45 protein-coding genes, 1 tRNA gene and 1 pseudogene (1 of these 47 cut by a window edge) are annotated in these 44,617 nt (G+C 46.0%); 19 read left to right on the top strand and 28 right to left on the bottom strand.

Annotation, left to right across the window (positions count from 1 at the left end; genetic code table 11):
- The 8 genes from DESPODRAFT_RS20050 to DESPODRAFT_RS10980 form a co-directional block, all read right to left on the bottom strand.
- On the bottom strand, positions 1 to 183 hold a 183-nt coding region (locus DESPODRAFT_RS20050), incomplete at its 3' end, for a VirB3 family type IV secretion system protein (RefSeq protein WP_004073545.1).
- Positions 183 to 503 (bottom strand): TrbC/VirB2 family type IV secretion system protein, encoded by a 321-nt coding sequence (locus tag DESPODRAFT_RS11010; protein ID WP_004073544.1) that lies wholly within the window; start codon positions 501 to 503, stop codon positions 183 to 185. The genes DESPODRAFT_RS20050 and DESPODRAFT_RS11010, both read right to left, overlap by 1 nt.
- A gap of 15 nt (positions 504 to 518) precedes the next feature.
- On the bottom strand, positions 519 to 767 hold the full coding sequence (locus DESPODRAFT_RS11005) for a hypothetical protein (RefSeq protein WP_004073543.1): 249 nt from the start codon (positions 765 to 767) through the stop codon (positions 519 to 521).
- Positions 764 to 1,501, bottom strand: a complete 738-nt coding sequence (locus tag DESPODRAFT_RS11000) for a nucleotide-binding protein (protein WP_004073542.1) — start codon at positions 1,499 to 1,501, stop codon at positions 764 to 766. The genes DESPODRAFT_RS11005 and DESPODRAFT_RS11000 overlap by 4 nt, the downstream gene beginning before the upstream one ends.
- Positions 1,502 to 1,506: 5 nt before the next feature.
- Positions 1,507 to 2,718: a Rha family transcriptional regulator gene (locus DESPODRAFT_RS10995; RefSeq protein WP_004073541.1), complete on the bottom strand. Its 1,212-nt coding sequence runs from the start codon at positions 2,716 to 2,718 to the stop codon at positions 1,507 to 1,509.
- Between the two features lie 104 nt (positions 2,719 to 2,822).
- Entirely contained in the window at positions 2,823 to 3,167 is a 345-nt protein-coding gene (locus DESPODRAFT_RS10990) for a TraK family protein (protein WP_004073540.1), read from the bottom strand.
- Positions 3,164 to 3,376, bottom strand: a complete 213-nt coding sequence (locus DESPODRAFT_RS10985) for a TraK family protein (RefSeq protein ID WP_004073539.1) — start codon at positions 3,374 to 3,376, stop codon at positions 3,164 to 3,166. Before DESPODRAFT_RS10985 ends, DESPODRAFT_RS10990 begins: the two co-directional genes overlap by 4 nt.
- The gene (locus DESPODRAFT_RS10980; RefSeq protein WP_004073532.1) at positions 3,360 to 4,553 is read right to left on the bottom strand and encodes a helix-turn-helix domain-containing protein; all 1,194 of its coding nucleotides are present in this window, start codon (positions 4,551 to 4,553) and stop codon (positions 3,360 to 3,362) included. Before DESPODRAFT_RS10980 ends, DESPODRAFT_RS10985 begins: the two co-directional genes overlap by 17 nt.
- A gap of 555 nt (positions 4,554 to 5,108) precedes the next feature.
- On the opposite strand from DESPODRAFT_RS10980, the gene DESPODRAFT_RS10975 reads away from it, so the two are divergent.
- Positions 5,109 to 5,816 carry a Bax inhibitor-1/YccA family protein gene (locus tag DESPODRAFT_RS10975; protein WP_004073530.1) on the top strand — a complete coding sequence of 236 codons (708 nt, stop codon included), beginning with the start codon at positions 5,109 to 5,111 and terminating at the stop codon, positions 5,814 to 5,816.
- 145 nt (positions 5,817 to 5,961) lie between these two features.
- Here DESPODRAFT_RS10975 and DESPODRAFT_RS10970 read toward each other — a convergent pair whose 3' ends face one another.
- The 3 genes from DESPODRAFT_RS10970 to DESPODRAFT_RS10960 are packed head-to-tail and all read right to left on the bottom strand — an operon-like array spanning position 5,962 to position 8,882.
- Positions 5,962 to 6,276 carry an ABC transporter permease gene (locus tag DESPODRAFT_RS10970; RefSeq protein WP_004073527.1) on the bottom strand — a complete coding sequence of 105 codons (315 nt, stop codon included), beginning with the start codon at positions 6,274 to 6,276 and terminating at the stop codon, positions 5,962 to 5,964.
- 5 nt (positions 6,277 to 6,281) lie between these two features.
- Positions 6,282 to 7,619: a phosphoglucosamine mutase gene (glmM, locus tag DESPODRAFT_RS10965; RefSeq protein WP_004073525.1), complete on the bottom strand. Its 1,338-nt coding sequence runs from the start codon at positions 7,617 to 7,619 to the stop codon at positions 6,282 to 6,284.
- 33 nt (positions 7,620 to 7,652) lie between these two features.
- The gene (locus DESPODRAFT_RS10960; RefSeq protein WP_004073523.1) at positions 7,653 to 8,882 is read right to left on the bottom strand and encodes a hypothetical protein; all 1,230 of its coding nucleotides are present in this window, start codon (positions 8,880 to 8,882) and stop codon (positions 7,653 to 7,655) included.
- Between the two features lie 87 nt (positions 8,883 to 8,969).
- On the opposite strand from DESPODRAFT_RS10960, the gene DESPODRAFT_RS10955 reads away from it, so the two are divergent.
- Complete coding sequence (locus DESPODRAFT_RS10955) at positions 8,970 to 10,604, top strand: phosphoglucose isomerase-related protein (protein WP_004073521.1); 1,635 nt, start codon at positions 8,970 to 8,972, stop codon at positions 10,602 to 10,604.
- Positions 10,605 to 10,662: 58 nt separating this feature from the next.
- On the opposite strand, the gene DESPODRAFT_RS10950 is transcribed toward DESPODRAFT_RS10955, so the two are convergent.
- Positions 10,663 to 11,676: a 3-oxoacyl-ACP synthase III family protein gene (locus tag DESPODRAFT_RS10950; RefSeq protein ID WP_004073502.1), complete on the bottom strand. Its 1,014-nt coding sequence runs from the start codon at positions 11,674 to 11,676 to the stop codon at positions 10,663 to 10,665.
- 268 nt (positions 11,677 to 11,944) lie between these two features.
- Between DESPODRAFT_RS10950 and DESPODRAFT_RS10945 the strand changes: the two genes are divergently transcribed.
- The 7 genes from DESPODRAFT_RS10945 (at position 11,945) to gcvPB (ending at position 18,587) form a co-directional block, all read left to right on the top strand.
- Entirely contained in the window at positions 11,945 to 12,325 is a 381-nt protein-coding gene (locus tag DESPODRAFT_RS10945) for a response regulator (RefSeq protein WP_004073501.1), read from the top strand.
- 22 nt (positions 12,326 to 12,347) lie between these two features.
- Positions 12,348 to 13,448, top strand: coding sequence for a sigma-54 interaction domain-containing protein (locus DESPODRAFT_RS10940; RefSeq protein ID WP_004073500.1), 1,101 nt, complete (start codon positions 12,348 to 12,350; stop codon positions 13,446 to 13,448).
- Positions 13,449 to 13,555: 107 nt separating this feature from the next.
- Positions 13,556 to 14,005, top strand: coding sequence for an Lrp/AsnC family transcriptional regulator (locus DESPODRAFT_RS10935; RefSeq protein WP_004073498.1), 450 nt, complete (start codon positions 13,556 to 13,558; stop codon positions 14,003 to 14,005).
- A 39-nt stretch (positions 14,006 to 14,044) separates the two neighbouring features.
- Positions 14,045 to 15,289: an aminomethyl transferase family protein gene (locus tag DESPODRAFT_RS10930; protein ID WP_004073496.1), complete on the top strand. Its 1,245-nt coding sequence runs from the start codon at positions 14,045 to 14,047 to the stop codon at positions 15,287 to 15,289.
- 105 nt (positions 15,290 to 15,394) lie between these two features.
- Complete coding sequence (gene gcvH / locus DESPODRAFT_RS10925) at positions 15,395 to 15,793, top strand: glycine cleavage system protein GcvH (protein ID WP_004073494.1); 399 nt, start codon at positions 15,395 to 15,397, stop codon at positions 15,791 to 15,793.
- 5 nt (positions 15,794 to 15,798) lie between these two features.
- Entirely contained in the window at positions 15,799 to 17,136 is a 1,338-nt protein-coding gene (gcvPA, locus tag DESPODRAFT_RS10920) for an aminomethyl-transferring glycine dehydrogenase subunit GcvPA (RefSeq protein WP_004073492.1), read from the top strand.
- On the top strand, positions 17,133 to 18,587 hold the full coding sequence (gene gcvPB, locus DESPODRAFT_RS10915; RefSeq protein WP_004073490.1) for an aminomethyl-transferring glycine dehydrogenase subunit GcvPB: 1,455 nt from the start codon (positions 17,133 to 17,135) through the stop codon (positions 18,585 to 18,587). The genes gcvPA and gcvPB overlap by 4 nt, the downstream gene beginning before the upstream one ends.
- 155 nt (positions 18,588 to 18,742) lie before the next feature.
- On the opposite strand, the gene DESPODRAFT_RS10910 is transcribed toward gcvPB, so the two are convergent.
- On the bottom strand, positions 18,743 to 19,453 hold the full coding sequence (locus tag DESPODRAFT_RS10910) for a rhomboid family intramembrane serine protease (protein WP_004073487.1): 711 nt from the start codon (positions 19,451 to 19,453) through the stop codon (positions 18,743 to 18,745).
- Positions 19,454 to 19,499: 46 nt separating this feature from the next.
- Positions 19,500 to 20,072 (bottom strand): hypothetical protein, encoded by a 573-nt coding sequence (locus DESPODRAFT_RS10905; RefSeq protein ID WP_004073485.1) that lies wholly within the window; start codon positions 20,070 to 20,072, stop codon positions 19,500 to 19,502.
- 114 nt (positions 20,073 to 20,186) lie between these two features.
- Between DESPODRAFT_RS10905 and DESPODRAFT_RS10900 the strand changes: the two genes are divergently transcribed.
- Together DESPODRAFT_RS10900 and DESPODRAFT_RS10895 are read left to right on the top strand one after the other, a co-directional pair.
- Positions 20,187 to 20,930 carry an NAD-dependent deacylase gene (locus tag DESPODRAFT_RS10900; protein WP_004073484.1) on the top strand — a complete coding sequence of 248 codons (744 nt, stop codon included), beginning with the start codon at positions 20,187 to 20,189 and terminating at the stop codon, positions 20,928 to 20,930.
- Positions 20,931 to 20,969: 39 nt separating this feature from the next.
- A complete protein-coding gene (locus tag DESPODRAFT_RS10895) occupies positions 20,970 to 21,302 on the top strand; it encodes a histidine triad nucleotide-binding protein (RefSeq protein WP_004073482.1) in 333 nt (110 codons plus the stop codon).
- 164 nt (positions 21,303 to 21,466) lie between these two features.
- On the opposite strand, the pseudogene DESPODRAFT_RS10890 reads toward DESPODRAFT_RS10895, so the two are convergent.
- From DESPODRAFT_RS10890 to DESPODRAFT_RS10870, 8 genes and pseudogenes are all read right to left on the bottom strand, one after another.
- A pseudogene (locus tag DESPODRAFT_RS10890) lies at positions 21,467 to 22,365 on the bottom strand (ISAzo13 family transposase).
- 184 nt (positions 22,366 to 22,549) lie between these two features.
- Positions 22,550 to 23,137 carry an RNA-dependent RNA polymerase family protein gene (locus tag DESPODRAFT_RS10885; RefSeq protein ID WP_083843624.1) on the bottom strand — a complete coding sequence of 196 codons (588 nt, stop codon included), beginning with the start codon at positions 23,135 to 23,137 and terminating at the stop codon, positions 22,550 to 22,552.
- Positions 23,138 to 23,156: 19 nt separating this feature from the next.
- The gene (gene ltrA / locus DESPODRAFT_RS10880; RefSeq protein ID WP_004072687.1) at positions 23,157 to 24,563 is read right to left on the bottom strand and encodes a group II intron reverse transcriptase/maturase; all 1,407 of its coding nucleotides are present in this window, start codon (positions 24,561 to 24,563) and stop codon (positions 23,157 to 23,159) included.
- Positions 24,564 to 24,757: 194 nt separating this feature from the next.
- On the bottom strand, positions 24,758 to 24,901 hold the full coding sequence (locus DESPODRAFT_RS20355; protein ID WP_172635710.1) for a hypothetical protein: 144 nt from the start codon (positions 24,899 to 24,901) through the stop codon (positions 24,758 to 24,760).
- Positions 24,902 to 24,904: 3 nt separating this feature from the next.
- Positions 24,905 to 25,123, bottom strand: coding sequence for a reverse transcriptase domain-containing protein (locus tag DESPODRAFT_RS21725; protein WP_353740109.1), 219 nt, complete (start codon positions 25,121 to 25,123; stop codon positions 24,905 to 24,907).
- Complete coding sequence (locus tag DESPODRAFT_RS10875) at positions 25,036 to 25,806, bottom strand: reverse transcriptase domain-containing protein (protein WP_052314695.1); 771 nt, start codon at positions 25,804 to 25,806, stop codon at positions 25,036 to 25,038. Before DESPODRAFT_RS10875 ends, DESPODRAFT_RS21725 begins: the two co-directional genes overlap by 88 nt.
- A 479-nt stretch (positions 25,807 to 26,285) precedes the next feature.
- Complete coding sequence (locus DESPODRAFT_RS21470) at positions 26,286 to 26,411, bottom strand: hypothetical protein (RefSeq protein ID WP_280985088.1); 126 nt, start codon at positions 26,409 to 26,411, stop codon at positions 26,286 to 26,288.
- A 155-nt stretch (positions 26,412 to 26,566) separates the two neighbouring features.
- A complete protein-coding gene (locus tag DESPODRAFT_RS10870; protein ID WP_004073479.1) occupies positions 26,567 to 27,973 on the bottom strand; it encodes a hypothetical protein in 1,407 nt (468 codons plus the stop codon).
- Positions 27,974 to 28,606: 633 nt separating this feature from the next.
- Here DESPODRAFT_RS10870 and DESPODRAFT_RS20045 point away from each other — a divergent pair.
- Positions 28,607 to 28,762, top strand: coding sequence for a hypothetical protein (locus DESPODRAFT_RS20045; RefSeq protein WP_004073478.1), 156 nt, complete (start codon positions 28,607 to 28,609; stop codon positions 28,760 to 28,762).
- A 42-nt stretch (positions 28,763 to 28,804) separates the two neighbouring features.
- Here DESPODRAFT_RS20045 and DESPODRAFT_RS10865 read toward each other — a convergent pair.
- A tRNA-Arg gene (locus tag DESPODRAFT_RS10865) sits at positions 28,805 to 28,881 on the bottom strand.
- Positions 28,882 to 29,151: 270 nt separating this feature from the next.
- On the opposite strand from DESPODRAFT_RS10865, the gene DESPODRAFT_RS10860 reads away from it, so the two are divergent.
- From DESPODRAFT_RS10860 to DESPODRAFT_RS10835, 7 genes are all read left to right on the top strand, one after another.
- Positions 29,152 to 30,768 (top strand): peptide chain release factor 3, encoded by a 1,617-nt coding sequence (locus DESPODRAFT_RS10860; RefSeq protein WP_004073477.1) that lies wholly within the window; start codon positions 29,152 to 29,154, stop codon positions 30,766 to 30,768.
- 74 nt (positions 30,769 to 30,842) lie between these two features.
- A complete protein-coding gene (locus tag DESPODRAFT_RS10855) occupies positions 30,843 to 34,433 on the top strand; it encodes a DUF3683 domain-containing protein (protein WP_004073476.1) in 3,591 nt (1,196 codons plus the stop codon).
- A 1-nt stretch (position 34,434) separates the two neighbouring features.
- On the top strand, positions 34,435 to 35,145 hold the full coding sequence (locus DESPODRAFT_RS10850) for a 16S rRNA (uracil(1498)-N(3))-methyltransferase (protein WP_004073475.1): 711 nt from the start codon (positions 34,435 to 34,437) through the stop codon (positions 35,143 to 35,145).
- A 46-nt stretch (positions 35,146 to 35,191) separates the two neighbouring features.
- The gene (locus DESPODRAFT_RS20350; protein ID WP_172635726.1) at positions 35,192 to 35,353 is read left to right on the top strand and encodes a hypothetical protein; all 162 of its coding nucleotides are present in this window, start codon (positions 35,192 to 35,194) and stop codon (positions 35,351 to 35,353) included.
- A 78-nt stretch (positions 35,354 to 35,431) separates the two neighbouring features.
- Positions 35,432 to 35,923, top strand: a complete 492-nt coding sequence (locus DESPODRAFT_RS10845; RefSeq protein WP_052314741.1) for a cyclic nucleotide-binding domain-containing protein — start codon at positions 35,432 to 35,434, stop codon at positions 35,921 to 35,923.
- An 82-nt stretch (positions 35,924 to 36,005) separates the two neighbouring features.
- Positions 36,006 to 36,836, top strand: a complete 831-nt coding sequence (locus DESPODRAFT_RS10840; RefSeq protein WP_004073470.1) for a substrate-binding domain-containing protein — start codon at positions 36,006 to 36,008, stop codon at positions 36,834 to 36,836.
- Positions 36,837 to 36,846: 10 nt separating this feature from the next.
- Positions 36,847 to 39,042, top strand: coding sequence for an EAL domain-containing protein (locus tag DESPODRAFT_RS10835; protein ID WP_004073468.1), 2,196 nt, complete (start codon positions 36,847 to 36,849; stop codon positions 39,040 to 39,042).
- A 33-nt stretch (positions 39,043 to 39,075) separates the two neighbouring features.
- Here DESPODRAFT_RS10835 and DESPODRAFT_RS10830 read toward each other — a convergent pair whose 3' ends face one another.
- The 5 genes from DESPODRAFT_RS10830 to lspA all read right to left on the bottom strand — a co-directional run.
- A complete protein-coding gene (locus tag DESPODRAFT_RS10830) occupies positions 39,076 to 40,836 on the bottom strand; it encodes a cache domain-containing protein (RefSeq protein WP_004073466.1) in 1,761 nt (586 codons plus the stop codon).
- A 160-nt stretch (positions 40,837 to 40,996) separates the two neighbouring features.
- A complete protein-coding gene (pyk, locus tag DESPODRAFT_RS10825; protein ID WP_004073464.1) occupies positions 40,997 to 42,427 on the bottom strand; it encodes a pyruvate kinase in 1,431 nt (476 codons plus the stop codon).
- A gap of 78 nt (positions 42,428 to 42,505) precedes the next feature.
- A complete protein-coding gene (holA, locus tag DESPODRAFT_RS10820) occupies positions 42,506 to 43,774 on the bottom strand; it encodes a DNA polymerase III subunit delta (protein WP_004073463.1) in 1,269 nt (422 codons plus the stop codon).
- Complete coding sequence (lgt, locus tag DESPODRAFT_RS10815; protein WP_004073461.1) at positions 43,761 to 44,531, bottom strand: prolipoprotein diacylglyceryl transferase; 771 nt, start codon at positions 44,529 to 44,531, stop codon at positions 43,761 to 43,763. The genes holA and lgt overlap by 14 nt, the downstream gene beginning before the upstream one ends.
- A 9-nt stretch (positions 44,532 to 44,540) precedes the next feature.
- Positions 44,541 to 44,617 carry the 3' portion of a signal peptidase II gene (gene lspA / locus DESPODRAFT_RS10810; protein ID WP_371904991.1) on the bottom strand. Its footprint extends 397 nt past the window's final position, so 77 of the gene's 474 nt are visible here — the last part of the coding sequence; the start codon falls outside the window, past its right edge; its stop codon occupies positions 44,541 to 44,543.

Below are 44,617 nucleotides of genomic sequence, written 5' to 3'. Positions count from 1 at the left end.
TTCCTGGCCAGGGCAAAAGCCGCCCGACAGAATTACCAGACCTATCAGTATCTGCCAGGGGCGGTTGCCGCTGGATACAATCAGCACGCCGGCGGCAATACCAATGGGGAAAAGCAAATCCCGCTCTATGCCCATGATCAGGTCTGAACGATGCAGTGACCGGTGTATTGCTATCCTTCGCATTATATTAATGCTCCGCTGCCGAATGTGAACAGCGTATCAATGATCGGTTCCGCCAGGGCCAGCACGGATATGATGCAGACAACAACAAGAAAACCTTTTGTCATCCCGTCCAAATCATCTTTTTTGAACCACATCACAAAAGCCGCCGCCAGGATCATCAGTATGGCAACGGATTTGGCCCACGGCCCGCGTAAGGTTTCCATCAGGGTTTCTGCCGGTGTTTCAAATTCCGAAATTGTTGATGCAAACGCAGTATCAACAAAGGTGATAACGCCAAAAAAAAGAAAGGTTGGTACAAGTAACGGTAAGAATCTTTTCATTTCTAAAACTCCTCTTTAAATAACCAGGTGAATTGACAGGCCTATAATGATGCCGAAAAGCACGGCGATCACCATATTCAGCGGGTTTGTTTTTTTGTTCGCCTCCTTGAATTTTTCTGCAAGAATATCTTGCTGGTCAGAAAGTTTTCGTGAGTATTCTTCGGCCATAAGCTCACACACAGTTGCAACGATCCAGACAGGATCATTGTCACTCACTGTCATTTTGTGCCTTTTGGCTATTTCCGCCTGGATTTTGTTTTTCATTCCTGCTGTTCCCGGGCCTCAATGATCAGGCCGGATTCATCCAGGATGTTCCAGATTTCATCCCTGGCGATTTTAAGCCGCTGTTTAGCCATGACGTTGAATTTGCCGGAATTGATTGCCTGGGCAAATGTCAGGCGGGACTTGAGCATCAGCTCCAGATCATAGCCAAAGGTTTCTTTTTTATAGGTCGGCAAAACAATGGTGGTGCCGCCCTGATCCCGGTTGGCCTTTTCCAGTTTGTGGTCTTTAAAGTCAATTTGACCGAAGAAAGGGTTTACCCATACTGTTATGGGGGTGTCCGGAAAACCTTCCATCAGGGAGGCAAGGCCCTGGATGGTATCACCTTCAGCCTGGCCGCCGGTGATCAGGGTATGCAGCGTAAGATTATGGCCGCTGGCTTGCAGGAATTCAGCAACATTGTTTTCTGATATGTACGCAGCCAGGGGAACAAATGTGCTGGCGCCGCTGTCAATGACAGCGAATGCCTCATCCGGCAGCTGAATTAATTTTTCTATCATCGTGTCAAATAACCGGCTGTTAATAGAATCACCTTCCATGATTTCTATTTTGGTCGCTTTTAATGATGCATAAGCTGTCAGGGTTGCATTAACCGGATCAGCATCAAAACATCCGACCAACTGATCTCTATCAAGCAAATACTGACTTAACAGACTGGCTGTAAAACTTTTCCCAACCCCACCTTTACCTTGCAGGATCATATTTATAGCTGCCATTTTTTTTATCCTTTTAATTGGTTATGGATGCAGCTTGCTTTGCAGCATCCGGCTTTATCGCCAAGGCACATGGCATACATGGTGCCCCAGGCTAACATTATGATTTTTTGAAAATCCTTTTTGGAAACTTTGGTGAAATCTTCAAACTGGTGAGTTTTTTTGAAATTATTAAACAAAGATTCATAATTTATTCTGTCATCATAATAGGCAATAAAATCAAACAGGCCCCTTAAAGGCTGTAATTCTTCCTCAGTACAAAGGTCTATAAAATCATTCTGCAGCATATTCATGCCTGACCAGATGTACTCCATGGCATTTTCATAGCTTGATGTGGTGATGCCTTTCAGGTTTGCTATCTGCATGTATGCACATAGTTCAGCTTCCAATTTTTCGGTGTTGGTGTTTTCGATCCATGCCCATATAGAAATTAAACCTTTGAGGGCGAGCATCTTTTTTTCCGGAACAGCAGTCCGCTGAAACCGGGGGATCGCATCAGGAACCGGTTGCAGTTGGACAGTTTCCACCTGGATTTTTTTGGAATTGACAGCCTTTAACTGATCATATGCTTTTAATTGCGCGCCCCTGGCGGCCTGACTGCGTAGAATTTGCCCCATCATGCCGAGACCGGCCAAGGTGATCCCGTAACCATCCTCTCTTGGACCGTGATCCGCAATATGGCCCATAGGGATAAAATTTTCTGCTTTGAATGCAGCGGGGATATCAAGATAATGGATTTTTGTTGCCAGGGCATTGTGGGGCTGGTCAATTTCCCGGGCCAGTTTCCAGCTTGAAATGCCGAACTCGCCGGTGGGCAATAAAACTGTCAGATCGCTGTCTATTGGTATTTGTAACGCGGCTTTTAAATATAATTTGTCTTTTTGAGCCCTTTCCATGGCGTTGAATGCCTCAATATACTTAACCTTCCAGGCCATCGCCTTCTTGCCGGTGAACCCCATAACGAGCAAAACAAAACCGTCACGGGTGAGGTCGTAGGCGGGACGAGGCTTGCCTTGCTCATCAATATATTCAGCCGGCTCAAAATTGAGCCCGCTAAAATTGTCAGAATCTTCAGGGAGTTCTGTCATAATTCGACGGATTTCGCGCAGTACATTTTTATGATCTTTCTCGAAATGTTCCGCCACCATCATTGAAGAGACTGTAAGCTTTCCGTTTGTGGTTGTAATATTGATTTTTTGTTTTTCTACTTCCAGGTCCATCGTTAAACTCCCTAAAAAATAACGGTTTAAAATTGTCAGCTCCCTACCTGTATTTAACGGGCTCAATTTTGCGCCCGTTGATTATATTTAATAATAACAATGTATTATTTTTCCTTTTTGATGAGGTTAAACGGTTTTTCATTTTCTTTTTCTTCCACAATAGAGTCTGTTGCATCTTCAATCGGGTACGGATCATTTGAATGGCTGAACTTACCCCGTATTTTTCCTGGGGTTTGACTTATGGGTTTTTCTTTTTTGAATTTTTTTTGACCGAAGGGAAACTTTTGATCGTGGTTTTCCATTATTTTAGCCCAGGCCACATAAGACATATGAATTTTATCTTTTTCGATAAAATGATCGTATATGGTCTTTTTTGAATAACCTTGGGCAAACAAGGCCTTTGCTTCGTTATGGACAGCCAGATATTGACTTTTACATGAAGGCTTCATAACTCATCTTTTTTCTGTGTGAAAGGAAAGGGTTTGTGATAATTTTTTAATATTTTAGTCCAGGAATTATATGACATATGAATAACGCCTTTTTTTAAAAAATAATCATACACAGCTTTTATTGTATAACCCTGTTTAAGCAGGGTTTGGGTTTCACCATGGATAGCAAGGTACTGACTTTTACATGAGGGCTTAGGTCCATTTTCCATAATCTAACCATCTTCTTTCTTTCAAAAACTTTGATAGTCCCGGTATCCAGCGGCCGTTATCCCGCTGCCAGTCCCGGGACATCTTGTTTTTTTTAATGATTTGTAAAAGTTTTGATGTTTTTGGCAGTTCTCCGGCCTGAACAAGTTTTTTAAAATTCATCCAGGCTTGCCATTTTCCGGTTTGCCGGGGGTATTGATTTAAAATCACATCGAATTGTTTTTTAAGGGGCAAACTATTTAATTCAGCGTCCTGTTGCTGTTTTTCAGCCAGAATCCTTTCCTGCTGTTCTTTCTGCTGCTGACGTTGAATTTGATCCTGCAGCTTTTGATCTTCATCTTTTTTCTTTTGGCGTTCTTCCGAAAAGACTTTAAAGACAAGGGTTTTAATGCCAAAAAAAGAAAAATCATCTCTGAGCGTTTGACCGTAATTTTTTTCGATTCTTTGTAATGCTACTTTGTTTGGCCCTGACAGAATTACACTGTCGTTCTCGATTTCGGCCTCCAGACAGGGGAGCATTTTAGCTGCTAAATTGAGTTGGTCTTTTTCGATAATACTCTCTCTGATTTTTGTCCAGGTTGCAGGCTCCTGGCGGTCTTGAACTGATTCTGAGGGGGGTAGGGGGGTAGTATTTATATATAATCTATCTATGGTATAATCCGACAAATTGCCGACATTTTGTTGATCCGCTTGTTGATCCACAGCATGACACTCCCGGGTGGTCTCCAGGTGGTCATTTTTTGTTATTTTTTGTTCGGTTTGAGACTCAGTTTCTGGAACCGCTTCCGGCTGATCCGGCTTAGGTGTTTCAACCGGCTTTGGCTGCTGAGGGTTTGCTTTGCCAGTCCGTAATTCTCTGAATTTAGTGATTACAGGATGAGCAAGAAAATAATACACGGTCTGCGTCCAGCCGTTGATTTCTTCTTTAACAGCGGTAATCAGCCCGGCTTCATTAAGGATCTTGATGTGTCTTTCAATGGTTCGGTAGCATACATTTGTCCGGTTGGCTAATGTTCCTATATTCACAAATGTATGGTCCTCACCAACCGCACATCTGACCATCGCCTTAAAAGTTTTTTCGATCCCTGCAGTCATTTTTCCACCATCTTTTCTTTCGATTTTCCCAAACCACAAATCAAGGTCATTCGCATAACCATGCGATATAAAACTGTAATTCATATTTTCCTTTCGAGCCGAAAAAAGAAAATACTATACCTGTAAGCTTGACAAACTCTATTTTTTGAGTTAACTTCTTAACATGTAATTCATATTAAGAAGCCCAAGGCTTCTGGAAGATCCTTAATGGCGCCTACCATTAAGGATTTTCTTTTTTGGGCGGCTTATTAGCTTAAGATTGTCCCTCCGCTAATTTATCTAAAGGTTAAAAATAACCCTTTCTTTTCCCCCCTCTTCTCCCACCTCAAGGTCTGATAATATATATTATGTTAACTTTTATATTATTAACATGATGTGCAATTTTCAATATATTTCAATTATAAAATCTTCTATTGACAACATAACTCTATCCTCCCTGTCTGATATTATCAATCAATGTCTATCGGGAATATAATCATGTTGTCAAAAAAAGTTGCACATCACGTTTATTAGGTTCTATATCCGACTGTTTTATATAATCAAAATGTAATATTGAAATCTGCCCTGCCCGTGTTATATTATTGTCAAAATCAAACAATACCTGTAACCTGACTAACATGGAATAAAAAAGGAGACCCAATGAACACAAATCTTTCCTATCAACAAACCGGAGTAATGACCCGGGTTAATACGTTTATTAGAAGCACATACAACTGGATGGCAATTGGTCTTGCCGCTACAGGCGTGACTTCATATTTTGTATCTGAAAGCCCTGGCATGATGAAGGCCGTTTACGGCAACCCCATTATGCCCTGGGTATTATTCATCGGTCTTATAGTCATGTGCGGATTTCTCAGTGCACGGATTCAAAAAATGCAGGCAAGCACCGCCACAGGTCTTTATGTGGGACTTACCGTTCTTTACGGTATCTGCCTTGCCCCAATTTTTATGATTTATACCCAGACATCCATTGCCTCAACCTTTTTTATCTGTGCTGCCACCTTTGGTGCCGCAAGTGTTTACGGGATGATAACCAAAAAAGACCTCACCGGCATGGGCCAGTTTTTAATGATGGGCTTGATAGGTATCATCATTGCCATGGTTGTGAATATGTTCATTCAAAGCTCAGCTATGCAGACCATTATCTCCATGATTGCGGTTCTGCTGTTCACAGGTCTTACCGCCTATGATACCCAGAAACTAAAATCCATGGCAGTGACCCTTCCCATCGATGCAACGGGCGCCATGGTCCGCAAAGGTGCCATTCTTGGTGCTTTAAGCCTTTACCTTGATTTTATGGGATTATTCGTTCATCTGCTCAGCTTGCTTGGTGTATCAAGGGATTAACTTTCTAACGAAGATTTTCGCCTCTTAAAAAAAAGCCCGGAACAAAAATGTTTGTTCCGGGTTTTTTTGTTTTTGTAATCTGCCGTTACATGATTTATCGTCAATGTCAGGAGCTTAAGGTTGAAAAAAGGCCCTAATATGCTAATTAACGCCCTCCCCTTCCCTTTTTATGTATGCACTTGCCTGTGGTTACAAAGGGTTGCTTCGGCCTTAACAAAAGCTGGTGACCGGGACTGAAACAGCGCTGCCGGACCATGAACATCACCACGATCTGGTAACGGATGGCTAGCATTGGGTCCTCACCGGAAAGAACCTCGCCGGTCATCATCCCCGGAATAAAAACAATACCGACGCCTGCCAGAGAGTTGACTGAAGGAATCATCCCGGCTTTAAGGGCATCCCTGAAGATATCCTGTGAGGCTTCAACGTAGGGTATAAGCTGGTAATATGAGGTTTCCACAGCTGCTATAAACTTTTTTTGATGGTCTGACAGATTTTCTCACAGCATTGACGGGTTAAATTCTCTTCAGGCCCTTCAACCATAACCCTAAGCAAGGGTTGTGTACCGGAATACCGCACAAGTACCCTGCCCTGGCTGCCGAGTTGTGATTCAACTTCTTTAATGGCATCTGCAACAATGGGAACTTTCATAAAATCCGGCCTGGATGCGTCCACCTCAACATTGATCAGGACCTGGGGGTAAACGGTCATAATTTTAGCAAGTTCGGATAACGGTCTTTGGGTTTCAAGCATCACTTCGATGAGCTTTAATGCCGATAATGCACCATCCCCAGTGGTCTGTTCATCCAGAAAAATCATGTGGCCTGAATCTTCCCCGCCCATAACGGCACCGGTCTCTTGCATGCGCTCCAACACTTTTTTGTCACCGACTCCGGTTATTTCGTGCTTAATATCCAATTGTGCCAGTGCGTTGCCAAACCCCACATTACTCATGACCGTACTGACAACGATATTATTGCCAAGTTTTCCGGTTTGTTTGGCAAATTTAGCCAAAACAGCCAGCAAGGTATCTCCGGTTATTTGCCGGCCAGTTTCATCCACGGCAATCAAACGATCGGCATCACCGTCAAAGGCAAGGCCAATATCTGCGTTAACTTTTCTGACATGATCGCTTAAATCTTTTGTATGTTGAGACCCGCATTCCTCATTTATATTTATGCCATTTGGGGTGTTGTGGATAAAATTTACATCAAAAATGTCAGCGGTGAATATTTTGGAAGCACAAAAACTGGCCGCGCCATTGGCCGTATCAATAACCAATTTAAGCTTTCTTTGCTTGTTTTGAAAATTAAATTTTTTTACCAGAAATTGGGCATACCTTTCCTGGGCATCATCGACAGATACAATGGTGCCAATTTTTGAAGGCAAATCTACGGGTGGGCCAAGAATCATTTTTTCAAGGTCGGCCTCCTGCTCATCGGACAATTTTATACCGCCCTTTTGAAAAATTTTGATGCCGTTATCATAATAGGGATTATGGGAGGCGGAGATCATGATGCCGGCCCCACAGGATTCAATGGCACGACTCAAATACGCCACACCGGGGGTGGGAATAACACCGGTGATCATCACATCAACACCGGCGGACGCAATCCCGGCAGTCAGTGCAGATTCAATCATTGGGCCCGAAATCCTGGTATCCCGGCCAATGATTACACATCTGTTGGACGACTTTTGCGTTAAAATGCCTACTGCCTGCCCTGTTTTCATGGCCAGTTCGCATGTCATTGGATAGGCGTTTGCCCTGCCCCGTATACCGTCTGTTCCAAATAACTGTCCCATTAAATGGTTATCCCGCTTTTTAATTTTGTAAAGTTATACGTCCAACCCAAACAGACCAACAATTCGATCTTCAATACCTTTAAGCCATGTTGACCCCATGATCGAAATTGATTCGTCAAGGCCCTGGATAAATCCAACGTAATCCTTTTTGTTATGACTAATATTCGTGTCTATGTGCCGTATAAATTGTTCCCCATCCGGCCCGGGAGTTTTAAGTTCATTTTCAGCCTGATCAAATATTGATGACGCCCGGGACAGTTTTTCCAGAACGATCTCATGGACGGCAACTGCCTGACTGCCCTGCCCTTTTTCCCTTTGGAGTAAAATTTGTTTTGATTGTTTCAGTTTGTCTCCAAATGCATCCAGCCTTTTTATCCGTTCTTGAATACAGAGATCAATATTTTTCTGCAACCCTGAAACAAGTGCCTGGGACATCCAGTCCCAGGTAAAAAGGGGTCGAATAAAACGATACCAGACTTTTAAGGCATACAGCCCTGAAATATAATAGATATTTTCGGTTAAAATCCTGTCGGGCCGGGTGTAGATACCGGGACGCCATTGAACGGAACCACTTCTCATTGTCCCGCCCATGATCAACCGGTCACACCGCAGTTCGCTGTTCCGGATAATGGATCCTGCGGCACTGATGCATCCAAAGGCAATTCTGACCGGCCCCACAAGTCCACCCTGTCCCCCAAGGAACACAGGCCTCTGGTTAAGCATCACGCCCTGGTAGACATTGCCCATCATGGAGGGTGTTGCCTTGTCCTGGTTCGGCGTATAATTAAAGTGAATAAAGGACGATCCCACCTCGGAATGATCCTTTCGACCGGTGCCCCCGGCCATAAGACAATCGCAGAAATTAATCAGGCTGCCGAGGGTGACGAAGGGAAAAAGAATGGTCTGCTTGAGACCCACAGTGTGGGCGGCATTGGCCTGTTCTTCAAGGATACAACCCTTTCGCACATGCCCGCCCGAACCAAAAACATTGTCCCCCATGAATACGGTATCCTGAAAATATCCGCCATGCAGCTTTGTACCCGGACCCATAAGACAGTTTTCAGCCGTCACCGGCGTTTCGTAACCAAGAACGGAGCCCGGCATGATCAGGGTTTGTGCACCGGTGAGTTTGGTGCCGGAAAAAAGCGTTACCCCCTCCGGGGATATGCGCTCAATGTCAACGTCATCACCGATAAATACGGTGGCAGGATTTGGAATGTTCACCCCTTTTTTTAACAGGGCATCAATCTTTTTTATATTCATGGTTCGAAGTTTATTCTATAAATAAAAAACAGGCAAGCAAATCCATCACATCATAATTGAACACCTCAAATGCAAGGAGAAATAAATATGAACCCGGCTGGTTTGCTTTATCCGGATGATCCTTCCATAAAAAAACTTCATGAAAAATTAACAAAAGCGGCCCAGGATTTTAACGCGCCGGATTACCACCTGCAGAAGCTTCTAAGCCGGCCCGGACGATTCTCCGACTTCAGTCTCGATACTGACGGTTTTTTTATGGATTTTTCACGTCAGCGGGTCGATGAAAATGCCTTGTCTTTGCTGCGTGAATCTCAACGTTTGTCCAATGCACTCAAAAAATTTAGTGAAATGACCCAAGCAGAGATCGTAAACCCAACCGAAAACCGTGCTGCGTTGCATACTGCGGCGCGGGGTACCGGACCTTCTCCTCTTTTATACAAGGAGATGGACGTTAAAGCGCAGATGCAACAGGTCAATGAAAAAATAGAACAGTTCTGCGCATCAGTCCATGAAGGCAAAATCTGCTCGGCCTGCGGAAAACCTTTTACCCAGGCAGTTGTCATTGGTATTGGCGGATCATATCTTGGCTGTGAATTTGTCTATCAGGCCCTGGCCGGAGCTGACAGGAAATTGGATCTTTTCTTTCTGCCCAACGTGGATATTGACAATTTTGCCCGGGTCATTGAATCCATTGACAAAGAGACCACCCTTTGGATCGTTATTTCCAAATCGTATACCACCACCGAAACCATGGCCAACCTCAACCAGGTCAGCACATGGCTGAACACCATGGGCATTGCCCCTAAAGATCATATGGTTACCATCACGGCAAAGGGAAGTCCGGGAGACGACCCCGATACACCCGTGCTTGCCTCCTTTTACATGTTTGATTTCATCGGCGGCAGGTATTCGGTTTCATCGGCTGTGGGCGGACTGCCTTTAAGTCTGGCCCTGGGGTATGATGTGTTCAAACGGTTTCTGAACGGCTGCAGTATAATGGATACCCATGTGCTTGAAAGTCCGGAAGAAAAAAACATCCCTTTAACCGCAGCAATGATCTCCATTTGGAACATCCTTTATATGGGATATCCGGCCCAGGCCATTATTCCATATACGTCGAGATTAGCCCGGCTCAGCCCCCATGTCCAGCAGCTTTATATGGAGAGCCTTGGCAAATCGGTTTCTGCAACAGGGCAGCCTTTGACCCAACCGGCCGGCACCATTATCTTCGGGGAGCCCGGCACCAATGCCCAGCATTCCTTTTTCCAGCTGGCCCACCAGGGAAAGGCTTTTCCCATTGATTTTATCGGCGTAAAAATGCCGGGATACACCGGGCTTCAGGCAATATCCAAAGGGGTGACCAATCACCAGGAGCTATGGGCCAATCTTTTAGCCCAGGCCGGTGCACTTGCCCTTGGTCGCAGTTCAGATGATCCGGCCAGAAATTTTGACGGCAACCGCCCCTCAACAATTATTACCATTGATAATCTTGAACCCGAAAGTGTTGGTATGTTGCTCTCTTTTTACGAGGCCAGAACCGTTCTGGAAGGCTTCATTCTCGGTGTAAATCCCTTTGATCAGTTCGGTGTGGAGTTAGGCAAGGTCATGGCCGGGGATATTCGAAAGGAAATGGCCGCAAGAAACCAGGATCCGTCATATACCTTCGCCTGTGCATCACAAACGGATAATTTTTACCTGAATCTTCTGTTTAACAAACGCTGATATTTTAATCAATCCTGTTCAGGGGAAACAAAACATCCCCGGAACAGGATAAAAAAAATCAGGGGAATTTATAAAGGGAGGCCCCCCAGGTCAGACCGGCACCAAGGGCGGCAAAGAGTACAACATCCCCGGAGTTGCCGATACGGCCGGTTTCAATGGCTTCATGGAGCGCCAAAGGAATACTGGCAGCCGTGGTGTTGCCGTATTTTTCAATATTATGAAAAATTTTATCTTCGGGCAGCTTAAGGAATTGGCCAAAGGCCTGGTTAATACGTTTATTGGCCTGGTGGGGCACCACAAGGTCAATATCAGACAAATTCATTCCTGCTTTTTCCAGTACTTCCATGGTCACCTTGGGCAGCATGCGAACAGCTTTTTTAAATATGACAGGTCCGTCCATAACCGGATAATATCGGGGATCATCAATGGGAAGATCATCGGGCAACCGTTTGAAAAGATTGGAAGCAGGCAATTCAGTTTTTAAGGTATCCGCAAAATGCCCGTCCGCATGCAATGCCGAGGCAATCAGTCCCACGTTTTCATCCGTGTCAACCGCTTCGATACATATGGCGGCGGCCCCATCACCGAAAATCACCGTCACGTCCCTGCCCCGGGTGGATTTGTCAAGTCCTGAGGAATGTACTTCCGCACCTACCAAAAGAACCTTGGAGGCAAGTCCGGATTTGATATAGGAATCGGCTGTGGCAAATCCGTACAAAAATCCGGTGCACTGTTGGCGAATATCCAGGGCCGGTGTGGAATCAAGCTCAAGATTTCGCGCTAAAAGACACCCGCCTCCCGGAAACATGATATCCGGACTTAAGGTGGCAAAAATTATAAAATCCAGATCGTTGGGTTGCCAACCCGCTTTATCCAGTGCCATGCGGGCGGCTTGGGTCGCCAAATCCGATGCTCCGCAGGCGTCTTCCTTGGTAATCCAGTGTCGTTGGTGGATGCCGGTACGCTGGCGGATCCATTCATCAGAAGTGTCCATAAATTCGGTCAGATCCTGATTGGTGACAATATGGGGCGGTACAAAAAAACCTGAGCCCCTGATAATTGATTTTTTCATTGAATTTCCTTGTTACTATATCGATACCAACAATTGCAAAACAGTAGAAAGTGTCTATCCGACACCTGAAATTTTGTCAGGCCCAAATTTATAGTATGAATTTTATTTTTAGGCAAGACACTTAAAACAGTCCATTTTTTTGTTTTTTTGCTTTGCTCAGCGAATTGGATATTTTTTTTCACATTTGTATTTTTTTCCCTTGCATATACTAAGAAGATTGAGATATGGACATAAAGAATTATACATTTCTATTTACAAAGAGGCTGATATGTCAAATCCGGATCGACTTCTAATCGTGGACGATAACGAAGATATTTTGTCTACTTTTTATGAATTTTTCAACTCTCTTGGATATGAAGTCAAGACTGCGGCGGACGGATTTGACGCTTTAAAAATTCTCAGAGAGAAACCCGATTATTTCGATTGTCTGATCACTGACCTAGTCATGCCCAACATCAGTGGTGTCGGGTTGATTTCCATTGTAAAAAATGAATTCCATAATATTAAAACCATTGCCATGACTGGGTATGGGGGGCACCCCGGGGCGCTTGCGTCCGAAGCCCGTGCTGATATTGTTATTTTCAAACCTGTTGACCTGTTTAAAATTGAACGCAAGGTTGCCGAACTTATAGGACGTAAAGAAAATTAGGAAAAAGAGAGTGTTATAAAATATGACTTCACCAACCCCGCTGATAGGCGTCTCCACCTCTATGCTGAAAATCAAGGAACTGATCAACCATGTGGCTCAAACCTGTCTGAACATCCTGATTACAGGAGAAACCGGTGTTGGAAAGGAAGTGGTTGCCCAGACTCTGTATGCTGAATCGAATCGGTCTAAAAATAATTTTGTAAAAATAAATTGTGCAGTCCTGCCTGAAACCCTTCTGGAATCAGAACTTTATGGCTATGAAAAGGGCGCTTTTACCGGGGCACACAAAAAACGTTACGGAAAATTTCTAACCGCAGACAAGGGGGTTCTTTTTCTTGACGAAATCGGGGATATGCCCCTCTCCCTTCAATCGAAAATGCTTCATGTGCTTCAAAGCGGGGAGTTCTCTCCTCTTGGATCGGACCAGGATTTTAAAACGGATGTTTGGGTCATCGCGGCAACCAACCAGTGCCTTGAAGAAAAGATAAAAAACAAAACTTTTAGAGAAGATCTTTTTTACCGGCTTAATATTATTAAAATAGACATTCCGCCCCTTCGCGAACGTCCCGAGGATATCCCCGCCCTGGTTGAATATTACTTTAAAAGATACTTGTCACAACACCCGAAAGCCCATGCAGAAAAGCCTGACAGCCAGACCATGGCCCGCCTTTGCAGTTATGACTGGCCCGGTAATGTGCGCCAGTTGCAGAACTGCATAAAAAAACTGATGGTGCTCAATTCCTGGGATAAAATTTTTGAAGAGTTACCTGATGAAGCATCCACGCCTGAAACATTGCCTTCAGAATATACATCCCAGGCGAAATTAGCAGGTTCTGCCACGCATTCGCCTGATTATTTATTTGATAGTGAATCTGGAAACCTGAGGATGAGGAGCATTTCAGAATTTGTAGACCTGTCTACAAGTTCCGAAAAATTGTTTGAAGATATCTCTTTAAAAAAAATAAAGAAACGGGCATCCGACAGAGCGGAAAAGGACGCGATCGTTTTTGTGCTTGAAAAAGTGGGGTGGAACCGATCCAAAGCTGCAAAAATTTTAAAAGTCTCTTATAAAACCCTGTTATATAAAATGAGCGAATTTAATGTGAACCCGCCCGTCAGTTAGACTTTTTTCATTATCCATGCAGCGGCGTACCTAATATTTTCAAGGTCACTTGAGCTCCAAGGCCGGCTGCTCTCAGCGCGGCAGCGTAACCGCCGGGGCCGGCGCCGATGATGGTGAAAATTGATGATACCAATATCAATATTATCAGAGAGCTCAAGGAAGGTAAAAAACCTTTCAAAAAAATAGCCGACAAGTTGGGCGTTACGGAAAATACCGTAAGATCCCGGGTCCTTAAACTTCAGGAAGAAGGCGTACTCGAATTTTGTGGACTTGTGGACCCGGCTAAGCTGCCGGGCCATAGAAGCGTAATTGTGGGAATTAAGCTGTCTGAAACAAACCTGGTGGAAAAAGGAGAAGAGATCAGCCGCCTGAAAGGTGTCATTTCCGTTTCCGTGGTTACAGGACGATATGACCTCATGGTGCTGGTTTTGTTTAAAGAAGGCTTTGATCTGCTTGAATTCTACACCGAGGAAATTTCAAAAATTGATGGGATAGATTCCGTTGAGACGTTTGTGGTTTACAAATCATACAACCTGAAAGTGCCGTACATTTTCTAAAATATAACAGTATATATGTCATCGAAAAGGGATTTTATCATGACCGATAATCTGAGAAAAACACCATTACACGCATGGCACAGGAATGCCGGAGCCAATATGGCTGATTTCGGGGGATTTGACATGCCGCTATGGTATGATACCGGGGTTAAAACCGAGCATCTTGCCGTGCTTATATCCGCGGGTATGTTTGACACATCCCATATGGACTGTATCCGGGTACGGGGAAAAGACACCCCTGCCCTGCTTGATTTCTGCTTTACCAGACATATCAGCGACCTGTCATCGGGTCGGTGTGCTTACGGCGCGTTTTTAGATGCCCAGGGGCACTGCATTGATGATGCCATTGTTTATAGATTCTCTGATGTGAGCTTCATGGTCTGCGTCAATGCAGGCATGGGGGCATCAATTACCCGGCATCTGGTTTTACACAGTGACGAAAAATCCGTGGAAATAAAAGATTTATCAGATCAGCTTGCCAAACTGGATGTCCAGGGGAAAAATGCCTTGAAGATCGTGTCGGGAGTGATCCGGGACAAAGAAAATGTCTTCAACAAAATGCCCTATTTCTCCTTCAAAGGGGAGCTGGAGCCTGAGGCTTCCAATGGGGTAAACCTTGTTGACGGCACCCCTGTCATTGTGTCAAGAACCGGATATACCGGTGAATTTGGCTTTGAGATTTTCATTGCGCCCGATAAAGTTGAAAAACTGTGGTGCAATCTTTTGGATGCCGGTTCCCCCTATGGCCTGATACCCTGCGGCCTGGGTGCCCGGGATTCCTTAAGGGCCGGTGCATGCCTGCCCCTATCCCACCAGGACATTGGGCATTTCCCCTTTATCAATCACCCCTGGGAGTTTGCCCTGCCCTTTAAGGCCGGTACCCGGCGGTTTACCAAGACATTTTTAGGGTCTCAAAGTCTTATGGATCTCAAGCAACAATCCTTTACCTATGCTTTTGTCGGGGACTCTTTAAGAAAGGTGACGGCAGGGGATGCCGCACGGGTTCTCACCGAACAGGGCGAAGATATTGGAAGGGTGTTGACGTGCGCAACGGACATGGGGATCTTTTGGCATGAAGACACAATTATCAGTGTCAACACGCCCAATCTGCCCCCGGATCTCACAATAAAAGGGCTTGCCTGCGGATTTGTCATGGTGAATCAGCCCCTTGATATGGGCACCCGGCTCACCCTTGTCGAAGGCAAACGTAAAATCGCGGTCCGGCTTGTTTCCGACATTCGGCCCGACAGGACAGCAAGGCTTGCAATCAAACATTTTAAATAACAGCCATGGGCCGACCTGACATATCAACTGCCAGGCATAGCCGACAATAAAGCTTGAAAGATCTGAGTAACTTACATAGACTTTAGTATAAAATGAGGAGGCAATATGAAATCCATTGAAGAACTTAGTTTCCCATCAGATGTTAAATACACCGATGATCATGAATGGGCAAAGGTTGAAGGCGATTTGGTCCGTGTGGGCATTTCTGACTATGCCCAGGATCAGCTTGGCGAAATTGTTTTTGTGGAAATGCCGGAAATTGGTGACACCTTTGCCCAGGGAAACGAATTTGGCAGTGTGGAGTCCGTTAAAGCGGTATCTGAAATTTTTCTTCCCATTGCAGGTGAAATCGTTGAGGTAAATTCAGAACTTGAAGATGCGCCGGAGCTTGTCAACACCGACTGCTACAACAAGGGCTGGCTTGTCAAAATTAAACCCGACGATCTGTCCGAAATGGACAAGCTTAAAGACCAGGCCGCATACCTTGAAATGCTGAAAGGATAAATGCCATGCGTTATCTGCCGCATACCAGACAGGATATCGATCAGATGCTGGCTGTAACCGGCCACGCCGATCTGAATCAGCTATTTGAAACCATCCCCGATTCTGCCAAAACAAAGACCGGGTTAAACCTGCCGGACGCGTTAAGCGAATGGGATTTAAATGCCGAAATGGAAGAACTGGCCTCACAAAATGCGGCATGCAGATCATATACATGCCTGATGGGAGCCGGTTCCTACGACCACCACATTCCTGCCATTGTGCCCTACCTTGTTTCCAGGTCCGAATTTATGACGGCCTACACCCCTTACCAGCCCGAAGTAAGCCAGGGCACTTTGCAGGGTATCTATGAATTTCAAACCATGGTTACAGCGCTTTTAGGTATGGATATTGCCACGGCATCCCATTACGATGGCGGTACAGCCCTGGCAGAATGCGCGCTTATTGCCCTTCGTAAATCAAAAAACGCAAATAAAATCGCGGTATCAAATCTTATTCATCCCTCCCATCGCCACATCATGAAGACCTATCTGGGGCCATCCGGATATGAAATGGTTGACATACCGGCAGATAAAAACGGCCTGACGGATCTGGCTGCATTTAAATCCATGGATGACATTGCAGGGGTGGCGGTTCAGTCCCCTAACTTTTTTGGAAACATTGAAGATCTTGGCAGTTTTAAGGCCTGTGCCGATGAAAAAAACTGCCTGTTGATCACCTCATTCACCGAAGCGTTGGCCCATGGGCTGCTGAAAAGTCCCGGGCACTTTGGCGCCGATCTTGTTGCCGGAGAAGGTCAAAGCCTTGGCATGACCAAGAGTTTTGGCGGTCCGGGACTTGGCATTTTAGCCGGCGCACAGTCAATGATGAGAAATCTTCCCGGTCGGTTTGTGGGAAAAACCGTCGATTCCAAGGGCCGCAGGGGGTATGTACTGACCCTGGCCACCAGGGAGCAGCATATCCGCAGGGAAAAAGCCTCTTCCAATATCTGCTCAAATAACGGACTCAACGCCATGACCGCCGCCATATATATGGCTGCGGCCGGAAAAAACGGAATCAGGGAAATTGCCCGGCTTAATCACGACAAGGCTGTTTACCTGAAAAACATGCTTGTGGGAGCCGGACTTCAGTCAGTTTACAGCGGTGCTTTTTTCAATGAGTTTGTCCTTAAAGCCCCTGCCGGATTTGCGGACAAACGCAGGGAGATTGCCGAAAAATACAATTTGTTTGCAGGGGTCCCCCTTGAACCCTTTTACCCGGACATGGCGGACCATTATCTTTTCTGCGCCACGGAAACCGTGTCCAGACAGGCCATGGACCTTTTGGCAAAGGAGGTACAATCATGACACAGCCAGGCACAACCGGCCTTATATTTAACGAACCTGAACTGTGGGAAAAAAGCCGGGAAGGCAGATGCGGCATCTCCATGCCAAGAAGTGATGTACCGAGAACTGATCTTGATCCGGCACTTACCGGTGATGCACCGGAACTTCCGCAACTTTCCGAACTTGATGTGGTCCGCCATTTTGTACGGTTGTCCCAATGGAATTTTAGTATAGATTCCGGCATGTACCCTCTGGGGTCCTGCACCATGAAATACAACCCCAAAACCAATGAGGTCCAGGCAGCACGCAAAGGCTTTGCCGCAGCCCATCCCCTGGCCGGGGATCAATTTTCCCAGGGGGCGTTAAAGCTGATGTATGAGTTGGAGCAACTGCTCGGAGAGATCACGGGGTTTCCCGCCGTCACGCTGCAGCCGGCGGCCGGGGCCCATGGGGAGTTCACCGGCATGCTCATGATCCATGCCTGGCACGCCAAACAGGGAAGGCAACGTTCAAAAATTCTCGTCCCGGATACGGCCCATGGCACGAATCCGGCGTCTGCAACTCTTTGCGGATATAAATCCGTGAATATCAAATCAGGGCCCAAAGGAGTCCTGGAACCTGCTACGGTTGCCGAGGCCATGGACGAAGATACCGCCGGCATCATGATTACCAATCCCAACACCCTGGGTCTGTTTGAAGACAACATCAAGGAGGTCTGTGATATCGTCCATGCCAAGGGCGGCCTTGTCTATGGCGATGGTGCCAACATGAATGCCGTCATGGGAATCATCAAACCCGGCGAACTTGGCATTGATGTGCTCCATTTAAATCTTCACAAAACCTTTTCCACCCCCCATGGCGGTGGCGGACCCGGTTCCGGACCGGTGGCCGTGGTTAAAGCTCTGATTCCCTTCCTTCCCGTGCCAAGAGTTCAAAAGGAAAACGATACCTATTCCTTTATTACAAATTGTCCCGACAGCATCGGTCGGATGCACACCTTTTATGGCCATTTCGGCATCATGGTCAGGGCCTTTGCCTATATTCTGTCCATGGGTGGCGACGGCCTGAAGCGTGCTTCCCAGCTTGCCGTACTCAATGCCAATTACATTAAGGAAAGCCTTAAAACCACCCTGGATCTGCCCTATGACAGGCCCTGCATGCACGAATGTGTGTTTACCGACAAAAGCGTTCAGGAACACCATATCAGCACCATGGATATGGCCAAACGTCTTTTGGATTACGGATTTCATCCTCCCACAGTATATTTCCCCCTGGTGGTGGATGCCGCCTTTATGGTGGAGCCCACTGAAACCGAATCCAAAGATGACATTGACCAGTTCATTGAGGCGGTAAAAGCCATTGTTAAAGAGGCGGCTTCAAACCCGGAGAAACTGAAATCAGCACCCCATCTTCCTAAGGTAACACGGCTGGACGAGGTGACTGCAGCACGCAAACCCTGTCTTAAAGGATAGAGCTGTGGAGAGATATCTCAAATATGCGTCCATTGGCCTGCCTTGATGGCGACTTAAAATCCGCCGCATCTGTGGCGGATTTAATTTTGACCATGCGCCTAAAACGCTAATTGCAAGAAACTTGAAGCAAAAGGGCAAAGCGCCTTTGGCGCTCGTTATTTCAGAATGAGTTCAAAGCCTTGGAAAACTGACCGAAAGAGAAGAAAACAGGTAAACACGGACATGCCTGTGCAAATAAGGATGTCTATTTTTCCGGATCTGCGGCACTCCTCATACCCAAATAGGAACGCCAGGATAAAGCCTGCGGCAAACCCGCCGCCATGGCCCCAGTTGTTAATGTTCGGCAGGATCAGTCCAATCAGCACCAGGCTGAAAATCCAGGACTTGGTCTGATCAAATACCATTTTTCCCCAGATGCCGCCCCGGGACCAGCCAAAATAAAACAGGGCACCGATCAACCCGCAAAGACCGGCAGAGGCCCCAATGGTCAAAGGCACACCGCCCACGCAGGAGAGGAAAAAACCGCCGGCACCGGAGAGGATATAGATGGACAGCATCCGGTAGACCCCGAATTCCTTTGCCGTGAGCGGAGCAAGGGTGCGAAGCGCCATCATGTTGAAAAGGATGTGCAACAGGCTGCCGTGCAGCCAGTTTGCGGTGAAAATACTGCTCCAGTCATGAGAATAAGCCAGGGGCACGGTCCCGGAAGCACCAAGGAAAATCAGGGCATCAGTGGACGGTGCCAGGGCTGTTAAGGGATTCAGGGTGAAGTGAAGTCCCCGGGAGAACAGCAGGGACAGGGCATACATGATCACATTGACCCAGATCACGGCCTGTATCGTAAATTTTGTCCGATCATCAATCATAGCGAAAAAAGATGCCTGTTTTTAGAGCCTGTTAGGTAATTATGGATCAATGAATGGTGATCTCTTCTATTTTTACGGCAGCCAAATACTCTTTGACCGCCGCCAGGGTCAGGGCAAACATTTTGGTTCCGGCAAGGATGGCCATGGGATCATCCGGGACGCCGCAGGCATTGGCAAACACAGGTCCCATGACACCGCTGGGATCAGCGCCCTTGGTCTGTTTTTCCTTCATCTGCTGTACAAACGTATCCAGTCGTTCCTTGAGTATGCCGAAATAATCGACCCGGGTGCCTGTGGTGGTTTCGGTCAGGGTTGACACATTGTTGGCAATCTCCCGGATCTGTTCCCAAAATGTCTGGGTCAAAGGCGTCTTATTGATATCTGTTGCCGGCATGAAAAAGGCAAGCCCCCACCCCACACTAAGAATTTTAAGAATGGCCAGTTCATATTCCAGGCGGTTCATGTCTATGGGATGCCCTTCGGGGATCGTTCCTAAAAGCGATTTTATGTCAGCCCTGTCAATGGCAAAGGCTGAAAGGTTTTCGGCCACCTGGTCCACGGTAAGGGTGGCTGCGGGATTATGCTGTTTTGCCGGAAATCGTCCATTGTCTGCATTCATCTGTGTTTTGATTTACCTTTACGCCATATCAAAATTTAGTTATCTTTAGTCCTTAAACTAAATAAAATAACAATCCCCTGGTCAAGTGTAAACCCCGGAAGGTAATGATATGCCATGAATATTTATCAAGAAGCCGCCAAACAAATTATTGATGCCCGCTATTGTGTGGCCTTTACCGGGGCCGGGATTTCCGTTGAAAGCGGCATTCCGCCGTTTAGGGGCAGAAACGGGCTGTGGAATAAATATGATCCCAAAACCTTTGAAATTGATTATTTTCTCCAGGACTCGGCCAAGGCGTGGATGATCCTCAGGGATATTTTCTATGACCTGTTCGGCCAGGTCCTGCCCAACACCGCCCACTATGCCCTGGCGGAGATGGAGCAGCGGGGCCTGTTAAAATCAGTCATCACTCAAAATATCGACAACCTGCACAAGGATGCCGGCAACAAAGAAGTTTACGAATTCCACGGGTCGTTAAAACAGATCGTCTGCCTGAACTGCGGACAAAAAGTGAATGTGGCCCGGGTGGACATGAATCGTCTGCCCCCCACCTGCTTGACTTGCGGTGGTCTGATGAAGCCGGATGTGGTGTTTTTCGGGGAGGCCATTCCCGAATATGCGGCGTCCAAGTCTTTTGAGGCGTCGCAGAAAGCGGACTGCATGATACTTATCGGCACCACAGGCACGGTGGCACCTGCCAATATAATCCCCCCCAGGGCCAAGGACGGCGGCACCACCATCATAGAGATCAACCCGGAACCGTCGGAATATACCAACTGGATAACGGATATATTCATCCAGGAGAACGCCACAACAGCCATGGAAAATCTCATGGAAGCCATTAATGGGCTTTCCTGACGCCTGTTTGGATTAAAAATATTGTATTGGAGAAAAAACATGCCTGACGATTGTCTTTTCTGTAAAATTGTAAACCATGAACTTCCCAGCGACATGCTCTATGAGGACGGCGACTATGTGGTGTTCAGGGATATCCACCCCAAGGCCCCCGTCCACCTGCTGATCGTGCCCAAAACCCATATCCGCAGCGTTAACGACATTCAACCTGCGCATACTGAACTCGTTGGAGGACTTTTCACCCTGGCCGCAAAGATGGCCCAAAAAGAGGGGATAAACAAATCCGGGTATAAGCTGCTCTTTAATGTGGAAAAAGGCGGGGGCCAGGAGATCTTCCACCTGCATCTTCATCTGTTTGGCGGCTGGAAAAAATAAGCAGGGTTTTCTGATTAGATAAATCAAAACTCCAGAGTGGAAGGGATAGTTAGATCAAAAAATTAGGTTAATTTTTTTCATGAAAGTGAAAGGCGGCATGCTATGGCAATCAAAACCCGTCAAAACAGGTATAACATTGTTAGGAATGCGGATTTAATAACATCCTAAATGCTAATTGCCGTAGGAAGAGCAACATAGTTCCATTGCGGTAAATATTCATCAAACTGAATTCTCATATTTTTTTTAAAATCGTCCGCTACTTTACGACCAGTTTTAAAATTTTTATCAAGGATAGACGTAAAAACCTTCAACCCCGTAGATGTTTTTGTTTTTGCTACGAAATCATTAACGATTTCGATACTCTTAAAAATAACACCTTTACATGCCCTTGTGATATGCGGGAACAATTGATGTTCAATGGGGTTATACTTTGATGTGTACGGTGGAAAATGAGCAATACGAATTTTGATTTTTAATTCATCCGACAATTTTTGCAAATCTTCTTTGAAAATATAATAACGAACATTATTGCTTCCCCCACAATCACAAAGTAACAATAACGAATTAGATCCGGAATAATCATATTTTCCGTAAGTTAACCACCACCGCCGAATACACTCGCAGGCAAATTCAGAAGTATCATGGCTTGTGGTCAAAGTGACATAACCAATATTCCGATAGATGTCATATAGTCCATGAGGGGCCACTTTGCCGTCTGAATTTGAGACAAAATCGTGATCATTTACACGAATAGGTTCTTGTGTATAAAGCTTTCCTGAACGAAAAAAATTCCCAATCAATTCTTTTTTTTTACATCCATACTTAACACGGGATGGCCCTCTTCATGATATTTTTGATTAAGTCGCTGAATATTTTTAAATTGTTCATCTCGTTGGGGAATGTTTTTTTTGCCTGCCTCTGATTTAAATGCTTGGCGGGAATGGAAATGATGCTTTTCCAGTAATTGATCAACCACGGTAACACTCACTGGAAAATTGTGTTCTTTAAGTTTTTCAGCGATGGCAGGACGAGATAGATTGGTCCATTTTATAGTCTCATCCATTGGAGAACCAGCGGTATGGTTTTTTATTACTTCCGGGTAGAAGCATCGGTTACCCGATGCCTCCCCCACAGATCCGTACGTGCGGAACTCCCGCATACGGTTCCTCAGCTTCAGCTCTTTTTACCAAGCTGAAGATCAAACGGGTTTCCCCGTTTGGCGCATAACTGTGCTATCCTATCGACATTCAGAAACTATGGATTATTCTTGGCTTGGGTAGTGGATATTTTGCAGCCAGCTCTTGAAATTTCACTTTTCCTTTGTGACATCTTCTGCTCAGCCAGAACCTCCAGGCCTTTGTAACATAGTAATGTGCTTTTGAGAGCGCTTTATAGTTACAAATCACTCCAAAGTATTGATAATACCCTCTGAGTTTACTGCACAGAGAATCATGCTGTTCCTGTATAGGTTTATGCCTGTTTACTTTGCACCACTCCCATACTCTTTTATTGAATCGGCTGAGCCTTTTCTGAACTGTCTTTTTCTTAATCACCCAGTAGTTCTGTCGTGATTTGCCCCAGTAAAAGGTAAACCCAAGAAAATCAAAGGTCCCAGGCTTGTTTCCCTTACAGCTTTTAGCTGTTGGTCGGCCGAAACGTATCAGTTTAGTCTTATCCGGATGTAATTCAAGGCCAAAACGGTTAAACCGCTTTCTCATTGCCGTCATGGTTTTAACTGCATCTGTTTCCAGCTCGAAACCGGCTATAAGTCGAGTAGCCCGAGGGAACCACCCCCTCAGGCCCTCACAGAACCGGACGTGAACGTCTCCGCTCATCCGGCTCCTATTGACCAGCCTATGCATAGAGTAGTCTCCAATGGGCAAACAAATTTGGCTGTCTTCGTGCAATTCGAGCCAGCCACTGACTTGCCCTTCGTCGATGTCCCCTAAAACGTTTGTATTTCCTTGTTGCCCAAATCACCAACCGGCGATCCAGGCACCTTAAGGCCGGGTAGAGTGCAGATTTATAAAACCTGCCATAGTAGTTAATCCAACCTTGAATGACAGGATTGAACATGTGGGCTAAATCTTCCAGGCTCTTGTCACTGCGCCTGGGCCAATTCCACTTTCGTGAGGTTTGCCGAATTGCTTTTGCTGCTTTATTGCTGACAGCAGGAGAAAAATTAATGAAGAATTTTCCCCATCGGTTCTTTGATTTCCGAGCACGAAATGTATAACCCAGAAAATCAAAACTTGTCAGGGCATAATCCTTTTGCCGGTCTGTATCCTTGCAGTAGACTATTTTCGTCTTCTCCGGATGTAATTCCAGTCCCACATTCTCCATTCGCTCATTCAGCTTTCTAAGCAAATATTCAGCCTGGGCAAGGCTTTTACAATGGCACACTGCATCATCCGCATAACGCTCAAACGGTGTGGCCGGGCACTGCCTTTCCATCCAGTTGTCAAATGCATAATGCAAAAAGAGATTGGCCAGCAAGGGACTGATAACACCTCCTTGCGGGGTTCCCTTCTTTGGATGGAATAGTGTGTGGTCTGTCATCATCACAGGGGCTTTCAGCCACCGTTCTATATACAGAAGCACCCATCTGTCATCCGTGTGATACCGAACTGCTTTCATCAAAAGATCATGGTCAATATTATCGAAAAATCCTTTAATATCAAGATCCAATACCCAGTCATATTTCCAGCAATTCTCCCGGGCTTTCCCAACTGCATCCAAAGCAGATTTCTCCGGTCGATAGCCATACGAATCCGGATGAAAATGTTTTTCCAATTCCGGCTCCAATTGCTGTTTGACTATCTGCTGAGCGATTCTGTCCGACACTGTCGGTATTCCCAACGGCCTCATTCGACCGTCTCCCTTGGGTATTTCCACCCTCATTACCGGAGGAGGGAAATAACTGCCGGAGGACATCCGATTCCAGAGCTTGTAAAGATTGTCCTTTAAGTTAGACTCAAACTCTTCGATTGACTGTCCGTCTACACCGGCAGCCCCTTTGTTGGCTTTAACCCGTTCATATGCCTCCATAACCTCAAGTTTAGGAATACAAAACGGCTTTGCTTGGTTCAATCCAATCCTCCTGTTTCCAGTTGTTTTCTTTACTTCAAGCTGGTCAATGCTTCCCCTTCGCTCCAATTCCATTACAGAATCTTCATCACTACTACGGGTCGCTCCGCCCCTGTGCCCTGCATCGGTACTCTCATACTTACGGGTCCTCCGCTTGTATTTCTCCCTTAGCATCAGGGCGACAGGTTCCCACGTTCCACACAAAAGCCTGTCCCAAGTTCACGCCACCTTTATGCCGGAGGCCGCCCGGCCAGTAAACAGGTAACCGCCGAACTTATCCCGGGTTAACGACTACCCCCCGGTTTTGACCTCATCCCTACGCTTTCGACACTTCAATAGTGATTCACTTGCGTTCGTCTCCTTGGAACCTACCTGACAAGATCTTGTCCTGCCTTTTCCGTAACGCTCACCACCCCGGCTCTTAACCGGCGCAGCTTACGGTGGTTTGAAGCCTCCACCTGCATGGCGGCTTCGAGGGGCCTTCCCTCATCTTTTGTGCAGCATGGCTGCACTGTTTATTGCAACAGTGTCTGCCTTCGTGGCACACAATCATCAGCAAACCTGATAATAAAACTTCGACCTTTCATTCTTGGCTGGACTTCCTTAACAAACCAGTCGTCCAGCACGTTGTGAAGAAAGATGTTGCTCAGTACGGGAGATATGACCCCGCCTTGTGGCGTGCCGGATTCTGAATGGTAGTATTTTCTTCTTCCATTACACCTGCTTTCAACCACTTTCCCAATAGCCGGATGATTCCACCATCATTGACCCGTTGCTTTATGAATTCCCTTAGATGGCCGTGGTCAATGTTATCAAATAATCCTGTAATATCTGCACTCACAATCCAGTTGCTGTTACACTCTATGCAACTTTCCCGCAGCTGCTTTATTGCCATGTGCTGGCTGTGTCCGGCTCGAAAGCCATGAGAAAAGTCATAGAAATTTGGCTCGTATATAGCGCTCAGTATCATCTCTACAGCTTTTTGGACAATCTTATCCTCAAATGCCGGTATACCGATTGGACGCATTTTGCCGTTGTCTTTCTCTATCCATATTCTTTTCACTGGTGTTGCAACGTACTGACCTCTGCTCAGTCGCTGATGTAGATTATAGAGGTTTTTATCAAGCTCAACCGCATATTCTGAGGCTGATACTTCATCAACACCGATGGACTTGCCTTTCTTAATCCTTCGGTGGGCTTCATGCAGTAATGGCAGGTTTATTCTGTGTGCCACTGCTGTGAATACCATTTCTGGATTCTCTCTTGCCATACCGGCAATCTTTTGCAAAGATGCTTCCCCAACAAGCACCGGAGGTTTATCCTCGTCTGCTAAACGGTTCTGGTTGTTGTGAGTGGTCTGTTCCACACTTTTACGGTTCTGTTCTGATGTGGTTTGTGACCTCTGTGTGTCTTCCATAGTTCTTCACCTTAAAACGTTATGCCCGGTTTCACCTTCCCTGCAGTGGGTCGCTTGGACATCACTTCCCCACCTTACCAATCAACGGATTTCCGTTGATTAACGGTACTATGTTCCACTAAGACTGCCTAAAGTCCATCTCAGGTTTGTTTGCTATTCGCTCTCCTCGCCTGATACCTTGTGTGTTCCCCTTATTTGTAGCTCCGGAATACATTCCAAATATGCATTCCAGACTTGCTCAGAAGAGGAAAACGATCGTCCTGAACACCGGGAGTTTTTTCTTTTTGGTACGGATCTCCTGGAACCGTCAATAATACAAGGAAACTTTGGGCTCTCTCAAGTTCCCGAGCCACCCCTTTGAATACATGCCCTGGTCTCAGACTACGGTGGTGTCCTCTATTCTGGCCTGAACGTATAGAGAACTGCTGCCTTCCGTTTTATCGAGAACGTCGGCTTTCATCACCACGCTTGGTGGGAATTTATCCAATGACCACAATAATACTTTTTTCGGAGCTCAATACAGGGCCTGCATCCTCACTCATGCCCGGCTTAGGATTCCCGTCTCCGGGTTTACCCTCGGGCATTGCTACTGAACTGCTGGCCATGCTTTATTCAGATGGGACTCTCACCCATTGGGTAACAATAGCAAATTTCCTGGCTTTACTTCCTCCTTTCCCAATGCTTCGGGCTTGCTTGACGCAACGATGATCCAGTTTTTAAAAATTGACATGGAACGTATCTACCAGTTATTATCCCCATGTTAACAGAATGCTTTATATTTTAATGATGGGGAGGATTGATAATTTCCCCAAGGTTTTAGATTCATGTGTTTTTTGGAATCATTTGACTTTACAAAATGCTCTTTTAAAAATACCGAGATCTGCTTGAAATGGGATTCTGGGTCATCACTGTGAATGATTTGTTCGACAAAGGATAAGATGCTGTCAACTTTGACGACATCACATAGGCTGCCAACAGTTTTTGCGGGCAGTTTGTTATTTATCGAGGCCACTTGGTCCGGATGAAGGAGGAGACAATGATCAACCAACAGGCTCAGGGTCAAACTTCTGTAAGACCCATCTTTACCAGGTTGTTTGGTCAAATTTCCCCACCCTTCATTACCCTTGTGGTCTTGAATAAAAACCTCTACTAACCATCTGAGTGTAAAAGCATCTATTATATCAGCATATCGCCAGGTCAGGTCCGAAGCGACAAGGTACCGATAGTCCTCTTCTCCAGTGTATTTTATTGCAATGACAAATCGTTTTTTTCTATGGGCACACACATGTATTCTGGCACTTTTAATAAGTACAACAACCCCTTTGCCTCCGCGTATATGTATGGTTTTTTGAATCGGTTGAATATTTTCAAAATATTTTTCCACTGATTTTTTACTGTTTTTGAATGAAATATTTTGATTGTACCTTATTTGACTAATGACTTGAGCGCTTCCTGCAATTTTTGAAGCTTCATCCATGAACTCAGCATTACCATACAAGGCATCTGCAACAATTGCTTCTATTTTTATTTCAGGGTGTTGCTGTACAAAGGTTTTTAAAAGAGCTATAGAAATACTTGAAATAGTTGGATATTCATCTGATCGCACCGGCTTTTTCGAGCGTTTTGATTTTGGTACTCCAGCCTTTTTTAACCTTTTATCCTCCTTGACCCATTCGCTGATTTTTGGATCAGGAACATGAAAGGCGTAGCCTATTGGAATGGTTATTTTCGGTGTTACCAATACCAAAAATACCAAACTTTGCCCCATGCAAAAACCGCCTGTTGATTTGTCTTTTATTTTGTTGACGCCAAAAATTTTTGTTGTGCATTTACTGCGCTTTTTATCGGAATCATCAATACTGACAACGCCTTTGGTGATACCATATACTTTGAAAATAATTTTGAGACTGAAGTGGAACAGATGCTCCCAAGCAATTTTAGAATGGCGAAACATCCAGGAAAGTGCTGTTTTTTTATACCGTCCTATGCTGATACGGGAAAAAGCAGTCCAATTGATGCTGTTGGTTAAAATGATTCCAGTGATGCAGAAACCCAGCCAGAATTTTTGTGATTTACTTAAGGTCATCCCAGGGGAAGACTCTGTTAACTCAGTATTCAGTGACTCGGTATAATTTTCAACAAACGGCAACAGCTTCTCTATTAACACATCCGCCTCATTTATTATTTGCAGAAATGAAGCATATATCGCAATGGAACCCTTGTATTCAAGTAAAACTTATTTTATTCTGCTCAGTGGAGGCTGGCCAACCGATGGGTGAGATATCAGCTGGAATAGTTGGTATTATACCATCGACTTGACCAGCCTTTACATTTCCCAATATTGTGACATTGTCTAATCCCAAAAAACTGGATCATCGAGTATTACTTCTAAAAATGCATCATCCAATCCTTGAGTCGTTGCCAAGAGTGATTTGCGTCCTCCACCTATCTTCCGAATGCGTTGGGCTTCACCGGATATACTCGCCCCCAACTCCCTGTTGCCCCCGACGAACTGGTGCGATCATCACAACCGAAAAGCCTACGCATATAGCTCGCACCGCCATGTCCTAATTTTGAGGTTTCAATGGCAGCATAACAACGCCGATCTTTTTCTGATAGGCTATTATAAAAATCACGCATTTGCGCTTCTATCTCTGGAGAGTAAGTTTGTATCGTCATAATCGAATATGAATACTGAATTTATAGTCTGTCCACAACCACTATCTGTATATTTTTTAAACATTCCAAAAATTTGAAGTGCTGTTTTTTTGCATAACTACTAAGACAGTAGAGGAGATGCATGAGATCATATTCGGAAATTATTAAATCCTTGGTCCTTAATGATTCTGATTTGAAGATGGCAACGGCAAAACAGGAAAAATACCTGGATAATCAGACGGGCACAAATCCGGGCACAATCGCCCAATTTGGAAACAAAAAAGGCACCCTTGGATGATCAAGGATGCCTCTGAAAGCCTTATGGCTGTTGGCTTTTAAATGGCGCGCCCGAGACGATTCGAACGTCCGGCCTACGGATTAGAAGTCCGTTGCTCTATCCAGCTGAGCTACGGGCGCAACAGGAGAAGTTTCTAACAGATCTATATGGTTTTGGCAAGATAAAAAATTGGCTAAAAACCTATTTTTTTGCAACTCCTAAAGAGTATTTCGAGTACATAATTCATAAAAAGGAGACTGTATGCAATATTTTTCTGTGATGCTAAAATATTATTGTGCTACAAATCTTTTAAAGGCTTGATTCTATGCCGAAATGCTGTTAAATTTCCACCCTTAATTTTTACTATTTCAATGCCTTGTGCATGAATCGGGCAGGTTGAAGACATATCCATGACAAATCCCATAGATAATAAAATAGACAAGACATTATTACCGGAGATAAAAAAACGCAGAACATTCGGTATTATCAGCCATCCGGATGCCGGCAAAACAACGCTGACGGAAAAACTGCTGTTGTTCGGTGGTGCCATCCAGCAGGCCGGTGCCGTAAAATCCAGAAAAGCGGCCCGGGCCGCCACCTCCGATTTTTTATCCATTGAGCAGGAAAGAGGTATTTCCGTCTCGTCTTCCGTAATGAAGTTTAATTATAAAGATTACGAAATCAATCTTCTGGACACCCCGGGACATAAGGATTTCAGTGAGGATACCTACCGGGTGCTCACTGCGGTTGACTGTGCCGTGATGATCATTGACTCTGCCAAAGGGGTGGAACCTCAGACCCAGAAGCTGATGGAAGTATGCCGGATGCGCAACACGCCGATTATCACTTTTATCAACAAACTGGACCGTGAGGGGCTTGAACCCCTTGATCTTTTTCAGGAGATTGAGGATAAGCTGCAAATTGAGTGCGTACCTTTGACCTGGCCCATCGGCATGGGCAAGCGGTTTAAAGGGGTGTATAATCTGGAAGAACAGCAGTTGGGAATTTTTACACCGGGATACACCCCTAAAAATGACGACGGGGTATTGATTAAGGACCTTGATGACCCCATGCTGGATGAAATGATCGGGGAGAGCCTGGCCCATCAATTGCGCGAGGATGTGGCACTCCTTTCCGTGGCTGCAGAGCCCTTTGATATTGATCTCTATCTCAACGGTACCCAGACCCCGGTGTTTTTCGGGTCCGCCATCAATAACTTCGGGGTCCGTGAGATGCTGGACGCATTTGTCCGGATTGCACCATGCCCCGGAATGCGGCCCACAGCGACCCGGGATGTGGACCCGGCAGAAGCTGCTTTTTCAGGGTTCACATTTAAAATTCAGGCCAATATGGATCCCGAGCACAGGGACCGAATCGCATTTTTCAGGATCTGTTCGGGAAAATTCACCAAAGGCATGAAGGTGCGGCACCACCGCATTGGAAAAGATATCAAAATTGCCAATGCCACTATCTTCATGGCCCAGGAGCGTTCCAATGTGGAAGAGGCATATCCGGGGGATATTATCGGCATTCATAACCACGGCACCATCAAGATCGGGGATACCTTTACCACCAAAGAACCCTTGAAATTTTTGGGCATTCCAAGTTTTGCCCCGGAACATTTCAGGCGCGTGCTGCTTAAAGACCCTTTGAAAGCCAAGTCTCTGACAAAGGGGCTGACCCAACTGGCGGAAGAGGGTACCATTCAGGTCTTCCGCCCTTTGCATGGCAACATGCACATCATCGGTGCCGTGGGTGTACTCCAGTTTGACGTAACCATGGCACGGCTGAAGGCTGAGTATAATGTCAATGCAGGATACGAGCCCATTGACCTGTCCGTGGCCCGATGGGTGGAATGCGAAAACGAATCTTATTTTAATGACTTTATACGAAGAAACGAATCCAGCCTGGCCCGGGATGCCGAAGGGCGCTTGACCTTTATGACCACCAGTGAATATCAGCTTGGGTTTACCAAGGAGGACTGGCCGGACATCGAGTTCCACAAAACCCGGGAACACAATGAATAGAATTGACGTCCAGGCCCGTCTGCAAGATATTTAATTTTTGACTTGGTGCTAAAGATGACCATCTTTGAAGTATTATGCGAGATCCTTTTAGAAAAATACCGTTTAACTATACCTCGGCCGGTGACGACCAGATCATTGTACATTTATTCGGCAATGAAATCCTAAGCACCATTCATCTTCTGGAAACGCTTAAAGGCACAGGACGCTCCTCCCGCCTTCTCCACCGTTTCATGGGGGACCTTTTCATCATTCGCAGGAATGCCTTTTTGTTCCAGGAACTGGTGGAACATCCCATGCTGAGACGGCGGCTGTTTGCCGAATTCGAAAATGACCTTTTCAATATTGCCGGACATGCCGAACACGACGAGGTCCGCATCGTGCTTGACGCCTGCAGATCCGCACTCCGGCAGCTTAAAACACAAATAAATTCCGTGGCAAAGGAACAGGCAAGGATGTCACGGCTGCTTTCCCCTGTGATCGGCAAGGCCAATATCTGCTTTGACCCCTTTAACATTACATCCCATGCCACGGACGCTACGGACTGGCGAAGATACTCGCCTGCAGCCGTACTGCGGCCGGACCGGGAAGGCCAGATCCCCACACTGGTCGGAAAATTAAAAAAATTAGGATTTCATATCATTCCCAGGGGCGGGGGCACGGGGCTGACCGGCGGGGCCACGCCCCTGGCACCGGACTGCATTATGATCAATACGGAGAAACTGAACACAATTTTTCCCATTGAATACCGCAAAACAAAGGACGGCATGGCGTATGCCGTGATGCCCATGGAAGCCGGCGTCATCACCCAGGATGCCAAGGATGCGGCCGCTGCCCAGGGCTATATTTTTGCCACTGATCCCACTTCTGCCTGGGCCTGCACCATTGGCGGCAATCTGGCGGAAAATGCCGGCGGCAAAACAGCCGTGCTCTACGGCACCGCCATTGACAATGTCTTGTCTTTCAGAATCACCATGCCTGACGGTCACCTGCTTACCGTGGCGCGCCAGGACCACCCCTTACGCAAAATCCGGTACGAGGATACGCTTAATTTTGTGGTGAAAGATGAGAAAGGTAAGATCCTTAAAACCATTGAACTGACCGGGGCGGATGTCCGAAAAAAGGGACTGGGCAAGGATGTCACCAATAAGGTGTTAGGCGGTCTGCCCGGGTTGCAGAAAGAGGGGTGTGACGGCATCATCACCTGGGCCGAATTTATCCTCTACCCTGAGTTTGCACACAAGGCGACCTGCTGCATTGAATTTTTCGGCAATGACATGACCGAGGCAGGCAAGGTGATTAGGGAAATCTGTACCCGGTTTGATAACAGCGATCCCGCGCTCATGGCCCTGGAACATTTTGACGAAGAATATATCAAAGCCATCAAATACAAGACCAAGCGGTCCGTGGGAGACCGACTGAAAGCCGTTTTGCTCATTGATATGGTTTCCAATGATCAAGCCCTCCTTGATCAGGGTATGCGTGGTATAGAGACAATCCTGGAAGCCTATGACAAGACCGGACTCTCCATTGCCCAGGACCGGGCCGAAGCGGCCCGTTACTGGGAAGACCGCAAACGGCTCGGTGCCATTGCCGCTCATACCAATGCCTTCAAGCTCAACGAAGATATTGTTCTGCCCATTGACAGTCTGGCCGATTTTGTAAGGTTTGTTGACCAAACCAATGTTGAAGAGAAAAAATACACCCAGGGCCGGATTATTCAAAATATCCTGACATATCTTGAGACGGCCATTCCCCTTTCCGATCCCCAGTGGTTAGGAAAAAAGGTGGGCCGGATCAAGGATATTGCCTACGGTATCCGTAAAAAGCTCGACATTGCGTCCCGGGACGCCTTGGAAGCCTTTATTCACACCAAAAATTTCCACGGCCAGATCCAGGATCACCTGCATGGATACAGCCTTGTTCTCTCGAATGTGGAACGCATTTACAATGACACCTTGAGCCGTCTCGTTGTCATTGCCACACACATGCATGCAGGGGACGGCAACGTACATGTCAATATCCCGGTGTTTTCCAATGATAAGGAGATGCTTGCGCGGGCCCACATGACCGCGGATAAGGTCATGGCAAAAGCTGTGGCCCTTGACGGTGTGGTCTCCGGCGAGCACGGTATCGGTATCACCAAATTCAAATACCTGGATGAGAATCAGGTGAAGAAATTTGACGCATATCGAAAACAAGTGGACCCCAACGGGCTGATGAACCCGGGAAAATTGTCCGAGCCTGATATTTTGAATAAAGTGTTCACCCCGTCATTTAATCTTATGAAACTTGAGGCCCAGATCCTCAAGCACGGATCTTTGTCTGATCTTGCCGCAAACATTTCCCATTGCGTTCGCTGCGGCAAATGCAAGCCCCAGTGCCCGGTATTTTATCCGGCAAGGAACATGTTTTTCCATCCCAGGAATAAAAACCTTGCCCTGGGCGCTTTGATCGAGGCGTTGCTTTACATTACCCAGCGGATCCAGTCCACAAAATTCAAGGTACTCAAAAATCTTGAACAGATTGCCGATCACTGCACCATTTGCCACAAGTGCCTTGACAAGTGTCCGGTAAATATTGATTCCGGGATTATTTCCATTGAGGAACGTGAAATCCTTAAAAAAATGGATTTCAAGCATACGCCCGTATCCACCCAATTAACCCTTGGCTATCTGGGTACCCGCAACCAGACATTGAACCCGATCATTCGTACAGGGCTTTTGACAGCCGGCAGTTCTGCCCAGCGTGCGGCGGTGAAAGTTGCAAAACCCATCTCTTTGATACCGGCGTTAAAGGAAAAAAGAGTACTAAAGTTGCTGCACGCCCCGGTATCCCAACCCGGACTTACCACGCTTCGGGCATACCTGCCCCCTGCGGACAGAAACCAGGCCATTTTAATAAATCCTCCCGGAAAAGTTATTTCCACGGTGTTTTATTTTCCAGGATGCGGCAGTGAGCGCATGTTTTCCGATATCTCAAAGGCAACCATTTTTCTGCTGCTTTGCCAGGGCCACCAGGTGGTGCTGCCGCCCCCATACATGTGCTGCGGGTACCCGCTGAAGGTCAATGCCCGGAAAAAGGAGGCCCAAAAAGTGTCGCTTGAGAACACCATTATCATGACCCAGATTCGGGATATGTTCAATGACCTTGAGTTTTCCGGCTGCATTGTCTCCTGCGGCACCTGCATGGAATCGTTGTCCGATCAGGGTATAACAGACCTGTTTGATGCAGGCCTGTTTGATATTTCAGGATATCTGTTTGAACATGGTCTGACAGCAGCGACGCCCCAAGCTTGCCTTTATCATGCCCCCTGCCATGACAGTTTGAAAGGTATGGCAGTTGCAAAGTTGGCCCGGGCCGGAATTGAGGCCCGGGACGTGCCTTACTGCTGTTCTGAAGCCGGAACCATGGCGTTGTCCCGGCCGGATATCAGTTACAACATGTTTTTAAGGAAACAGGATGCCATAAAGACGGCACGTCAGGGCCTGGGTACGGTAAAGCCAAAAATATTGACCAATTGCCCTTCCTGTGTCCAGGGTTTAGGCCGCCAGAACCAGGTGACTGCCGTGCACATGGCCGTTGAACTGGCACAGCTAACAGGCGGTGCGGACTGGATGAAACAGTTCCGGGCATTGATCAGAAACATGGAAATCGTTACCTTCTGACATGAACCTTATACTGCTGGAAGATCGCGACTTCATAAGCCCTGATCGGGTAAGGCTCCAGGATGACCGGTGCAGACATATTATCCGGGTGCTCGGGGCAAAACCGGGTGATACCCTTGTATGCGGAAGAAAAAATGCAAAAATAGGCACCGGTCTAATCGTGTCCGAAAATATGCAGTCCGTTGAAATGGAAGTCAACCTTGACCAGGACCCGCCGGCACCTTTGCCCCTGACCCTAGTGCTGTCGTTACCCCGCCCCAAGATGCTTAAACGTATCCTTCAAAGCCTTGCAAGCCTGGGCGTGAAAGAAATTTTTTTGATTAATTCACGGCGGGTGGAAAAAAGTTTCTGGGATTCGGGCGTATTGTTGCAAGCCGATATCGAGCGGCATCTTGCCCTAGGTCTTTGCCAGGCCAGGGATACCCTTGTACCCCGGGTACACCTGAAACGTTTTTTCTCTCCCTTTGTTAAAGAGGAACTGCCGGAACTGGGTAGAAATAAAAAAAGAATTCTTGCCCATCCCAAAGCGCACTCCTTCTGTCCGGTGGGGCTGAATTCTGATACAGTGCTTGTGATCGGACCGGAAGGCGGCTTTATTGATCTTGAAGTCCAGACCCTTGTGAACAAAGGGTTTGAATCCATGACCATGGGTCCCCGGATTTTACGGGTGGAAACTGCAGTAACCGCGCTGGTTTCCAGACTTTTTACCTAAATTTTTAAGCTGTTGTATTCAGAGGATAAAAAAAGAGATGAACAAAATGGATAAAAAAACAGAAATAGTCAGACAAGAGGCCTATGAAAGCCTGCCCCCCGCTATTAAAGAAAGTCTGACGCCCGAAGAAAAAGAACTGTTTCTGACAGCCGAACAATGGCCTGAAAGTCTTTTCACCAAACTGGACGAATTTATCACTAAGGAATAGTGCCTGTTGGATTCATTGAGTTCAACCGATCTGGAATTTATACTCAACAAATCCAATTCTCAAATGACCGGAAAAAGCATGAAACCTAATGATCGGCAGAATGCAGCTGGCCCGCCCCAGGAAAAATATGCCAGATATGCCCATGTACTCCAGAAAACAAAATGGGCCAGGGAATTCTCCTGGGAACATACCAAAAAAATATGTTTCTATATTGAACCGGTGATAGCTAAACCGGGTGCCATCGTGTTCAAGGAAGGGGATACGGACAAAAGCCTGGGAATTATCGTCAAGGGTGCCATTGACATTATTAAGGAAAACACCCGGATCACCACCCTGACCAGTTCCCAGACTTTTGGCGAAATGGCCTTGATCGACGGTGAGCCACGCTCTGCCTCGGGCATCGCCGTAAAAGAAACCGTAATTTTTTTCATGACCCAGGACAATCTGATTCGCCTGACCCAGGACGATCCACAATTAGGGGTCCAACTGCTGTGGAAAATCTCCAAGCTTATCAGTCAGCGGTTACGTCAGACCACAGGGATGCTTGTGGATTATATGGGAGAATATTAAATTCCCATTTTTCATAGAAAATTAATTGGGTCTGAGCTATACTTTCAGCTCTGTTTATAATAAAAAAAAGGGGGGAAAAGTGATGATTCATTTAAAACAAAAATACTGTTCCTTGTCCGTATTCGTTTTAACACTTATATTTTTTTATTTCACTATAGCTGCATGCTCAGCTGCCATAACAATAGGTGGAACCGGTAATGCCCTTGGCACAATGAAATGGATTGCCCAAGCATATCAAGAAGCAAATCCAGACGTTCAAATTACATTACTGCCAAGTATCGGAAGCAGCGGTGCCATAAAAGCAGTCCCTAAAGGCGCTATTCAGATCGGCCTCAGTGCCCGGCCTTTAAAAGATGCTGAGTTGGAAAAAGGACTTGTTGCCGTTGAATACGCCCGTACACCAACGGTTTTTGCCGTATCAAACAGGACAAAAATTGATGCCGTCACACAAACACAACTCGTGGACATTTATAAAGGTGTTTTAAAACAATGGCCGGACGGCTCCACCATTCGTCCCATTATCCGCCAGGCCGGAGACGATAATACCAAACAGATAAAAGCCCTTTCTCCTGAACTAAAAAAAGCGGTAGAGATTGCCGAAAACCAGCAGGGATTTCTTTTCGCTTCAACGGATCAAGAAGCGGTGGACAAGATTGAGAACACACCCGGCAGCATCGGGGTGACATCTTTGGCTTTGCTTATTTCTGAAAAAAGAGAGCTTCGCGCATTAACACTTGACGGTGTGGAGCCTAACATTCAGTCCTGCATTGCAGGTGATTATCCGATTATCAAACGGTTTTACTTTATTCTTCCAAAGGAGCGCTCTGCTCAAGTCGATGCATTCCTTGAGTTTGTTTTTTCTGAAAAAGGGTCCGATATTTTAAAACAAAACGGCAATTATCCGGCTCAATAACACGAAACTGATGACTCCTTCCATCCCGGATAAGCTTGATAAACTGCTCCTCCATCTATCCTTGACCATATCCATAGTTGTGGTCTTCGGCCTTCCGGCAGTTTCCGCTTTTATTGCATATAGTGATTTATCAAAAGAACTCACTTTCAAGGCTCGGATCAAAGCCAATGCGCAAAAAGAAATGATCACAACACTTCCGCAAACATGGATGTTTGCAGAAAACCGGATGCAGGGAATCCTTGCCCGGGAACCCGTTCTATTGGAAAACGAATTTGTGCAGATTTTCGATGATCAAGGAAATGAACTGACTTCAGCCGGGGAACCCATAAAGGGCCGTTTTATACAGCGAAGCTACCCGCTCTATGATCTATATCGGATCGTAGGAAAGGTTGTTGTGAGTACGAGCCTTTCCCATGTCATTCACAACACTTTGGTCAGCAGTGTTCTTGGGTTGTTTATGGGGTCCTTAGTTTTGCTGGTACTCTGGTTCCTCCCGGTTAAAAAACTTCGTCGACTTTCCACTGAATTGTCTGAAGAAAAACAACAGGCAGAGGTTACACTCCAGTCAATTCATGACGGCGTCCTCCGTACGGATAAAAAAGGAAGCCTTGTCTATCTTAATCCTGCTGCAGAGAAACTCATTGGCCGTTCATTTTACGAATTAAACAGGAAAGCCATATCTGAAATTCTGACACTAATTGACGAGCAAACCAATTCAGAAGTTGAGAGTGCACTCTACAAGGCAATTAATACAAAAAGATCTGCCTCCTGCCAAGGGCGCTGTTCTCTTATTTCCCATGACAATCGAACAATAGCTGTGGAAGAGCAGGCCGTTCCCTTACTGGATAACAGCGGAAAATTGATTGGCGGCGTACTCTGTTTGAGCGATGTCACCATTTTTCGTAAACGACTGAAACAACAATCCTGGCAGGCATCCCACGATTCATTGACCGGGCTGATTAATCGCCGTGAATTTGAGGAAAGGGTTGCAAAGGCAATTGAGCGGGCTCAAGTTGAGAAAAGATCAGGGTTGCTTTGTTTTATGGATCTTGACGGATTTAAAATTGTTAATGACACCTGTGGTCATAATGCCGGAGATGAACTGCTTATACAATTATCACGGATCATAAGCGCTCAGGTTCGGACCAGTGATTCAGTGGCACGTCTTGGCGGAGATGAATTCGGCCTTCTCCTGGACGGATGCGATGAAGAACGCGGCCGGATAATCGCCAACAGTATTCTTAGCGCCGTCAAAAATTTCCATTTTTTTTATAATGGCAAAAGTAATACCGTTGGGATAAGCATCGGTATGACATCTGTCACCAGCAGGAGTCGTAAGGCCAAGGATGTTATGAGTGAAGCTGATTCGGCCTGTTATTGGGCAAAAGAATCCGGCCGCCACCGCCTTTGTATTTTTCAGGACAATAAGGCGGAGTTGACAGCCAGGCGAAATGAAGTCAGTTGGGTGGAACGTATAAAATCCGCACTGGAGGAAGATCGCTTCTCTCTTTACTATCAGACGTTCCAGACATTGAGCGATCGTACCGGCCCCCGACAGCATCTGGAAATTCTTTTACGATTGGTGTCTGAGAGTGGGGAGCTTATCCCGCCCGGTCGTTTCTTTCCTGCTGCCGAGCGGTATAACTTAATGCCACAGATTGATCAGTGGGTGATCAATAAAGTTTTTTCAGAATTTCATAATATACGTGCTGATCATGGAGATTCCGGCCTGATGGTGAACATCAACCTTTCAGGAGCTTCAATCAACTGTCTTGAGTTATGCGATTTCATAAAGGCAAAAATTACCCAATACAACATTGATACGACATCTATCTGCTTTGAAATAACTGAAACGGTTGCTGTAAGAAATCTGCGTGCCGCAACAGATTTCATAAATGAATGTAAGCAAATTGGTATCCAATTTGCTATTGATGACTTTGGCACCGGTGCAAACTTTTTTAGTTATTTGAAAAACATACCGGTTGACTATTTGAAGATTGACGGCAGCTTTGTAAAAAACATTGAACAGGATGAGGTGGACAGGGCAATGACTGAAACAATTAATCGAATTGGACATCTTCTGGGAAAAATTACCATTGCTGAATTCGCTGAAAACCAACCCATCATTGACATATTGAATGAAATTGGTGTTGATTTTGCCCAAGGGTTTGGTGTTTGCAAACCCATGCCCCTGATTAAAACATAGTCTCAGCATAAAAGTTACCGATAAAGCATTCAATTAAGTTGCGTTCTTTATAGGCCCTAATTCTCCCTTATCTATTTCTGACAATCCCAATAAATCGACATTTTCAGCTTTGATGAGCTTCAGACAGGCGTCCACAGAAGGAGCATGATATCGAATTCCCCGACCATTGCGTATCTCCTCCAGTGCTGCGTTCATGCCCAGAGACGGCCTGTAGGGACGGTGGGATGATATGGCCTCCACCACATCGGCAACCGTCAGTATTTTTGATTCAAGAAGAATTTCCTTATCGGTCAAATTCCTGGGATAACCTGAACCGTCAAGATATTCGTGGTGCTGGTATACCATTTCCGCAACCGGCCATGGGAAATGAATATTTTTCAAGATATCGTACCCCACCTGGGGATGGCATTTAATGATTTCATGCTCTTCGTGGGACAACATCGTCGGTTTAGACAGGAATTCGGACGGCAGGGCAATTTTGCCGATATCATGTAAAAGTGCGGCAAAGTGAAGTCCTTCAATCTGATGATCTGAAAGTCCAAGTTCTCGTGCAATGGCACAGGCCAATCGGTCAACCCGTGTCTGATGGCCGGCAGTGTAAGGATCACGTTTTTCCGCAGCGTAGGCCAACGACTTCACGGTCTCCTCAAGGTTTGCGTGTAGGACGTCTCGACTCTTTTTAAGCTCTTCCATGGCCTTTTTTCGGTCCGTGATGTCCCGGGTCACCCCTCTGTAGCCCAAAAGCCCGCCGTTTTCCGAAAAAACCGGCACTGCATTGTGTTCGACAACCACATTCTCGCCGTTTTTTTTCTGGCATGTAGTTTCAAATCCTCTAAATGGTTTTTGGCCGCCAAGCAGATTTTCGAAGGTTTTCTGATACAGGTTCTTTAAATCTATGGGCACGAAATCCATGATGGTTTTGTGTATTGCCTCTTCCGAGGAAAAACCCAACAACGCCTCCACCCTGGGGCTTGAATAGGTATACTGACCCTTTTCATCGCTTTCCCATATCCAGTCACTGGTGTTTTCCAGAAGGCTGCGAAATCGCTCTTTGCTTTTTTTCAAGGAAATATTCAGTACGTTTCGTTCAATGAGGGTGCGCATCAGTACCCTGTCGGCCTTCATTGTCTGGCGAATGGAATATAGTGACAGCATCAGGACGATGCCCAGAATAGCTGTGGAGATGGCGATAAACCTATTGCGTATGGCGTCGATCTCCGCATAAATGTCACTGAGATACATACCGGTACCCACAATCCAGCCCCACGGTTCAAAGCCTTTGATGTATGACTGTTTATCAGTCATTTTGTTGGGATCGTCTTTCCATTGCCACTGATAATCAACATACCCGACGCCTTTGGTCTCAACCACCTCTTTCCAACTAAAATAAAGCGTTTTGAAACCTGAATCCTGAATCTCCTCAATGTCCTTGTTCACAATATCCGGGCGATACGGATGCAAAATCATCCGTGGCGTCATGTCGGCAATCCAGAAATAATCTTTTTTTTCAGGACCGTACCGGAGTGTACCGATCCGGAGGAGTGCCCGTTTCTGAGCTTCGGGCCGGGTCAGTTCGCCGGAGAGCTCCCGTTCGTGGTAGTTTTCAACCAGGCTCCAGACCGTTTCGGTTAACTCGCGGATCAGTTCCTTCTTCCTGCTGATAAAGCTTTGTTCAATATGAGGAAGAAAAACAATAAACATAGCAATGACATAAAGAAAGATTGTCAAAAGTGCCGGCACTGCAATTCGCCGTGAGGTGGTCTTGAACATCTTCCGCATGGCATTTTCCAACATATGACCCGCCTCCCCCCAAAAAATAAAAATAACTGCTTAAATTTATTATTAATATGTTTTCATAAATCTATAACAATGTCAATCTTTCCGAAAGACAAACCAAAACGCCTCTGAATTTCCTACAAAATAACGCTCCACTTCCCAGAACCGTAAGTTAAGCTTATTTTTGAATCAACGCGCATTGGGTGCTGAAATTTTTTGCATTGCTGATCTCAATAAAAGAAGCACCCAGTTCAGGCCCGAAACTGCCGGAAAGCACAATAATCCGGTCGTCATCTTTAAAATTTTGGTCTTCAATTAAACGACAGATGGAACCTCTAACTGATTCCCTTGGACTTGCCCCCAGAGGTATGTACTCGGAGAATACCCCAAAGGACAAAGAGAGCATGCGCATCACTTTTTTATCGTAAACCTGGGCGAAAATCGGGCTGTCCCCCCGGTAGGCGGCCAGGGCCAAAATAGTTTTTCCGGAAAGAGAATCCGCTACAATTCCTCTGGTATTCAACCGCAGGGAAGATTTTACTGCCGCCTTGGCAAGATAGTCTGTCAGTTTGTCTTTACTTGAATAGGGGACATCAACGAATGAGCTTCTTTTTTCCTCCACCTCCCGGGCAATCCTGGCCATGGTCAGCACTGCTTGTTCAGGATATTTACCATTGGCCGTCTCACCGGAGAGCATCAACGCGTCAGTATGATCCAGGCAGGCATTGGCCACATCAGAGACTTCGGCCCTTGTGGGCCGTGGCGAATGAATCATGGAATGCAGCATCTGGGTGGCCACAATAACAGGGCGTCTACGTTCTATACAGGTTTGAACAATATCTTTTTGAATCAAGGGAATTTTTTCAGTTGGAATTTCCACGGCTAAATCACCCCTGGCCACCATCACCCCATAGGCATGTTCCAGAATTTCCAGAAGATTGTCCACCCCTTGGGCATTCTCAATTTTGGCAATGATTTTGATTGAAGATTTTTTCTCATCAAGAATATTTTGAACGGCCAGAACATCATCTTTGTTGCGAACAAAGGAGTGGGCAATAAAGTCAAGATCCTGGTCTGCGGCAAATGCAATAAACCCCCTATCTTTTTCGCTTAAAGCCGGCAATTTAACATGAACCGATGGAATATTGACACTTTTTCTGGGGTAAATTACCCCGTCATTCTCCACGAAACAGTTGAGATAGCCGTCCGCCTTCTCTTTCACTTTCAATGCAATACATCCGTCATCAATGAGAATGGAAGAACCAACCGGCACATCATCGACAAAATGCGAATAGGATACACAGATCACATCCGCTTTCGAAACTCCGCCAGGCTCTCCTTTGATCCGGATATAATCCCCGGAGACAACGGACAAAGGCTCTTTGGCGTCACAGGTTCTGATCTCAGGGCCTTTGGTATCTAAAAGAATACCGATCTTGTCCGACACCTTGCGAGTATTTTCAATAACTTGCCTGGCATCATCATGACTCATATGAGCCGTATTCAAACGCACCACGTTCATTCCGGCCCTATAAAGAGTTTCAATGAATTCCACTGAACAGTTCAGGTTGGATATGGTCGCTACAATTTTGGTTTTACGCCTTTTCAAAGCAGATCTCCTTTTCGGCACAATGCCATGATAAATTTTCTAAGACCCGGCAACGGTACCGCAAGAAAAAAACAGCATTTATTTGCCAGGCCTGCGGCACAGGACCATAATAAAATTCTCAAGTCCTGTAACAGTATCCCCCCCGGAGGATTTAATACGATAATCAAGATCGGCAAGTGTAGACAATGCGCATGTCAGTTCTTCCAGGGCAAAGTTCTCAGACTTTAAAAAATTCTGAAATATAGGATAGGCATTTTTTGGATTGGGCGCCAGCAAAAGATCATTGACCGGCAGCTTGCCGGAACGGGTCTCATCTTTATCGTTCCCAACCATAAAAAGGCCCATCTTTTCTTCATCCGCCTTCAGTGCGTTTGAATCCCAATCCATCATTGCAGGCAAAAGCATCTGCTTGAACGCATTGAACTGCATATATTTTAAAGAAGAGCCCCCTGCCCTGCCCGTATTCAGACTTGTTGTAAAACATTTGATGGCTAAAAGTCTTCTGATCTGGTTTTCAAAAGTTTTTAAAATCTGTAGCGGATGAAACCCGTCCGACAATAAGCCCGATAATACGGTAAGTGCTGTAGAGACATCCCGGTCCATCACCGCATTGGTCAGGGTAAATATGGGGTCTTTTTTATCCTTGTGTACCACAGCCCCAACATCAGCCACTGAAATCCGGTTTCCGCCCCCGGTATATGTCAGAAGTTTTTCAATTGCATTTGCAAACAACTCCGGATTAAATCCTGTCTGGTCCACAAGGGCTGCAAAGGCATCCGGGGCCATCTGCTTTCCTGTTTTTAACAGCATCTGGCGGCTGATATCCTGCAGCACGGCCTGCTGTTCTTCAATGTCCGCCTTTCTTGCGCCCGTGGCAACACTGCAGTCCACCACCAACCCGTGTTCAAGGATAAGCTTGTATATCTTTTTTCTGCGATCCGGTGTACCCGTGGTAAAGACGAGCACATGATTGTCAGGGATGCCCTCTTCAACAAGACGGATCAAAACTTGAAGATCCTTATCACTGTAGCTGATCTCACCGGCGGACGCTTTTAATACAAAAAGCGGGGCATCTTTTACCGCAATGACTTTTCTGGTTCCAAGAAAAGAAAACGTACCGGCCTGTTCGGCAATCTCTCCCACGGGTGTTGTTTTCCCGTCCAGGAGATCAAAGCCGAACTGTTTTGACTCCCCTTTAAGCAGTATCGGAACAAGGGTATCCAACGCCTTGCGTACCAGAAAGGATTCCCCGCAAATGAGCACGGTTTTAAGTGTATCAGCCTTTGATAAAGCATCAAGAGAGCCTGCAAGGGACTTGTATGTGACCAGGTTCTTAACGGGTGCCATGCCGGGATCTCAATTTGATGATCATGAATATCAAGGCAATGCAGGAGATCAGCAATCCGATACCCTGGGACAATGACAGAAAATCAAAAAAGAAGTTACCCCTGAAATCCCCCCTGAAAAATTCAATAATTGACCTGAACAGGGAATAGAGCAGAATGTAACTTAAAAAGACCATGCCGTTGAAGCGTTTGCGCTGCTGTATGGCCAGAAGAATCAAAAAAAGAACAAAGTTGGAGGCAATCATATAGAGCTGAGTGGGATGCAACGGGGTATTAAGGGGAGCCAAGCTGTCCGGATTCGTAAAGGTCAGGGCAATGGGTAACGTACAGGATTTGCCGTAACAGCATCCGGCAAAAAGACAGCCGAAACGGCCCACGGAGTGACCTAAAGCAAGGCCGGGGGCCAGAACATCAGCGGTTTTCCAGATATCCATTTTTTTGACACGCAAGAATATAATCGCCCCAAGGGCTCCGCCGATAAAGCCCCCGAAAAAAACCAGACCCCCGTTCCAGATTCTAAAGATATCAAGAAGATTATCCCGATAATCGTTGAAATTAATAAGCACATAAAGGATACGGGCGCCGGCAAGAGCGCTGAACAATATGGTAAAAAAAAGATCTGATACCATCTGATTCGGAACACCATAAAATTTTGCATTCCGTTTTGTAAACCAGATAGCTGTGATAAAGCCCAGTGCCACGAAAAGGCCATAAGTATAAAGCTTCAGACCGCCGGCCTGAAAAAGGATCGGATGCATGGGTACCTCTTATATTTCAGGCAATTTGTTGAATACTAGGTGGTAAATTAATATGCCCATTCCAATGGTAATCGCTGAATCTGCAA

Origin of the sequence: Desulfobacter postgatei 2ac9 (assembly GCF_000233695.2) — a bacterium.
GTDB lineage: Bacteria > Desulfobacterota > Desulfobacteria > Desulfobacterales > Desulfobacteraceae > Desulfobacter > Desulfobacter postgatei.
The sequence above is the reverse complement of the archived record's forward strand: the minus strand, read 5'-3'. Positions and strand labels throughout refer to the sequence as shown.

Coding starts and splice junctions, on each gene's coding strand:
- DESPODRAFT_RS11010 (WP_004073544.1), bottom strand. CDS start 503: ATGAAAAGATTCTTACCGTTACTTGTACCAACCTTTCTTTTTTTTGGC.
- DESPODRAFT_RS11005 (WP_004073543.1), bottom strand. CDS start 767: ATGAAAAACAAAATCCAGGCGGAAATAGCCAAAAGGCACAAAATGACA.
- DESPODRAFT_RS11000 (WP_004073542.1), bottom strand. CDS start 1,501: ATGGCAGCTATAAATATGATCCTGCAAGGTAAAGGTGGGGTTGGGAAA.
- DESPODRAFT_RS10995 (WP_004073541.1), bottom strand. CDS start 2,718: ATGGACCTGGAAGTAGAAAAACAAAAAATCAATATTACAACCACAAAC.
- DESPODRAFT_RS10990 (WP_004073540.1), bottom strand. CDS start 3,167: ATGAAGCCTTCATGTAAAAGTCAATATCTGGCTGTCCATAACGAAGCA.
- DESPODRAFT_RS10985 (WP_004073539.1), bottom strand. CDS start 3,376: ATGGAAAATGGACCTAAGCCCTCATGTAAAAGTCAGTACCTTGCTATC.
- DESPODRAFT_RS10980 (WP_004073532.1), bottom strand. CDS start 4,553: ATGAATTACAGTTTTATATCGCATGGTTATGCGAATGACCTTGATTTG.
- DESPODRAFT_RS10975 (WP_004073530.1), top strand. CDS start 5,109: ATGAACACAAATCTTTCCTATCAACAAACCGGAGTAATGACCCGGGTT.
- glmM (WP_004073525.1), bottom strand. CDS start 7,619: ATGGGACAGTTATTTGGAACAGACGGTATACGGGGCAGGGCAAACGCC.
- DESPODRAFT_RS10960 (WP_004073523.1), bottom strand. CDS start 8,882: ATGAATATAAAAAAGATTGATGCCCTGTTAAAAAAAGGGGTGAACATT.
- DESPODRAFT_RS10955 (WP_004073521.1), top strand. CDS start 8,970: ATGAACCCGGCTGGTTTGCTTTATCCGGATGATCCTTCCATAAAAAAA.
- DESPODRAFT_RS10950 (WP_004073502.1), bottom strand. CDS start 11,676: ATGAAAAAATCAATTATCAGGGGCTCAGGTTTTTTTGTACCGCCCCAT.
- DESPODRAFT_RS10945 (WP_004073501.1), top strand. CDS start 11,945: ATGTCAAATCCGGATCGACTTCTAATCGTGGACGATAACGAAGATATT.
- DESPODRAFT_RS10940 (WP_004073500.1), top strand. CDS start 12,348: ATGACTTCACCAACCCCGCTGATAGGCGTCTCCACCTCTATGCTGAAA.
- DESPODRAFT_RS10935 (WP_004073498.1), top strand. CDS start 13,556: ATGATGGTGAAAATTGATGATACCAATATCAATATTATCAGAGAGCTC.
- DESPODRAFT_RS10930 (WP_004073496.1), top strand. CDS start 14,045: ATGACCGATAATCTGAGAAAAACACCATTACACGCATGGCACAGGAAT.
- gcvH (WP_004073494.1), top strand. CDS start 15,395: ATGAAATCCATTGAAGAACTTAGTTTCCCATCAGATGTTAAATACACC.
- gcvPA (WP_004073492.1), top strand. CDS start 15,799: ATGCGTTATCTGCCGCATACCAGACAGGATATCGATCAGATGCTGGCT.
- gcvPB (WP_004073490.1), top strand. CDS start 17,133: ATGACACAGCCAGGCACAACCGGCCTTATATTTAACGAACCTGAACTG.
- DESPODRAFT_RS10910 (WP_004073487.1), bottom strand. CDS start 19,453: ATGATTGATGATCGGACAAAATTTACGATACAGGCCGTGATCTGGGTC.
- DESPODRAFT_RS10905 (WP_004073485.1), bottom strand. CDS start 20,072: ATGAATGCAGACAATGGACGATTTCCGGCAAAACAGCATAATCCCGCA.
- DESPODRAFT_RS10900 (WP_004073484.1), top strand. CDS start 20,187: ATGAATATTTATCAAGAAGCCGCCAAACAAATTATTGATGCCCGCTAT.
- DESPODRAFT_RS10895 (WP_004073482.1), top strand. CDS start 20,970: ATGCCTGACGATTGTCTTTTCTGTAAAATTGTAAACCATGAACTTCCC.
- DESPODRAFT_RS10885 (WP_083843624.1), bottom strand. CDS start 23,137: ATGAGCGGAGACGTTCACGTCCGGTTCTGTGAGGGCCTGAGGGGGTGG.
- ltrA (WP_004072687.1), bottom strand. CDS start 24,563: ATGCTAAGGGAGAAATACAAGCGGAGGACCCGTAAGTATGAGAGTACC.
- DESPODRAFT_RS10875 (WP_052314695.1), bottom strand. CDS start 25,806: ATGGAAGACACACAGAGGTCACAAACCACATCAGAACAGAACCGTAAA.
- DESPODRAFT_RS21470 (WP_280985088.1), bottom strand. CDS start 26,411: ATGGCCAGCAGTTCAGTAGCAATGCCCGAGGGTAAACCCGGAGACGGG.
- DESPODRAFT_RS20045 (WP_004073478.1), top strand. CDS start 28,607: ATGAGATCATATTCGGAAATTATTAAATCCTTGGTCCTTAATGATTCT.
- DESPODRAFT_RS10860 (WP_004073477.1), top strand. CDS start 29,152: ATGACAAATCCCATAGATAATAAAATAGACAAGACATTATTACCGGAG.
- DESPODRAFT_RS10855 (WP_004073476.1), top strand. CDS start 30,843: ATGCGAGATCCTTTTAGAAAAATACCGTTTAACTATACCTCGGCCGGT.
- DESPODRAFT_RS10850 (WP_004073475.1), top strand. CDS start 34,435: ATGAACCTTATACTGCTGGAAGATCGCGACTTCATAAGCCCTGATCGG.
- DESPODRAFT_RS20350 (WP_172635726.1), top strand. CDS start 35,192: ATGGATAAAAAAACAGAAATAGTCAGACAAGAGGCCTATGAAAGCCTG.
- DESPODRAFT_RS10845 (WP_052314741.1), top strand. CDS start 35,432: ATGAAACCTAATGATCGGCAGAATGCAGCTGGCCCGCCCCAGGAAAAA.
- DESPODRAFT_RS10840 (WP_004073470.1), top strand. CDS start 36,006: ATGATTCATTTAAAACAAAAATACTGTTCCTTGTCCGTATTCGTTTTA.
- DESPODRAFT_RS10835 (WP_004073468.1), top strand. CDS start 36,847: ATGACTCCTTCCATCCCGGATAAGCTTGATAAACTGCTCCTCCATCTA.
- DESPODRAFT_RS10830 (WP_004073466.1), bottom strand. CDS start 40,836: ATGTTGGAAAATGCCATGCGGAAGATGTTCAAGACCACCTCACGGCGA.
- holA (WP_004073463.1), bottom strand. CDS start 43,774: ATGGCACCCGTTAAGAACCTGGTCACATACAAGTCCCTTGCAGGCTCT.
- lgt (WP_004073461.1), bottom strand. CDS start 44,531: ATGCATCCGATCCTTTTTCAGGCCGGCGGTCTGAAGCTTTATACTTAT.